This window comes from Methylobacterium oryzae (genome assembly GCF_036441375.1).
In the GTDB taxonomy this organism is placed as follows: Bacteria; Pseudomonadota; Alphaproteobacteria; order Rhizobiales; family Beijerinckiaceae; genus Methylobacterium; species Methylobacterium oryzae_A.
Window position 1 is genome coordinate 185,344 of the sequence record NZ_MLCA01000001.1, and the last position, 55,009, is coordinate 240,352.

A 55,009-nucleotide genomic window follows, 5' to 3' on the forward strand; every position below is an offset into this window, starting at 1 on the left:
TCAACAGCCACTTCTCGCTGCCGCCGTTCCAGCAGCGCGAGCTGCAGGACCCGGCGATCCACAAGGTGCTGAATTCCTACGAGCTGGTCGGCGAGCCGGTGAGCAACGCGATCTTCTACGCCCGCACGGCCTGGTTCAACCGCAACCCCAAGCTCGCCGCCGCCATCGTGGCCGCCATCGACGAGGCCAATGCCGAGATCGCCAAGGACCCGCTCCAGGCGGCCAGGGACTACGTGGCGGCCACCAACGAGAAGACGCCGCCCGAGACGCTGGTCGAGATCATGAAGGAGCCGGGGACGAACTTCTCCACCACCCCCTACGGCATCATGCTCCAGGCCCGGCACTTCTACGCGATGAAGACCATCAAGGCCGAGCCCAAGGACTGGAAGGACACGTTCTTCCCGATCGTCCACAACCTCCCGGGGAAGTAGGCCCCCGGCCGCTCAGTGCGCCTCCACGGGGCCGGCGGCGCGCTGCGGCTTCCTGAGGACCGCCACCACCGCGAGGCTCGCCACGAGGCTCACGCCCACCAGCCAGAACCCGTCCGCGTAGGCCATGACATAGGCCTCGCGGCGGACCTGGGCGGCGAGCTGGCCGAGCGCGACGCCCTTGGCGGCGAGCGGGTCGGCGATGCGGGCGTGCATCCCGGCGGCGAGCGCCGCGAGCCGGTCCTGGGTGCGGGTCGCGTTGACGGTGATCGCCTCGGCCAGCATCGAGAAGTGGAAGTGCTCCCGCCGGTCGATCATGGTCGACAGCAGGGCGATGCCGATCGAGCCGCCGAGGTTGCGCATCATGTTCGACAGCGCCGAGGCGTCGGCGGTGTCGCGGGGCGCGAGGCCGGCCGTGGAGAGCTGCGAGAGCGGGATCGTGAACAGCGGCTGGCCGATGGCCCGCATGACCTGCGGCAGGATCAGCTGGTCGGCGCCGACGTCGTGGGTCAGGCCGACATTGATCCAGCAGCTCGCGATGAAGAACAGCGTGCCGGTGACCACGAGGAGCCGCGCGTCCACGGCGCGCATGATCAGCGGCATCATCGGGAAGAGCAGCAGCTGCGGCAGGCCCGACCACATCACCACGTAGCCGATCTGCTGGGCGTTGTAGCCCTGGATCTGCGCGCAGTAGACCGGGATGATGTAGATCGACCCGTACGAGACCGCGCCCAGCACGGTCATCAGCACGCAGGCGCCGCCGACCGAGCGGTTGGCCAGCACCCGCAGGTTGATGAACGGCCGCGCCGCCGTCAGCTCGCGGACGATGAACCCGGCGATGCCGGCCGCCGCGAGCCAGCTCGCCTCGACGATCACGGGCGAGCCGAACCAGTCCTTGCGCTGGCCCTCCTCCAGCACGAAGGTCAGGGCCGGCAGGCCGGTCGCCATCAGGCCGATGCCGATCCAGTCGCCCTTGAGCAGCTCGCCCCAGCGGGCCGGCGCCGCCTCGAAGGCGCCGAGCTGGATCGCGGCCGCGATCGGACCGAAGATCAGGTTCAGGTAGAAGATGTAGTGCCAGGACAGGTTGTCGGTGAGCCAGCCGCCGACCGTCGGGCCGATCGCCGGCGCGAAGGTCGCGGTGAGCCCGAACATGGCGATGCCGACCGCCTGCTGGCTCTTCGGCAGCCGCGTGCGCACGATGACGATCGCGGTGGGGATCAGCACGCCGCCGGTGAAGCCCTGGCCGGCCCGGAACAGGATCATCTGGCTCAAGGTCGTGGACAGCGCGCAGGCCAGCGAGAAGGCGGTGAACAGAATGGTGTTCACCGCGAGGTAGCGGCGCAGGCCGATCACCGAGGACAGCCAGCCGGTGAGCGGGATCACGATGATCTCGGCCATCAGGTAGGCGGTGGAGATCCAGCTCCCCTCCTCGGTGGAGGCGCCGAGCGCCCCCTGGATGTCGGCGAGCGAGGCGTTGGTGATCTGGATGTCGAGGATCGCCGTGAAGGCGCCGAGGATCGCGCCGAACACGGCGAGCCAGTCCCGGGCGCTCGCCCTGGCCTCGGACACCGGCACGGCCGGAACCGAACTCATCGGGGCAGGGCCTCGCTGACGAGCGCCGGGGCGGTTCTCGGACGGCGCCGGGCCGGGTCGACCGGCTCCACCGGGTCGGCGGTGTGGACCGTGGCCTCCACCGACAGGCCGGGGCGCAGGCGGGCGACCAGCGGGTCGGCCGGGTCGAGGGCGACGCGCACCGGCACGCGCTGCACCACCTTGGTGAAGTTGCCGGTGGCGTTCTCCGGCGGCAGCAGGGCGAATTGCGAGCCGGTCCCCGGCGAGAAGCTCTCGATCCGGCCCTGGAATTCGTGGTCGCCGAAGGCGTCCACCGTGAAAGTGACGCGCTCGCCCTCGACCATGCGGCCGGTCTGGGTCTCCTTGAAGTTCGCCACGAGGTAGATGTCGCGACCCATCGGCACGAGGGTCAGGAGCCCGGTGCCGGGGGAGACGACCTGGCCGACCCGGAGCGCCCGGTCGCCGGCCGTCCCGTCGATCGGCGCCACGATGGTGGTGTAGCTGAGGTCGAGCTTCACGCCCTCGACCTTGGCCTCGGCGCCTTCGAGACTCGCCCGGGTGCTGGCCTCGAGCGCCTTCAGGCTGTCGATCTGCTTCTGCGCGGCGTCCAGAGAGGCGGCGGCCTTGTCGCGGGCGGCGTGGCGCTGGCGCAGGTCGGAATCCGCCTGCTGCTGGCGCTGCACCGTGCCGGAGCCGGTCTGCAGCAGGTTCTGGTAGCGGGTGTATTCCTGCTGGGAGAAGGTGAGCGCGGCCTCGGCGTTGGCGAGGTCGGCCCGCGACGAGGCGACCTGCGCCCGCTGCTGGACGATCGCCGCGGCGACGCCCAGCACCTGCGCCCGGTCCTTGTCGACCTCGGCCTCGGCCTGCTTGAGCTGGACCCGGTAGGACCGGTCGTCGAGGCGCGCGATCACGTCGCCGGCCTTCACCGGCTGGTTGTCGCCGACCATCACCGCCGCGACGATGCCGGCGATGCGGGGCGCCACCGTCACCTTGTCGGATTGCAGGTAGGCGTCGTCGGTGGTCTCGAGGAACCGCCCGACGCTCCACCAGTGCCAGCCGTAGGCCCCCGCCCCGCCGAGCGCGAGCAGGCCCACCAGGGGCAGGACGGCCCGCGCCCGGCCGCGGCGCGGCTTCGCCGCGGGGGCTNTGTCGCTGCGACGTGCGTCCATCAGGTCTGGCCAGAATCAAAACGGTACGGTATCGTTTTGATAATCCGAATGGCGGTTTCGGGCAAGGAGGATCGCGCGTGGCGGTCACGGAGATCGATCTGGCGGAGGCGGGACCGCGGCGCGGCGGCCGGCCGACCCGCGCCGAGGCGGCCCGGCGCGAGGCGCACCTGATCGCCGTCGCCACGACCCTGTTCCTGGAGCGCGGCTTCGACGCCACCTCGATCGACGCGGTGGCCGAGGCCGCCGGGATGAGCAAGCCGACGGTCTACGCGCGCTACCGCGACAAGCGGGCCCTGTTCGAGGCGGTCCTGCGCGAGCGGATCGCCGCGTGGCTGGCGCCGCTCTCCGCCGCGGCCGAGGCCCAGGCCGCGCAGGGCGGGAGCGACGACGTCGAGACCGCCCTGGAGGATCTCAGCCGCACCCTGCTGGCCCACGGGCAGTCGCCGGGCGCGGCCATGCTCAAGCGCAACCTCGTGGCCCAGGCGCTGCAGTTCCCCGAACTCGCCCGTCTCGCCCACGAGGAGGGCTGGCTGCGCGGCGTGCGCGCCGTGGCGCAGCTGCTGGCCGCCTTCGCGCGGCGCGGGCGGATCGCCGTCGCGGATCCCGAGATCGCGGCCGACCTGTTCCTCAGCCTCGTCCTCGGCCGCTCGTCCCAGGCGACCCTCTACGGCATCGCCACCGATCCGGAGGCGCAGGAGCGGCGGCGGCAGGCGGCGGTGCGGCTGTTCCTCGACGGGGTGCGCCCGCGCTGAGGGGCGTCCGGTTCCCGCGAGGGCCGGGCGCGGCGCCGGCGGCGGTGAATTGGCCGCCGAATCGGCACGCCGGGCTCCGAACGGGCCCAACCCGCGATTGCGCCCCTCCCCGCCCGAGCCTATAGTGCGTCATCCCCATTCGACAGCGTGAGACGGGACATCCGGATCGGTCATCCGGAGCCCGCGGCCCGATGCCCGGCCCCCGTCCCGCCAGGCCGGAGCACGAGAAGCATGTCCCAGGGTCCGCTGATGCCCAAGGCGACCGCCGTCTGGCTGGTCGAGAACACCTCGCTCGCCTTCGAGCAGATCGCCGATTTCTGCAAGCTCCACCCGCTGGAGGTGAAGGGCATCGCCGACGGCGAGGTCGCGGCCGGCATCAAGGGGCTCGATCCGGTCTCCACCGGCCAGCTCACCCGCGACGAGATCGAGAAGGCCCAGAAGGCGCCGCACTACAAGCTCAAGCCCGCCGTCTCGAAGGTGAAGCTGCCGGAGGTGAAGCGCACCACCAAGGGCCCGCGCTACACCCCGCTGTCGCGCCGCCAGGACCGGCCGAACGCCATCCTGTGGCTGCTGCGCAATCACCCCGAGCTGAAGGATTCGCAGATCATCCGGCTCGTGGGCACCACCAAGTCGACGATCCAGCAGATCCGCGAGCGCACCCACTGGAACTCGGGCTCGCTGCAGCCGATGGACCCGGTGACGCTGGGGCTCACCACCCAGATCAACCTCGACTTCGAGGTCCAGCGCGCCGCGGCCGACCGCCCGGCCGCGGTGGCGGCCGAAGCCGGCGCCTCGCTCCTGCCGACGGAAGTCTCCACGGCCCGCGACGCGGACGAGCGGGAGCACGAGGACGATCACGGCGGCCGCGAGGAGCGGCTCGACGCGGATTCGGTCTTCGCCAAGCTCAAGGGCCGGCACCACGACGAGGACGACGAGGAGTAGGACCGGTCTCCCGGGGTCCGGGGCCGATGCCGGGGGCCGGCCGAGCGCGTTCTCGACCCGCCCTCGGCGCGGCCCTCAGCGCGCCCCGGTCGCCGACATGTGCGTCTGCCGGTACGCGCCCGGCGATAGGCCGGAGCGCTCCTCGAAGCGCCGCGGGAAATGGGCCTTGGCGCGCTGGACCGTAACGTTGCCGTGGACCGCGCGGGGCACCTCCTGGGCCATCCGCTCGGCGAGGCTCGCGGCGATCAGGTCGACCCCGATGGTCGCCATCCGCTCGGCCGAAGCGGGTGAGAGCCGGCCGATCTGCCGGGCCAGATCCTGGAAGAAGGTCATCGTCAGGGCTGCCGGCGCGAGATCCGCGCCGACGGTCAGGGCGCTGTAGAGCCGCGCCGGGCCGGGGGCGCGCTCCGGGCGCTCCCGCGGCGGTTCCAGGGACAGAGCTTCGCCGGGTTGGGCCGAGGCCAGGACCCCGGGCGACGGGCGAGCACCAGGAGATCACCGGCGCCCTGCACCGCGCAGCGGCCGTCCTGGAGGCTCGACATCGTGCCGCCGAGCGTCAGGACGACGCTGAGATTGCCGTCATTGCCGAGCCGCCGCATGAGGCCGGCCATCGCCTCGCCCTGGATGGCGCCCTGGAAAATGCGCTTGAGCCGCGGATCAGGGCCGACGGGCGGGCCCTGATCCGCGCCTCGAAGGGCGCGTCGTCCAGGCGCTGCCACGCGATGGCGACGCCGTCAGCGAGGAGCGTGTCTCTCCAGAGCGGGAAACGGTTCCGGGGCTGGAGGCCCTCGGTCGAGAACAGTGTCCTCACCGCGTCCTCGGCCCTGAGATCGCGCTCGAGCTTCCGTGACGGGGAGTGCCGACGACCTTGAAACTTCCGGTGCCGCGCGGGCACGTCTCGTGGATTGCGGTTGCGCGGAGGTTCCCGGCGGGAGCGGGATTTGAAGGATGCGCACCCGGCGGCCCCGCCCGGCCGGAGCGGGCCGGCCGGGCGGGGGCCTTAGCTCACGTCGGCAGCGGCCGGCCCCGCGTCTCCGGCATGAACCACGGCACGACGAGGCCGATCACGTAGACGCTCGACAGGGTCAGCGCCGCCGCGGCGACGCCCCCGAACGCGGTTACGATCTGCCCGGCGAGGATCGGGAAGATCCAGGCGATCAGCCGCGCGCCGTTGAAGACCGCGCTCGCCGCCGTCGCCCGGACCGACGGCGTGAACAGCTCCGCGAGATAGATCGCCATCCACGAGAAGGCGAAGCCCAGGGTGAAGAACCCGTTCAGGAAGGCGAGCCCCATGAACGGCACCAGCCCGCCGGTCCAGAGGTAGCAGGCGAGCGACGTGGCGATGCAGCCGACATAGGTGACGAGCAGGAAGGCGCGGCGCCCGATCGCGTCGGCCACGAAGCCCGAGATCACGTAGGCGGTGATCGCCCCGATATTGTAGATGATGCCCATGCGCGGGCCCCAGAGATTGGCCGGCTCGCCCGCGGCCTTGGCGAGCCCCTCCGTGTAGGCCGGCAGCCAGGACGAGACCGCCCACCAGCCCACCGTGGTGGCGAAGGACAGGGCGGTGGCCAGTAGCACCCGCCGCCGGCTCTCCGGCTCCCGGAAGATCTCGGTGAGCGAGAACGGCCGGGCCCCGTTCTTCCGGGCGGCGCCGGCATGCTCGGCGCCGTCATCCTCGGTCGTGGCGGCCCAGCGCTGCGCCTTCACGGCCTGCATCCACTGCTCGGATTCCTCCAGCGCCCGCCGCAGGTACAGGCAGACGAAGGCCGGGAGCGCGCCCAGCGCGAACAGGATCCGCCAGGATTCCGCGCCCAGGGGCTCGGTGGCGGCGAGCACGGCCCAGACGATGGCGGCCAGAACCGCGCCGCCGCCGAAGCCCGATTGCAGGAAGCCGCAACCTTTCGGGCGCGCCCGGTTCGGCCAGGTCTCGGCCACCAGGGCGATGCCGGTCGACCATTCCGAGCCGATGGCGAGCCCGGTGATGAAGCGCAGCAGCGCGAGCTGCGTGAAGCTCTCCGCGAAGGCGGTGAGCCCGGTGAAGACGGCGTAGCCCAGGATCGACACCATCATCATGCGCTTGCGACCGATATAGTCGGCCGCGATCCCGCCCATCAGGCCGCCGATCCCCCAGCCGAGCAGCGTGATGCCGATGGCGAGACCCACGTAGAAGGCCGGCGCCTGGGCCTGCTCGGGAGTGAGGATCGAGGCCAGCGCCGGGCGCAGGGCGTAGACCAGGGCCACCGCCTCGTAGCCGTCGAAGATCCAGCCGAGATAGCTGCCCCACAGGATCCGCCAGTGGCGCCGGGTGAGACCCGCGTACCACGGAGCGCTGGCCGCCTCGCGCAGCCCGACATCGCCCGCGTCCATTCTCCGTTCCTCCCGCCCGGGGCGCGTCGCCGGCGCCCTCCCCCGCCCTGATAGGTCGGTTGTGGCATCGGGTCGACCACATCCGGGCGGCCGATCCGGCGCCCCGGCGATCGCGTCTCGCCTGCGCGTCGCGCTGCGCCGCGGGACAGGCGTGCGGCGGGTCTCAGCGCGCGGCGTCGAAGGCTGCGAGGAAGGCCGCGAGGTTGTCCGGCAGGGCGGCGCAGAGATAGCCGCCCTCCTGGACCAGGGCCGTGGGCAGCCCGGCCCGGGCGATCCGCTCCGCTGCCCCGGCGAAGCCGGCCCGGGTCACCGCGAGGGCGCCGATCGGATCGTCCGCGGCGGCGTCGAGGCCCAGCGCCACCACGAGCGCCCAGGGCCGGTGCGCGGCGATCGCCGCGAGGCCCGCCTCCACGGCCGCGAGCCAGGGCGCGTCCCCCGAGCCCGGCGGCAGCGGCAGGTTGCGGTTGAACCCCGCCCCCGCCCCGGTGCCGGTCTCGTCGGCGTAGCCGGCGAAGAACGGGAAGTAGTCGGCTGGGTCGGCGTGGACCGAGACCGTCAGCACGTCCGCGCGGGCGTAGAAGATCCCCTGCGTGCCGTTGCCGTGATGGACGTCGATGTCGAGGATCGCCACCGGGCCGCCGGTCGCGGCGCGCAGCCGCTCGGCCGCGATGGCGCTGTTGTTGAGGAAGCAGAAGCCGCCGGCGGAATCCGCGTAGGCGTGGTGGCCGGGCGGGCGGCACAGGGCGTAGGCGTGTCCCGCCGCCAGCGCCGCGTCGGCGGCCGCGACCGCGCACTGCGCCGACCCGTAGACCGCCGCCCAGGTGCCGGCGCGGATCGGCGTCGAGGTGTCGGCGGTGTAGAGGCCCAGGCGGCCGAGGAGGCCGGCGGGCTTCCGGTGCATCTGCGGCCGGGCGAAGGACCCGGTCAGGATCTCGTCGCCGATGTCGGGGATCTCGCCCCGGCGCGCCCAGGCCTCGGCCAGGAACGCCACGTAGTCCGGATCGTGCACCGCCCGGATCGGCTCGAGGCCGTGATCGGCCGGCTCGGCGAGGTCGTGGCCGCCCCGCAGCGCCGCGTCCCGCAGGATCGTGTAGCGGGCCGCCTGCTCGGGATGCGGGATCGGTGCCCCGCGCCGCATGTAGTGTTCGGGATCGTGCCGGCTCGAATCGGGCGTGTGGACGATGCGCATGCCGGCAGGTTAGGGCGCGCCGGGATGCGCGTCATCCGCCCGGGACGGATTCGGATGAGACGGGCTCAGATGAGGTAGACGGTGCCGTCCGCGCGGAACACCTTCGGGCAGTTCGCCCCGTCCACGAGGCGCTGGGCATCCTCCAGGGAGATCCCGTGCGCCAGGGCGATCTGCGGCAGCGTCTTCCAGGTCGGGGTCATGGTCCGGCTCCGTCCGCGATCCGTGCGGGTCGGGGATCAACGGCGCAGACGCGTCCGGGTTCGCCGACGGTGCCGGGGACGGTACCAGGAGCGTGTCGAGGGCGTCGGCGCACCACCCCGTCGGTACGGGCGCCGCGGGGGCGACCTCGCGGAGCAGGGTCGGGACCCGCGCCCAGGGTTCCGTGACCGGCCCGGCACTCGGCCGCACCGCCGACCGGTTCTGGCCGCCGGCCACGCGGATGTCCGCGAAGCGCGCGCAGAACGCCGCCACGCAGGCCGGGTCGAAATGGCGGCCGCTCTCGGCGCGGATGCAGTCCAGGGCGGCGTCGAAGGACATCGCGTCCTTGTAGGGCCGCGCCGTGGTCAGGGCGTCGAACACGTCCGCCACCGCGACGATCCGGGCCGACAGGGGAATGGCGGCGCCCGCGAGCCCGTGCGGGTAGCCGCCGCCGTCCCACTTCTCGTGATGATACTCCGCGATCTCCGCGGCCAGCCGGATCAGCTCGGAGGCGCTGCCGCCCAGGATGCGCCGTCCGATCGCCGGATGCGTCTTGACGAGGTCGAACTCGTCCCGGTCGAGCCGTCCGGGCTTCAGCAGGACGCCGTCCGGGATGCCGACCTTGCCGACGTCGTGCAGCGGCGCCGCGAGGTAGAGGTTGCGGCAGACCTCCGGCGCCAGCCCGAGCCCCTCGGCCACGATCTGGCTGTAGCGGGCCACCCGCCACGTGTGATCGCCGGTGTCGTTGTCGCGGTACTCGACCGCGAGCGCGAGGCGGAAGATGATCTCCTCCTCGCGCTCGCGCATGTGGCGCAGGGCGGCCTCGACCTCGCCGTCGAGCCAGGCCGCCTGCTCGGCCAGCCGCCGCACCGCCCGGGCGAGCCGGATCATGTTGCGCAGGCGGACGGTGAGCTCGACGCCCCGCATGGACTTGTCGAGGAAATCGGTCGCCCCCGCCTCCAGAGCGGCGAGCCGCACCGCGTCCGAGATGTCGCTGGTGACCATCACGATGGGCACCTGCGCGTAGTGCGGGATGGTCCGCATCTCCCGGATGAAGGCGATCCCGTCGATGTCGGGCATGTGGCAGTCGACCAGGACGAGGTCGAAGGCCCGCGTCCGCGCCTCGACCATCGCGGCGACCGGGTCGCCGTGATCGGTGACGGACACGTCCGGCTTGGCCTCCAGCAGGAGGCGCAGCCGCATCCGCATGGTGGCGCTGTCGTCGACGAGGAGCGCGTCCATCAGCGGCTCCCGGACCGGCGCACCCGGCCGCCCGGCCCGGAGCCGGAACGCCGCAGGCGATCCCGGTGCGGCCGTCGGACCGGGTATGTCGACACAGGAACCATCGCCGCGACGCCTCGCAAGACTGTCGATCAGCATTGAACGATGGCGCATTAACGGGCGGTAAATCGTCGTTCTCAGCTATATTGAGGAGTTTTATTTTACTCGGAGGCGTGGTGGGCGTGAATTCGCGTCCTCGTTTGCCGAAATCCGGTGAGGTCGCGGCGATCGACGGATGAAGAGCCGGATTCGTCAGGTCCGGGGCGCCTGAAGGATCGGCGCGTCCGTCATCGGGATCGTCGCCGCGACCGGTCCGCGGCCCCGGGATGCGGGGTGGCGCGGCTGCGCGGCCCCCGGCGGAGAAAAGGATTAAGACGGGGCCCGCGCGGCCGAGGCAACCTGCCCCGTGCGCGACCCGGGGCGGCTCGGAACGCGCCGGCCGGACGGCGTGGCGGGAGGCGCCTTGGCGATGATGCGGTTCGATCTCACCGATCTCGGCCTGTTCCGGCACGTGGTCGAGGCCGGCTCGATCACCCACGGGGCCGCGCGGGCGAACCTCGCCCTGGCGGCCGCCTCGACGCGGATCCGGCTGATGGAGGAGTCCCTCGGCGCCGCCCTGCTGACCCGGGGCCGGCAGGGCGTCAGCCCGACCCCGGCCGGGCGCGCGCTCCTCGTCCATGCCCGAGAGGTTCTGGCCGGGGTGGAGCGCCTGCGCGAGGAGATGGCGGCCTTCTCGGGGAGCGCCTTCGGCCAGATCCGGGTGCTGGCCAACACCAACGCCCTGACCGAGTTCCTGCCGGAGGCGCTCTCGGCCTTCCTGGCCGACCATCCCGGCATCGGCGTCGAGATCGACGAGCGCACCTCCGAGGAGATCGTCGGGCTGGTGGCCGAGGGGGCGGCCGATCTCGGCATCCTGTCCGGCACGGTCGATACCGGCTCGCTGCAGACCTACCCGTTCCGGGAGGATCGGTTCGTGCTGGTGGCGGCCCGGGACCATCCCCTGGCCACGCGCGGGACGATCCCGTTCGCCGAGGTGCTCGGCCACGACCTCGTCGGCCTCGACCGACGCAGCGCCATCAGCCGCTTCCTCGTCGCCCAGGCGGTGCGCGAGGGGCGGCCGATGCGCCTGCGGGTCCAGCTCCGGGGCTTCGACGCCGTCTGCCGGCTGGTCGAGGCGCGGGTCGGGCTGGCGGTCCTGCCCGAGAGCGCCGCCGCCCGCGCCGCGCAGGGCCTCGCCCTCGCGGTGGTGCCCCTCGCGGATGCCTGGGCGCGGCGCGACCTGACCCTGTGCCTGCGCGACCTCGACGGATTGCCGCCGTTCATCCGGGCCTTCGTGGCGCAGCTGCGCGCCTGAGCGGCGCCCGCGGAACGCGCCCCGGACCGGTTCGATGGTCGCCGACATCGACCGCGTCGTCCGCAATCCTGACCCGGGTGCGGGCCGCCGGGGACGCCCGCGGGCGGCGTCAGCGCCAGCGCTCGTCCGTGCAGGCCAGAAGGTAGACGACGTGCATGCAGCGTGCCTGGGCGGCCTGCGAGGGCGCGTCGCCCATGCAGGCGCGCATCCCGACGGAGAGCAGGTCGCGATCGACGTCCTGATCCCGCGCGCAGGTGAAGATCGGCTGGAAGCCCTCGAACCGGCTCACCTGCCAGAAGATGACCATGACCGCGAGCAGGCAGAACGTGCAGACCAGGACCCGGCTGTCGTAGAACCAGTGCCGCCGCCCGGCCTCCGCGGCGTCGCGCGCACTCATCCCGTCACCGGGCTCGTCACCGGGCTCGTCACCGGGCCTGTCGCCAGGCCCGGCACCGGGGGCGCCGGCAGGGTCGCGGTCCGGACCCGCCTTCGCTCTCCGCATCGGCTCGCCCTCTCCGTCGCGCCGGATCGCCGGCCGCGCCGCCCGCCCGGGCCGTCAGTCGATCACCTCCACGATCCGGCGCGACCGCGGCTCGACGAGAACCGGGTGGTCGTTGACGATCGTGTAGCTGTACTCCGGCAGGGCGAACTCGCGCGGGACATCGTAGTACACGATGCCGTCCTCCGGGAGCACCGTCCCGACCCGCACGGGCCCGGCGAGCGCGACGGAGGGGCGGCGCTCGCCGAGGGCGTAGATGCGGAACCGTTCCCGCCGGTCGACGCCGAGGATGCCGTTGGCCGTGCCCACGGCCGCGCCGATCGCGCCGCCGACGATCGCCCCGAGGGGCCCGGCCATCTCCTCGCCGCGCGCGGCGCCCTCCTGGGCCCCGCGCTCCAGCCCCTGCGCCCGCGCGCCCGCGGCGAGGCCCAGGGGGGCCACCAGCGTGGCCAGGAGCGCGAGGGGAGCCGCGAGCCGCATGATCTGTCGTCCTGGTCGGTGGCGTGGATCGTCAGGCCTGCGCCTGAGGGCGCGGGAGCGTCCCGGCCGGAGGATACGGCGAAAAGACTGCCGATGGGTTGCCGCGGGACGCGGGCGGCGCCCGGCATTGCCCCGGTCCGCCCATGGGGTAGCCTCCGGCTGATTCCGTCGGAGAGGACAGCCATGCCGATCGAGACCGTGGAGACCGCCGGCCGCCGCCGGGGCGCCGACCTCCTGGTGGAGGTGCTGCGCTCGGAGGGCGTGCGCTACATCTTCGGCAATCCCGGCACCACCGAGCTGCCGCTGATCGACGCGCTCACCGAGGCGCCGGATATCGGCTACATCCTCGCCCTGCAGGAGGCGACCGCGGTCGCCATGGCGGACGGCTACGCGCAGGGCGCCCGCCGGCCCGCCTTCCTCAACCTGCACACGGCGGGCGGCCTCGGCCACGCCATGGGCGGGCTGGTGAATTCCCAGGTCTCCGGCACGCCGCTGGTGGTCACCGCCGGGCAGCAGGATCTCCGCCACGCGCTGACCGACCCGCTGCTGATGGGCGACCTCGTCGCCATCGCCGACCCGGTGATGAAATGGGCCCGCGAGGTGACGAGCCCGGACCAGATCCCGATCCTGCTGCGCCGGGCCTTCCACGACGCGGGGGCCGCCCCCTCCGGCCCGGTCTTCCTGTCCCTGCCCATGGACGTGATGGAGGCGATGTCGGCGGTGCCGGCCGGCGAGACCTCGACCATCGACCAGCGGGCGGTGGCGGGCTCCCTCGATCGCTTGGCGGACAAGCTCGCCGCGATCGCGCCGGGCCGCCTCGCCCTGATCGCGGGCGACGAGATCGACGCCTCGGACGCCTCGGCGCAGATGGTGGCGCTCGCCGACCTCCTGGCGGCGCCGGTCTACGGCTCGTCCTGGCCGGCCCACATCCCCTTCCCCACCGCGCACCCGCTCTGGGCCGGGAACCTGCCGACCCGGGCCGACGCCATCGCCGACATCCTCGGGCGCTACGACGCGGTGTTCGCGCTCGGCGGCAAGTCGCTGATCACCGTGCTCTACTCGGAGGTCTCGGCGGTGCCGCCGGGGGTGCAGGTCTTCCAGCTCTCGGCCGACGTGCGCGACCTCGGGCGCACCTACGCCACCTGCCTGTCGACGGTGGGCGACATCCGCGCCTCGCTCGACGCCCTGCTGCCGCTGCTCGGCCCCCGCCTCGCCGACCGGGCCGACGCCTTCGAGCAGTTGCGCAGTCAGGCCGTGACCGCCCGGGCCGAGCGCCGGGCCAAGCTCGCCGCGGCCGCCGACGCGGCCTTCGAGGATCCGGTGATCGCGCCGCTGGTCGCCGCGCGCGAAGTCGCCCGCGCGGTCGGGGCCGAGACCACCATCGTGGACGAGGCGCCCGCGACGCTCACCCACCTGCGCACCTTCCTCGACAGCCCCTCGGCGCACCAGTACGCGGCGATGCGCGGCGGCGTGCTCGGCTGGGGCATGCCGGCGGCGGTGGGCTTCTCCCTGGGGCTCGACCGCGCGCCGGTGGTCTGCGTGGTCGGCGACGGGGCCGCGCTATACTCGCCCCAGGCCCTCTGGACGGCGGCGCACGAGAAGCTGCCGGTCACCTTCGTGGTGATCAACAACGCCGAGTACAACATCCTCAAGACCTTCATGAAGGGTCAGGCGCACTACGCCTCGGTGCGCGCCAACCGCTTCATCGCCATGGACCTCACCGACCCGCGGATCGACTTCCCGGCGCTGGCCGCCTCCATGGGCGTTCCCGCCCGGCGGGTGACCCGGGCCGCCGACATCGCCCCGGCGATCGAGGCCGGGATCCGGTCGGGGGCCGCCAACCTCGTGGAGGTGGTGGTGCGGGCGACCTGAGCGGGGCCGTCACTCGAGTCCCGGCACCGGCACCCCGAAGGCCGCCGCCAGCAGCACCATGTTGAGGACGAGCACCACCGCCGCCCCCGCCACGGCGGCGGCCTGGGTGAGCGGCCCGTTGGCGAAGGGCCCCATCACGCTGCGGCGGCGGGTGAACACCACCAGGGCCACCATCGGGACCGGCAGGGCGAGCGACAGCACCACCTGCGACAGGACCAGCGCCTGGGTCGGGTCGACCCCGATCGCCACCACCGCGAAGGCCGGCAGCATGGTCACGAGCCGGCGGGCGAGGAGCGGGATCCGCCAGCCGGTGAAGCCCTGCATCACCAATTGCCCGGCGAGCGTGCCCACCACCGAGGAGGAGATCCCGGATGCGAGGAGCGACACCAGGAAGGCCGCCCCCGCGGCGGGGCCCAGCAGCGGCGTCAGGGTGCGGTAGGCCTCGCCGATCTCCGCCACCTCGCTGTGGCCGACATGGAAGGCCGCCGCCGCCATGATCACCATCGCCATGTTGACGAGGCCCGCCAGCAGCAGGGCCACCACCACCTCGCGGTTCGAGTAGCGCACCAGCAGGCGCCGGTCGGCCTCGGTGCGGGGATTGCCCCGCCCCTGGGTCAGGCCCGAATGCAGGAACAGGGCGTGCGGCATCACGGTGGCGCCGATGATCCCGACCGCGATGGTGAGCGCCTGCGCGTCCGGGATCCGCGGGGTGACGAGGCCCCTGGCGGCCTCGCCCCAGGCCACGGGCGCGACCAGGAGCTCGACCGCGTAGCAGAGGCCTATCGTGCCGACCATCGCGCCGATGGCGATCTCCAGCGGCCGGAAGCCCTCGTGCTCCAGGAGCAGGATCGCGTAGGTGACCACCGCGGTGATCCCCATGCCGGCCATCAGCGGCATGCCGGTGAGCAGCGACAGCCCGATGGCGCCGCCGAGGAACTCCGCGAGGTCGGTCGCCATGGCGGCGACCTCGCTGATGCCCCACAGGGCGAGCCGGACCGGGCGCGTCGTCGCGTCCCGGCAATGCTCGGCGAGGTTCTTGCCCGTCACGATGCCGAGCTTGGCCGAGAGCGCCTGGAACAGCATCGCCGTCAGGTTGGCGAGCAGCACCACCCAGAGCAGGCCGTAGCCGTAGCGGGCGCCGGCCTGGATGTTGGTGGCGAAATTGCCGGGGTCCATGTAGGCGATCGACGCCGTCACGGCGGGGCCGGCGAACAGCAGGAACCGGGCCCGGCCGCCGGGACGGCCGTCGAGGACGTCCCGGATCGCGCCCTCGGTCCGCCGGCTCATCGCGCCGCGCGCGGTTCCTTCGGGCGCCGGGCCACCGGAGGCCGTCGCGGCGTTCGGCGCCACCATGCTCACCCTCTCCTCAAAAATATAGCGTGAGCTATACTCGGGGCTGTCGCCGCCGGATGCAAGGGGTCTCCGTGCGGGTCTGTTCGGCTCCGTGCGGGTCCGACGGGACTCCCCTGCCGGCACCGGTGTTTGCTAGACAGGGCCGGGGCGGCGCATGCGAGCCGAGAGGGGGGAAGCCGATGCAGGAACCGTCCGAGCCGGGCTTGCCCGAGACCGTGCTGGTCGATCCGGAGCGGCACGTGGAGAGTTTCCGCCAAGCCCGTGAGGCGCGGCGCTCGGAACTCGTGGAGGATTACGTCGAGCTGATCGACGACCTGATCGGCGACGGCGGCGAGGCGCGGCAGGTGGACATCGCGGCCCGGCTCGGCGTGGCCCAGCCGACCGTCGCCAAGATGCTGAAGCGCCTGTGCGAGGAGGGCTTCGTCCAGCAGCGGCCCTATCGCGGCGTGTTCCTGACCGAGGCCGGCCGCCGGCTGGCCGCCCAGGCGCGGGAGCGCCACCGCATCGTCGAGCGCTTCCTGTGTGCCCTGGGGGTGAGTCCCGAGACTGCCCGGCGGGACGCCGAGGGGATCGAGCACCACGTCAGCGCCGAGACGCTCGAGGCGTTCCGCGCCTTCGCGGAGCGGCGCGGGGGGGCGTGATGGGCCTCCCGACCTCCGGCCGTCAGCGCGAGCGGAGCGAAGCGACAAACGGCAGCGCGACGTCAGCGAGCGTGGCGCCGACCGGATTGCTTCGGTCCGCTCGCGAAGACGGCGTGTCCGCCACGGCCGCCCCACCCTCACCCCGTCGGCGCCGCCACCTTCTGGCGCAGGCCCATGATCACCGCGCGCAGCATCTCGGCGCCCGCCTCGCCGGCATCCGGTAAGGTGCCGGTGCGCGAGGCGTAGATCCGCTCGTGCACGAAGGCGAGCTTGGCGATCACCGTGGGCGTCAGCTTGAACGGGTAGAGCGCCGGCTGGCCCATGCTGTGGGACAGCGAGTTGATCGCGTAGGTCAGCGGCAGCCACGCGGCGATCAGCCGGTCGAGGTCCAGGGTGTTGTACGGGTCGAAATCGATCACGGTCGGCGCCGCGGGCCCGTGGCGCAGGCGCGGGCGCACGTGCAGCTCGAAGGTCGAGGCGGTCTCCACCGTGTCGACGATGTGCAGGTAATGCGCGAAGGTCTCGGCGAAGTCCTCCCACGGATGGGCGGTGGCGTAGGCCGAGACGTAGGCCTCGTCCCAGTCGGCCGGCGCGCCCCTCGCGTAGTGGTCCTGCAGGGCCTGGACGTAGTTGAGGCGCTCGTCGCCGAACAGCGCCCGGAAGGCGTCCAGGGTCGGGCTGTTCATCACCAGCAGGTACCAGAAGTAATGCCCGATCTCGTGCCGGAAATGGCCGAGCAGCGTGCGGTAATGCTCGCCGAACAGGATCCGCCGGCGCTCCCGCTCGACGTCGTCGGCCTCCGCGATGTTCATGGTGATCAGGCCGTTGATGTGGCCCGTCAGAACCGGCGTCCCGCCGGAGAAGCTCTCGGACGGGTCGACCAGGAAGTCGAAGGCCAGCCCGTCCGTGTACTGCGCGCGGGTGGCGAGCGGCAGTTCCAGGCGCAGCAGCGAGTAGAACAGCCGGTGCTTGGCCGCCTCGATCTGGCGCCAGCGGGTGAGGTTCCAGTTCTGCGACAGGTCCGGCACCACGCGGTTGTGGCGGCAGGCGGTGCAGTGGATGTCGGGGCTGTCCTCCGGGACCAGCCAGTTGCAGGCCGCCGAGACGGCGTTGTTGCACAGGCGGTAGCGCCGGCCGGGATCCGCGTAGGCGTGAAAGACCTGGGCGCCGCCCATCAGCGGGTGCGCCGAGAGACCCTGCGGCTCCAGGGCCGAGACCTCGTGGACCTTGCAGAGGTAGCCCAGCTGCCGCGCGCAGCTCTCGCAGCCGGTCGCCTCGAAGGTCACCGGCTGGTCGCAGGCCTGGCACTGGAAGATCTTCATCGTGCGGTCCCGGGCCGGCCTCCGGCCCATCTGCCGGTCAAGCAGGGCCGGGCGGCAAAGTTCCTGCCAGGGGCGCGGGCCGCCGGGCACCGCACGGAAATTGCTTGTCGCGCCGTCAGTAGCGCATAACCACGCGGTGGGCGCCGGAGCCAGGGACCGGCAGCGCGACCGCGTTCGATCCTTTCGACGGAGCCATCGTGTCGATCAAAGCCGCCCTGCACCACGTCACCCATTACCGCTACGACCGGCCGATCAGCCTCGGCCCCCAGGTGATCCGCCTGCGCCCGGCGCCGCACGCCCGCACCAAGGTCCCGGCCTACGCGCTGACGGTGACGCCGGCCAACCACTTCCTGAACTGGCAGCAGGATCCGAGCGGCAACTGGCTGGCCCGCCTCGTCTTCCCGGAGAAGACCGACGAATTGAAGATCGAGGTCGACCTCACCGCCGACATGGCGGTGATCAACCCGTTCGACTTCTTCGTGGAGGATTACGCGCAGGTCCGGCCGTTCGCGTACGATCCCACCCTCGCCGAGGAGCTCGCCCCCTACCTCGCCCCGGTCGACGCGGAGTGTCCGGAGATGGAGGCGCTGCTGGCCCGTCTCCCCGCGGAGACCAGCACCGTCCAGTTCCTGGTGGCGCTCAACGGCCTGATCGCCCGCGAGACCGCCTACGGCGTCCGGATGGAGCCGGGCGTCCAGACCCCCGCCGAGACCCTGCGGCTCAAGAGCGGCTCCTGCCGGGATTCGGCGTGGCTGCTCGTGCAGGTGCTGCGCCGGATCGGCCTCGCCGCCCGGTTCGTCTCCGGCTACCTGATCCAGCTCGTGCCCGACACGACCGCGGTCGACGGACCGACCGGCGCGGCGGCGGACTTCACCGACCTGCACGCCTGGGCCGAGGTCTACCTGCCGGGCGCCGGCTGGGTCGGCATGGACGCGACCTCGGGCCTGCTCACCGGCGAGGGCCACATCCCGCTGGCCGCGACGCCGCACTACCACTCGGCCGCGCCGATCTCGGGGGCGATGGAGCCGGCCCAGACCACCTTCGACTTCAAGATGACGATCACCCGCGTCGCCGAGACGCCGCGGATCACCAAGCCGTTCTCGGAGGACGTCTGGGCGTCCATGAACGCGCTGGGCGAGCGGGTCGACGCCGACCTCGCCGCGCAGGACGTGCGCCTGACCATGGGCGGCGAGCCGACCTTCGTGTCGGTGGACGATTTCGAAGCGCCCGAGTGGAACATCGCGGCCGTCGGCCCGACCAAGCGGGGCCTCGCCGACCAGCTGATCCGGCGCCTGCGCGACCGGTTCGGACCGGGCGGTCTGCTCCATTACGGCCAGGGCAAGTGGTATCCCGGCGAGAGCCTGCCGCGCTGGGCCTTCGCGCTCTACTGGCGCAAGGACGGCCAGCCGATCTGGCGGAACCCGGACCTGATCGCGCCGGAGGCCGCGCCCGGGGAGGCGGGGACGGCCACCATCGCGCAGGCCAGGGCGTTCGCCGAGACGCTGGCCCGCCGCCTCGGCCTCGCCGACTACGTCTTCCCGGCCTTCGAGGACGGCGAGCTCTGGGAGAGGAAGACCGCGGCGCTGCCGGTCAACGTCACGCCGGCCGACGCCAAGTCGGGCTCGGTGGAGTTCGATGCCCGGATCCGGCGGGTCTACGCGCGGGGCCTCGGGGAGGCGGCGGGCTACGTCCTGCCGCTGGCGAGTCTGCCCACCGGCCGGGACGGCGAGGCCGAAAGGGTCTGGATCTCGGAGAAGTGGGATTTCCGGCGCGGCGCCGCCTTCCTAGTGCCGGGCGACTCGCCGGTGGGCTTCCGCCTGCCGCTGTCGTCCCTGCCCTACGTGCCGCCGGAGCACTACCCCTACTACCAGCCGCAGGACCCGCTGGAGCCCCGCCCGCCCCTTCCCGACGGCCATCCCGGCGCGTCCGTGGTCAACGGTTCCGGCATCACCGGCGTGGCGGTGCGCACGGCCCTGTCGATCGAGCCCCGCGACGGGGTGGTGCGGGTGTTCATGCCGCCGGTGCAGCGCGCCGACGAGTATCTCGAACTCGCCGGCCACCTGGAGGCGGCCGCCGCCGCGCTGAACCTGCCGATCCACCTCGAGGGCTACGAGCCGCCCTACGACCCGCGGATCGGCGTCATCAAGGTCACTCCCGACCCGGGCGTGATCGAGGTGAACGTCCACCCGGCCGCCTCCTGGCGGGAGGCGGTCGCCATCACCACCGACCTCTACGCCGAGGCCCGCCAGACCCGGCTCGGCGCGGAAAAATTCATGACCGACGGGCGCCACACCGGCACCGGCGGCGGCAACCACGTGGTGATGGGCGGCGTCACGCCGGACGATTCCCCGTTCCTGCGCCGGCCCGACCTGCTCAAGAGCCTCGTGCTCTACTGGCAGCGCCACCCGGCGCTCTCGTACCTGTTCTCGGGCCTCTATATCGGCCCGACCAGCCAGGCGCCGCGCATGGACGAGGCCCGCCACGACGGGCTCTACGAGCTGGAGATCGCGCTGGCCCAGGTGCCGGCCCCGGACGCGCCCAACATCCCGCGCTGGCTCGTCGACCGGATCTTCCGCAACATCCTCGTCGACGTCACCGGCAACACCCACCGGTCCGAGATCTGCATCGACAAGCTGTACTCGCCGGACGGGCCGACCGGGCGCCTCGGCCTCCTGGAGTTCCGCGCCTTCGAGATGCCGCCGGACGCGCGGATGAGCCTCGCGCAGCAGCTCCTGCTCCGCGCCCTCGTGGCCTGGCTGTGGCGCGAGCCGCAGAGTGGCGGCTGTGTCCGCTGGGGCACGAACCTCCACGATCGGTTCATGCTGCCGCATTTCCTCTGGTCCGACTTCCTCTCGGTGCTGGAGGATCTGCGGGCGGCGGGGTACGATTTCGATCCGGTCGCCTTCGAGGCGCAGGCCCTGTTCCGGTTCCCGGTCTTCGGCACGGTCGAGCAGGGCGGGGTCCGGATGGAGCTGCGCCAGGCGCTGGAGCCCTGGCACGTGATGGGCGAGGAAGGGACCAGCGGGGGCACCGTGCGCTTCGTCGACAGCTCGGTCGAGCGGCTGCAGGTCAGGGTCGAGGGCTTCGTGCCCGAGCGGCACGTCATCGCCTGCAACGGCCGACGCCTGCCCATGACCTCCACCGGCCGCGGTGGCGAGGCGGTGGCGGGCCTGCGCTTCAAGGCGTGGCAGCCGGCCTCCTCGCTGCACCCGACCATTCCCGCCCACTCGCCGCTGACCTTCGACATCCTCGATGCCTGGAGCGGCCGGTCGCTGGGCGGGTGCCGCTACCACGTCGCCCATCCGGGCGGGCGCAACTACGAGACCCACCCGGTCAACGCCTACGAGGCGGAGGGGCGGCGCCTCGCCCGGTTCCAGCCGAACGGCCACACGCCGGGCCGGGTGGAGATGCCGCGGGCCGAGGCCAGCGCCGAGTTCCCGCTGACCCTCGACCTGCGGATGCCGGCCCCGCAATGACCGGGGGACCGTGATGGAGGCGGCGCTCGCGGGCAGCCGCGCCCGGGCCGAGGGGCCGGAGGGCCCGCGGGAGCGCGTCGCCCGCTGGAGCGCGGGCTATCGCCCCGCCCCCGGCCGGCCGGACGAGTTCCTGGGTCCCGACGGCCAGCCCCGCGGGGCGTGGCCGCGCCTGCTCGACCGTCTCGGCGGCCTGACCGAGCCGGAGATCATGGCCCGCTTCGTCGCGGCGGAGCGGCACATCCGGGACGCGGGCATCTCGTTCCGCATCGCCGGCGACCAGCGCGAGCATCCCTGGCCGCTCGGCTGCCTGCCCCTGGTGATCGAGGGGGCCGAGTGGGCGGCGCTCAGCGCCGGCATCGTCCAGCGCGCGGAGCTGATGGAGGCGATCCTCGCCGACGTCTACGGGGAGGGCCGCCTCGTCGCCGACGGGCTGCTTCCGGCCGCGATCGTGGCCGGCACACCGGAATTCCTGCACCCGCTCCAGGGCGTCGCGCCTCCCGGCGGCCACTACCTGAAGCTCTACGCCGCCGATCTCGGCCGGGGTCCGGACGGGCGCTGGCAGGTTCTGGCCGACCGGACGCAGGCGCCCTCGGGCCTCGGCTGGGCGCTGGAGAACCGGATGGTCCTGGCCCGGACCTTCCCGGACTTCTTCCAGGACCTCCACGTCGAGCGCCTGCCGGCCTTCTTCCAGGCGTTCCGCGACGGGCTGGCCCTGGGGGCGGAGCGCGCGGACCCGCGGATCTGCCTGCTGACCTCCGGCCCCTACAGCAGCACCTATGTCGAGCAGGCGGCGCTCGCCCGCTATCTCGGCCTGATGCTGGTGGAGGGCGACGACCTCGTCATGCGGGACGGGGGCCTGCACGTGCGCACCGTCTCGGGCCTGAAGCGGGCCGACGCCCTGTGGCGGCGGATCGACGCCGACTTCCTCGACCCCCTGGAGCTGAACCCGGCCTCGCGGCTCGGCGTGCCGGGCATCCTCGACGCCCTGCGCAACGGCTCCCTGGTGATGGCCAACATGCCGGGCGCGGGGCTCGTCGAGTCGGCCGCGCTCGCCCCCTATCTCGACGGCATCGCCCGGCGCGTCCTCGGCGAGCCCCTGCGGCTCGGCCACCCGCGCACGTGGTGGTGCGGCGACCTCGAGGGCCTCGCCCACGCGCGGGCCAACCTCGACAGCCTGACCCTGCGCCCGGCCGCCACGCCCCAGCGCGGGGCGGGGCGCGACGCGATCCTGGCGGGCCCGGTCCTGGCGGCCGAGCGGGAGCGGGTCGTGGCGGCCCTGCGCGACCGGCCCTTCGACTACGTCGCCCAGGAGGCGGCGCCGCTCTCGACCATGCCGGGCTGGGAGCGCGGCCCGGACGGCCTGTTCCTGAGGCCCCGCCCCTTCGTGGTCCGGGTCTTCGCCACGCGGACGCCGCTCGGCTGGCAGGTGATGCCGGGCGGCTTCTGCCGGGTCTCGGAGCGCGAGGACGTCGACCCGATCGAGCTGCGGCTCGGCATCCGCTCGGCCGATGTCTGGGTCCTGTCCGAGAAGCCGGTCGCCGCGCCCCTGATCGGCGCGCAGGCGGCCCCGCGGGTGCGGCGGGTCGGCGGCCACCTCCCCGCCCGGGCCGCCGACGGCCTGTTCTGGCTCGGCCGCTACCTGGAGCGCGGCGAGGCGGTGATCCGGCTGGTGCTCGCCCACCTGCGCAGCGTCGGCGACGCCGTCGGGGCCGACATCTCGGGCGCCCTCGACACGCCGGCGGCCCTGGCCTTGCGCGCCCTCCTCCACGACCTGCCCACCGCCCGCCTCGCCCAGGAGGCGCTCGCCGGGCGCGAGCGGCCGGGCTCGGCCCGGTCCCACATCCTCGCGGCCCGCCGCAACGCCGCCGCCCTCCGCGCCCGCCTGTCGGGCGAGGCGTGGCGGGTGCTCGCCGACCTGAACGAGTTCCTGTCCCTCGACCCCGAGCGGGCCTTCACCGAGTCGCAGCTCGCGGGCCGGGCCGAGCGGGCGCTCAGCCAGCTCGCGGCGCTCGCCGGTCTCACCCACGAGAACATGAGCCGGGCCGAGGGCTGGCACTTCATCGAGCTCGGCCGCCGGATCGAGCGGGCGATCAACACCGGCGCCTTCGCGCTGGCCTTCGCCAACGACGAGGCGACCCCCGGCTGCCTCGGGGTGATGCTGTCGCTGTGCGACTCGCAGATCAGCTACGGGCGGCGCTACCTGCAGGGGGCGGCCCTCGACCCGGTCCGCGACATGGTCCTGCTCGATCCCTACAACCCGCGCTCGATCGCCTTCCAGGCGGAGGCGATCACCCGGCACCTCGCCGACCTGCCGGCGCTGGCCGCCGACGGCATCCCCGAGCCCCAGTGCCGCCTCGCCACCCGGATCCTGTCGGAGCTGCGCAGCGGCGAGGCCGCGGATTTCGACGCCGTTCGCCTCACCGCCCTCGCGACCGACCTCGAGCGCCTCGCCGACGGGATCGCGGCCCGCTACTTCCCCGCCGGGCCGAACGCGCTGCGCCCCGAGAAGCTGACGGGGCTGGCGTGATCTACACGCTGCGCCACCGCACCACCTACCGCTACGGCCGGCCGGTGCACTTCGCCCGCTGCACCCTGCGGCTCAAGCCGCAGGACGGCGGGGGCCAGAGCGTGCTGGCGAGCGCCGTCACGATCGACCCGAGCCCCGCCCGCGCGGTGATGCGGCGCGACTATCTCGGGATCGACGCGGTGGCGGTCACCCTGGAGACGCCCCACACCACCTTCAGCGTCGAGGCGCTCTCCACCGTGCGGGTCGAGCGCCCGGCCCCGCCGCCGCCGGAATCCGGGATGCCGTGGGAGCGGGTCCGCGACGCCGTCCTGGCCGAGCGCGACCTCGGCGGCCGGGCGCCGGTGCACTTCCTGTTCCCGACCGGCCGGGTTCCGCTGCTGCCCGCGATCACCGACTACGCGCGGTCGAGCTTCGCCGCCGGCCGCAGCGCCTACGGGGCGGCCCACGACCTGATGCTGCGGATCGGCCGGGACTTCCGCTTCGATGCCAAGGCGACCACCGTCTCGACCCCGCTCGCCGAATCCTTCGCGCTCCGGGCCGGGGTCTGCCAGGATTTCGCCCACGTGATGATCGCCGCCCTGCGCGGGATGGGCCTGCCGGCGGCCTATGTCAGCGGCTACCTGCGCACCGTGCCGCCGCCCGGCCGCCCGCGCCTGCGCGGGGCGGATGCGAGCCACGCCTGGGTGGCGGTCTGGTGCGGCGAGGGCTGGCTCGGCCTCGACCCGACCAACGGCGTCGCGGTCCGGGACGACCACATCGTGGTCGCCCGCGGCCGCGACTACGGCGACGTGGCCCCGGTCGACGGCATCGTCAGCGGCTCGGGCAAGCAGCGCCTCAAGGTCGAGGTCGATGTCATCCCCGATACCGAGACGCAGGATCTCGCGCTGGTGGGGTGAGGTGGCGCTCCGTCCTCGCGCGCGCAGCGGAGCGACCCAGGGCGGCGCGACCCGGATCAGCGTGGCGCTGCTGGATCGCTTCGCTGCCCTCGCGAGGACGGGGGTGTCGTGGACGCCACCCTCACCACATCGTCTTGGCCGCCCGCCCCGGCCATTCCGCGTCGTAGCGCTCACCGCCGACCGCGCCCGCGGTGAGCGCCGCCAGGATCGCCCCCGGGCTCGGCAGGTTCGCCGGATCGACGCGGCTATCCGGGTCCCACAGCTTCGCCCGGATGATCGCCCTTGCGCACTGGAAGTAGATCTCCTCCACCGTGATCACGGTCGCTGTCCGCGGCGCGTGACCGTCGACGCGGAACGAGGCGAGCAGGTCCGGGTCGGCCGAGATCACCGCCCGGCCGTTCACCCGGAGCGTCGTGCCCGAGCCCGGGATCAGGAACAGCAGCGCGACCCGCGGGTCGCGCACGATGTTGCGCAGGGAATCGATCCGGTTGTTGCCCCGCCGGTCCGGCAGGATCAGCGTGCGCGGATCGGCGACCCGCACGAAGCCCGGCTGATCGCCGCGGGGGCTGCAATCGAGCCCCTCGGGGCCGGAGGTCGCCAGCACCGCGAAGGGCGAGGCCGCGATCAGCGCCGCGTAGTCCGGCGTGACCGAGGCCGCCACCTTCACGGTGGAGGCGGGTGCCAGGGGCGCGCTGTAGATCGCCTCCAGGGCGGCGAGGCTGTCGACGATCATCGCGGCCTCACGGCACACCGGCTCCCGCGGCCCCCGCTCACGCGACCCCCGCTCACGCGACCTGGGCCTTGCCGGCCGCGAAGGCCGCGTGCTCGGCCACCAGCGCCCCCGACAGGGCCGCCGCGATCAGGGCCCGCGTCTCGTCGACGCCGTAGAGGGCCACGAAGGAGCCGAACCGCGGGCCGCGCGCCTCGCCGAACAGCACGTTGTAGAGGCTCGTGAACCACGCCTGCGACACGCCGGGCCGCCCGTCCGGGCTCTTGGCCTTGCCGGACGTGTCGGGGAAGTGGCGCCGCCCGACCTCGTAGACCGCCGCCTGCAGGGCCTCCGGGTCGGTCGAGCCGGCATGCTCGGCCAGCGTCTCCGACAGGTCCTCCAGGGCGGCCCGCTCCTCGGGCGTCGGCGCCCGGTAGGTCTTGGCCGGCCGCACGAAGTCCGAGAAGAACTTCAGCGCGTGCCTGACCAGCCGGTCGAGGCCCGGATGGGTCTCCGGCCCGGTCTGCGGCGCGTAGCGGCGGATGAAGCCCCACAGCACCGCCGGGTCCTCGGTGTTGGCCACCGCGGCGAGGTTGAGCAGCATCGCGAGGGTCAGGCTCGCGCCCTCGACCTTCTCGGGCTCCGGCGGGTTGCCGGCGTGGAGGTGCCAGACCGGGTTGCCCAGCCGCAGCTTCGCGTCCTGGCCGGCGTAGCGGTCGAGGAAGCCGATATACTCGTCGACGTGCCGGGGGATCACGTCGAAGAACAGGCGCTTGGCCTCGCGCGGCTTGTTGTACATGAACAGGGCGAGCGATTCCGGCGTGCCGTAGGTGAGCCACGCGTCGATCGTCAGGCCGTTGCCCTTCGACTTCGAGATCTTCTGCCCCTTCTCGTCGAGGAACAGCTCGTAGTTAAAGCCCTCCGGCGGCTCGCCGCCGAGCGCCCGGGCGATCTTGGCCGAGAGCTTGACCGAGTCGATCAGGTCCTTGCCGGCCATCTCGTAATCGACGCCGAGCGCCACCCAGCGCATCGCCCAGTCGGGCTTCCACTGCAGCTTGGCGTGGCCGCCGGTCACCGGGGTCTCGTAGCGCTCGCCCGTGGCGGGATCGCGCCACACGATCGTGCCGCTCTCCGCCTTCACCTCGTCGATCGGCACCTGCATCACGTGGCCGGTGACCGGGTGGAGCGGCAGGAACGGCGAGTAGCTCGCCGAGCGCTCGGCGCGCAGCGACGGCAGCATGATCTCCATCACGGAATCGTAGCGCTCCAGCACGCGCAGCAGCGTCGCGTCGAACACGCCCGCGCGGTAGCACTCGGTCGCCGAGCGGAACTCGTAGCTGAACCCGAAGGCGTCGAGGAAGCGGCGCAATTCGGCGTTGTTGTGCGCCCCGAAGCTGTCATGGGTGCCGAACGGGTCCGGCACGCGGGTCAGCGGCTGGTTGAGATGGGCGGCCAGCATCTCGCGGTTCGGCACGTTGTCGGGAACCTTGCGCAGCCCGTCCATGTCGTCCGAGAAGGCGATCAGCCGGGTCGGCACCGCGTCGCGGGTGAGCACCCGGAAGGCGTGGCGCACCATGGAGGTGCGGGCGACCTCGCCGAACGTGCCGATATGCGGCAGGCCCGAGGGGCCGTAGCCGGTCTCGAACAGAACCTCGGTCTTGCCGGATTTCTCCAGCCGCGCCACGAGTTTGCGCGCCTCCTCGAAGGGCCAGGCGGCGGCGTTGGCGGCGGCCTCGATGATGTCGGCGTCGAGGGTCAGGGCTGGCGGAGCGGCGGGCATGTCGTCGGGGGTGATCTTCGGGGCTGAACGCGGATAGGGCGCGCGCACCCTAGAGCGGTTCGCACCGGAGCGGAACGCCCTCGGCCCGCATGGCGCGCATCTCCGCGTCGGTGGCGCGGCCACCGCGGGCCGCGGCATCGGCGGCGTCCCGCTCCGCCGCCGCCTCCTGGGGCGGCGGCAGACGGAAGCCCCGCGCCCGTCTCCTCAGAACGGGCTCACCGGGAAGAACCGCAGGTACAGCTCGGTGTACTTGCCGTCGTCCCAGACCCGCTGGAGCGCGTCGTCCAGCGCCCGGGAGAGGGCCGCGTCCTCCTGGCGGGTGATCAGGCCGATCCCCTCCCCGAAATAGCGGTTCTCCAGGTAGTCGCCGCCGGTCAGCGCGCAGCACGATTCCGCGTCCTGGCCGCCGACGAAGAGGGCGAGGTTCAGGCCGTCGGCGAACACGTAGTCGATCTCGCCGCGCTTGAGCGCGCTCTCGGCCGCCGTGAGGTCGGTGAAGTCCCTCAGGACGGCCTTCGGGAAGAAGGCCTTGAGGTAGGCCGCGTGGGCGCTGCCGCCGATGACACCCACGCTGCGGCCGGCGAGCGCCGCCGCCGAGGGGACCGGCAGGCCCTTGTCGGTCCGGGCCGCGAAGCGGGCCGGCCAGCGGAAATACGGCCGCGTCGCCAGGAATTTCTGCCGCAACGTCGCCGTCAGGGGGATCGCGGCCGCGACCACGTCGCCCTGCTTGCCGTCGAGGGCGTCGAGCAGGGTGTCGAAGCGGCGCGCCTGCACCGTGCAGGTGATCGTCAGCTTCTCGCAGACGGCCCGGGCGAGCTCGACCACGAAGCCCGTCGGGTTGCCGTCGGGGCCCGCGAAGTGCAGGGGCGGGAACTCGTCGTCCGTGAGGAAGCGGACCGCCCGGCCGGTCTGCGGCGCCTCGATCCGCTCGCCGCGGCTGCGCGGGTTCCAGAAATCCGGCACCGTGACGGCGGGGGGGGCGGTGCCGGCCGTGACCGCGGCGGCAGATGCGGCGGCAGGTGCGGCGGCGGGCNGGGCGGCGGCCCCCGAGCCGGCCCTCCGCTGGCTGCTGGTCCTCGCCCTCGCCGTCACCGCGGCGCTCTGCCTGTGCGCGGCGCTGCCGGCCCCGCTGGCGCGCGCGGCGATGACGGCCGGGCAGGTCCTGTTCCTGGCCATGGCGACCCTGCGGATCGCGGCCCTCGCCATCGCGGCCCCGGTGGCCGCCGAGGCGGTGGCGCCCCTCGCCGACGCCGACCTGCCGGTCTACACGGTCCTCGTCCCCCTCCACCGCGAGGCGGCGGTGGTGCCCGATCTGCTCAGGGCGCTCTCCGCCCTCGACTATCCGGCCGCGAAGCTCGACATCAAGCTGCTGCTCGAGGCGGACGACGCGGAGACCGCTTCGGCCCTCCCCCGCGACACCCTGCCGGCCCGGTTCGAGGTGATCACGGTGCCGCCGGGCGGCCCGCGCACCAAGCCCCGGGCGCTCAACGCCGCGCTGCCCCTCGCCCGCGGCGCCCTGCTCACGGTCTACGACGCCGAGGACGTGCCCGATCCCGGCCAATTGCGGCTGGCGGCCGCCCTGTTCGCGCGCCTGCCCGCGCGCACAGCCTGCCTCCAGGGACGGCTCGTGATCGACAATGCCGGCGATTCGCGCCTCGCCCGCGCCTTCGCCCTCGAATATGCCGGGCTGTTCGACGTGCTGAACCCGGCCTTCGCCCGCTGCGGCCTGCCGGTCCCGCTGGGCGGGACCTCGATGCACCTGCGCACCCGCGTGGTGCGGGCGCTGCACGGCTGGGACGCCCACAACGTCACCGAGGACGCGGATCTCGGCCTGCGCCTCGCGCTCGCGGGCTACACCGTCGGCGACCTGCCCAGCCCCACCTTCGAGGAGGCCCCGGCCCGCCTCGGCCCCTGGCTCGGCCAGCGCACCCGCTGGCTGAAGGGCCTGGTCCAGACGAGCCTCACCCACGGGCGGCGCCCCCTCGCCAACGCCCGCAGCCTCGGCGGCCTGGAGACGCTCTGCGCCGCCGCCTTGGTCCCCGGGACGGTGGCCTCGGCCCTCGCCTACCCGGTCTGCCCCGCCGGGGCGGCGTGGTCCTTCCTGGTCCTGGACATCCCGGCCGCCCCCGTCTTCCTCGACAACCTCTCCACGGGGCTCGCCATCACGCTGTTCGGGACGGGGCTCGCCGCCCTGGTCCTGCCGGCCCTGGTCGGCTGCGCCCGGCGCGGCTGGGGGGATCTCGCCCGGTCGGTGCCGTGGATGCCGGTCTACTTCCTGCTGGTCAGCCTCGCCGCGTGGCTGGCGCTGATCGAGCTGGTCCGCGCCCCGCTGCGCTGGAACAAGACCCGGCACGGCCTCGCGCGGACCTCCCGCAGCGGCCGGCGTCGCCGTCGCGCGGCCCCCGCGACAGCCTGCGACACCGGAAGGGATCCGGGCGGCGGCGAATGCGCGTCGGCTTAATCTGGATCAGCCGCGGCGCCGCGCGGCGCCGCTAGTTTCGCGCGCCGGCTCCCGCCCGCGCCGCGGGCGGCCGGTGATTCGCCTCGCGGTGGTCCAAGCGATGCCGGCCTATCACCTCCGACGCACCCTCGAGCACGCGGACGGCCGCTGCGGCCTCGCCTTCGCCAGCGACAGCCTGGAGGCGGACGACGTGGAGGCCGCGATCCGCGGCGCCCGCGACCTGTGCCGGACCGCCACCAACATGCTCCTGACCGGGGCGGTGCTGACGGATTCCTTCGGCCGGATCCTGTGGTCGTTCACCCTGGCGCTGGCCCGGGAGCCGCTCTGCGTCCGGCCGACGAGCTGAGGGCCGCGCCGGGAGCCGCGCGGATTGGCGCATCGAGCGCCGTGCAACGCCTGCGGCCCGCGCGCCGTTGTCCCGCGCGGGGAAGCCCGGAGGGGAAGGATGAGCACGATCGCGATCCTGATCGGCACGCAGGCGGGGGCGCGCCTGCTGGCCGCCGCCTCCGAGCGGGAGGCGGCGCTCTCGGCCGAGGCCTTCCTGCTGCGCCTGCCCGTCCGCGCCCTTCCGGCGCCCCTCTGGGTGCAGTGCGCCGATCCGGCGGTCAGCGGCCGCCTCACCGGCTATCTCAACGGCCTGCAGGCCGAGCAGGTGCGCGAGCGCGACCCCCGCCGGGTCTGAGGCCCGGCCGGTCTCCCGAGACGGATTTCCCTGCGCCGCGCCATGCTCTAACGCCATCCGCATGAGCGAGACACGCGACGCGGGCCGGTCGGGGCCGAACGGGGCGCGGGGCGGCGACCCCGCGGCGGACCCGGCGGCGGAGGCGCCCCTGGGCCGGCTCCTGCGCCTGATGGCGCGCCTGCGCGACCCCGTCGCCGGCTGCCCCTGGGACGTGGCGCAGAGCTTCGCCACCATCGTGCCCTACACGATCGAGGAGGCCTACGAGGTCGCCGACGCGGTGGCGCGGGGAGACCTCCTCGACCTGCGCGACGAGCTCGGCGACCTGCTGCTCCAGGTGGTGTTCCACGCCCGCATGGCCGAGGAGCAGGGCGCCTTCGCGTTCGACGACGTGGCGCGCGCCATCGGCGACAAGCTGGTCCGGCGCCACCCCCACGTCTTCACCCCGGACGGCGCGCCCCTGCCCGCCGGCTCGCCCCTGCGCGACCCCGCGGCGGTCGAGGCCCAGTGGGCGGCGATCAAGGCGCAGGAACGGGCGGCCCGGCAGGAGGAGCGGCGGGAGGAGCGGCGGGAGGCCGACATCCCGGGTCCGGTGCCGGACCCGCTCGGCGGCGTCGCGCGGGCGCTGCCGGCCCTCGCCCGGGCGGAGAAGATCTCCCGGCGCGCGGCCGCCTACGGCTTCGACTGGGACGACGCCGCCCAGGTCGTCGGCAAGGTCCGCGAGGAGACCGACGAGGTCGCCGAGGCCCTGGCGGCGGGCGATCCGGAGGCCCTGTCCGAGGAGATCGGCGACCTGCTGTTCTCGGTGGCGAACCTCGCGCGGCATGCCGGGATCGATCCGGAGACCGCCCTGCGCGACGGGACCGCCAAGTTCGAGCGCCGCTTCGCCGCCATGGCGCGGCATCTCGCGGCGTCCGGAGGGGCCCTCGGCCGCTCCGACCTCGCCGCCATGGAGGCGGCGTGGCAGGCGGCCAAGCGCGACGAGGCGGCCGGAGGGCCGTAGCGGATCGCGGCCCCGGCGGGCGTTGCCGGCCCATGTCTTCGAGGTCTTCGAGACGCGGTCTCGACGGGTCATCGACGATCCATCGAGGCTGCGCGCGGCGCCCCCGCAGGCCTGCGCGGGGCGGGATCGCGCGTCTCGGTGAGGATTCAGGGCCGGCCCCTCGCCGTCGACGCCCGGCCGCGCGTCGGAAAGAGCACACTTCGTCAAGGCGAAGGCGCTAAGACGGCGTGCCGACATCCGTCCAGACGACCGCCCAAGCTTCGCCGTTCCATGCCGCAGACCCCGGGACAGACCGAGATTCTTGAGGCGCAGCTGTTCGATCTCGCCCCCGTCTCGCTCTGGTTGCAGGACCTCGGCGGGCTGAAAGCCCGTCTCGACGCGTGGCGGGCGGCCGGCATGGTCGACCTCCGTGCCTGGCTGCGCGATCCCGAGCATCTGCGGACCTGCCAGAGCCTGATCCGGATCGTGCGGGTCAACCGCAACACGCTCGCGACCTACGACGCGCGCGACGAGGCCGAGCTGTTCGCCCACATCCCCGCGATCTTCAACGATCCGCGCGCGGACGCGCTGATCGAGGTGCTGTGCCAGCTCTGGGCCGGGGCGACCCGTGTCCGCCTCGTCACCCAGAACCGCACCGTCTCGGGGCGCGTCGTCGACGTCAGCTACGCGGGACAGATGCTGCCGGGGCACGAGGCCGGCTGGGATCGCTACCTGATCGCGATCGAGGACATCACGCAGCGCGAGGCGCTGCGGCGGCGGGAGAGCGCCGCGGACCGGCGCACCGGAACCCTGTTCCAGCACGCGCCCGTCCCGACCCTGATCCGCGACGAGACGGGGCTCGCCGCCCGGCTGGCGGGGCTGCGGTCCGACGGGATCGTGGACCTCGCCGGCTACCTCGCGGCCCATCCCGGCTGGCTGGCCGAGGCGGAGGCCTCCCGGCGGATCGTCGACGCGAACCGCCCCGCCCTGGCGCTCTTCGCCGTCGACACCTGCGACGCCCTCGCGCGCCATCTGAGCGGCGGCCTGGGACAGGCGCCGCTGCAGCTCTTCCGGGAGGAGCTGGCCGAACTCTGGGACGGCGCGGAGCCACGGAGCCGGGACATCGCGGCCCGCGGCCGCGACGGGCGGGACCTGCACCTCAAGATGCAGCGCTCCCCGGTCCCGGCGGCCGGCGACGGGCGGCGCCTCGTCCAGATCGCCCTCACGGATATCGGCGACAACAAGCGCTCCGAGGCGCGCCTCGCGGTCCTGAGCCTCACCGACCCGCTGACGGGCCTGCTCAACCGGCTGGGCTACGCGGCCGAGCTCGACCGGCTCGAAGCCGGCCGGACCGTGCCGACTTCCGTGATCGTCGCGGACCTGAACGACCTCAAGGCGATCAACGATGCCCTCGGCCACGATGCCGGCGACGACGTGATCGGCCGGTTCGCGGCCATCCTGGAGCGCCACAACCCCCTCGCGATCCGCCCGGCCCGGATCGGGGGCGACGAGTTCGTGATCCTGCTGCCGGGCCTCGATGCCGCGGCCGCCGCCGCGCTGGCCCGGCGGATCCTGGACGAGATCGACGTCGAGAACCGTCGCGGCGCGACCGCCCTCAGCGCCTCCCTCGGTTCGGCCACGTGGCACGGGGACGGGACCCTGAAGGCCGCCGTGTCCCGCGCGGATTCCCAGATGTACGAGGCGAAGCGGCGCTATCGCGACCGCGCGTGGGAGGGCCGCGCGCCCGTGCCGGGCCGGTCCGTCTTCAGCCAGGCGCCGCCGTGCTGACGGTGGTGGAGGCCTGTGCCGGCGATCCTTAACGGCGATCCTCAGCCTCTGCCCGCGCGCCGAGGGCTCGACACGTCGCGGTCCGCGGATATGTTCCGCGCATGCGCATCGCCCTGCCCGTCCTCGCCGCCCTCGCCGTCACAGCCGCCCTGTCCCGGCCCGCCGCGGCCGAGACGATCCTCCAGGAGCGGTTCGGCTGCCACAGCCAGGAGGTCACGGACCGCCTGTTCAAGCTGGTCATGGCGGGCGACGAATCCGGGTTCGGCCAGCTGCTGCAGGGCAGCCTCGCCAGCGGCGAGTGCCGGTCCTTCAAGACTGGCGAGGAGGTCCGGCTCGAGTCCCGGACGATGAGCTACGGCTGCCTCGCCCTCAAGGACACGCAGGATCGCTGCTACTGGACGCCGCTGAGCGCCGTCGAGAAGGCGAACTGACGCCGGCCAGGGCGGGGCGAACCGGCGCCCGGGGCGCCGGCCCGCCCGCGCGGCCGGTGCGGGATCAGGCGGCCCTCTTGCCCTTGCCCTTCGTCGGCCCCGCATCCGCCTCCGCCGCCTCGGGGGCGCCCGCCGCGTTGATCGACTCGGCGATCTTCGAGAGCAGCGCGTCGGTCTTCTTCTCCTCCTGCAGGGTCTCGTCCAGGAGCTTGGCGGCGTCCGAGTAGCCGAGCTGGGCCGCCCAGGTCTTCAGGGTGCCGTAGCGGGCGATCTCGTAATGCTCCACCGCCTGGGCGCAGGCGGCCAGCACCGCGTCCGCGGCCGGGCTGTCGGCGAAGTCGTCGAGGTCCTCCTCCATCTCGGAGACGATGCCCTGCATCGCCTCGCAGGTCTTGGCCCGGGCGGGCTTGCCGATGATCTCGAAGACCTGCGTCAGGCGCTCCACCTGCTGGGCGCTCTCCTCGGCATGGGTCTCGAAGGCCTGGCGCAGCTCCTCGTGCTCCGCCGCCTTGGCGGACTTCTTGAGCGCTTTCACCGACTGCTTCTCGGCATAGTAGACGTCCTTGAGGGTCTCGTAGAAGGCGTCCTGCAGCGTCTTCTGCTTGGCCATTCGGTCTGTCTCCGCTGGTGCCGCTCTCCGTGTCGGCGGCGTCCTCCGGGGAACGCCGGTCCGGCCGGCTGTATCCGGACGATATCTTCGCCCTGTGGAGGAACTTTTCGGGGTCTAGCGGCCCGCCCCGCCCGGGCGCGGCTTCCGGCCGGCCCGCGGGGCGCCGCCCGGCTTCGGGCGCAGGCGGTCGAGGACGGTCTCGAGGGCGCGCTCCACGGCGTCGCGATCCGGCACGGTCTCCGGCACCGCGCCCGGCGGAGGCGGGGGCGATCGGCCCGGGTCGCGGCGCTTCGGCATGTCGTCCGCCCCTGTCGGGGCCGGGCGCACCGGTCTTCCGGCCCGCGCGGCGGCTGCCGGCCGGTCGACCGGCCAGGATCCTGGGATCAAAGCCTGCCGTGATCCGGGGATCCCGGGATCCTGTGATCAAGGTTTCCGGACGGTTGCCGGCGCGTCCGGTCCCGGGGCCGCCGGCGGCGGTGCCGGATCGCGGGAGGTGTCGGGCGCGAGGTTTCCAGGTCTGCGCAGGCCGCCGAACGGCCAGTCGATCAGCCCGCCGGCCCAGAGCGCCGCCCAGACGAAGACCGGCTGAAAGGCGAGGCGCGGGCCGTGGTACCACCAGGAATCCGGGATGCCGTCGATGTGGACGTGGTCGAAGGCGTGCTTGAGGTTCGCCGGGTAGACGCAGACCGCGTAGAGGGCGAGGCCGATCGCGGCCGCCCGGCGGAACCGGCCGGTCAGCAGCCCGGCGGCACCGGCGATCTCGCACAGGCCGGTCGCCAGGATCACGAGCCGCGGCTGCGGCACCCAGCCGGGCATCAGCGGCAGCATCGCGTCGGTCGCCGCGAGGTGCACGATCCCGATGAAGCCGTAGAGCGCCGCGAGCCCGTAGCGCAGCCGGCGCCGCCCCGTCTCCGCGGCCCGGCCAATCACGCGACCACGTCCTCGGCCACGCCGCAGGACCGGGCCACGCGGGCCCGGAGCGCCGCCATGAGGCGCCCCACCGCCGGGTGCCCGGCCCCCGGGAAGGGGGTGTCGCCGATCGCCGTCACGGGGGCCAGGAGCCGCAGGGAGTTGGTCAGGAACACGGCCTCGGCGCCGAGGAACTCGGGCAGGCTGAGCGAGCGCTCCGCCGCCGCGAGGCCGCATCCGGCGGCGAGCGCCAGGATCTCCGCCCGCGCGATCCCGGCGAGCACGCCGTCCGCGAGCGGCGGCGTGACCAGGGTCGCGCCGATCACCGCGAACAGGTTGCCGGTGCCGCCGCAGGCGACCCGTCCCCGGGTGTTGCGGAACAGCGCCTCGTCGAACCCCGCCGCGGCGGCGTCGCGGGCGGCCAGCACCGCGTCGAGGTAGCCCAGCGTCTTCAGCCGGGCGGCCGGAGACGTGTCGTTGCGGGCGATCGGCGTCGGCCACAGGCGCAGGGGCGCGAAGGCGGCGGCCCTGGCGCTCGCGGCCGCGGTGGCGAACAGATTCGGGCTCGGGGCGTCCGGCGGCTTCAGGCCGCGCGGGCCGGAGCCGCGGGTGAGGGTCGTGCGGATCGCGNGTGCGGATCGCGAGCCGCTCCCCCTGCCCCGCGAGGCCCCGCATGGCCGCGCGGACCCGCTCGGCCTCGGCCGGCATCCCGAGACTCTCCGCGGAGGCCACGAGCCGGGCGACGTGGGCGTCCTCGAAGGCGACGCGGCCGCCCAGCGCCAGCGCCGTGTCGAACAGGCCGTCGCCGAGCGTCAGGCCGCGGTCGGTGTGGTCCAGCGGCGCGATCGTCCCGGGCGCGATCGCCCCGTCACGCCACAGCATCGCGGGGGCCCTCCGGCCGCTCGCGCCACGCGCGGGCCAGTCCCAGGAAATTGGCGAACAGGGCGTGGCCGCCCTCGGTCAGGACCGATTCCGGGTGGAACTGGATGCCGTAGGTCGGGTGGGTGCGGTGCGACAGCGCCATCACCTCCCCCTCCTGCGAGACCGCGTCGACCGAGAGGTGCCTGTCCATCGCGGGCCTGGGCGTCACCACCAGCGAGTGGTAGCGCCCCACCGGCATCGGCGCCGGCAGCCCGGAGAACAGCCGCGCGCCCGTATGGGCGATCGGCGTCATCTGCCCGTGCAGGGGCCGCTGCGCCCGCGCGACCGTGCCGCCGAAGGCCGCGCCGATCGCCTGGTGGCCGAGGCAGACGCCGAGGATCGGCACCTCCCCCGACAGGTCCCGGATCGCCGGCAGGGAGATCCCGGCCTCCGCGGGGGTGCAGGGCCCGGGCGAGACCACCAGCGCCTCGGGGGCGAGCGCCCGGATGCCGGCCACGTCCAGCGCGTCGTTGCGCACGACCCGGACCGTCTCGCCGAGCTCCTCCAGGTAGCGGACGACGTTGAAGACGAACGAGTCGTAATTGTCGAGGACGAGGATCATGCGAAGGCCTCGAACACGCGGGCGGCCTTGGCCAGGGTCTCGTCGTATTCCGGGCCCGGCTCCGACAGCAGGGTCACCCCGCCGCCCGCCTGCAGCACCGCCTGCCGGTCGTCCATGAACACGGTGCGGATCGCGATCGACGTGTCGAGCGCCCCGTCGAAGCCGATCCGGCCGATGGCGCCGCAGTAGAGTTCGCGGGCGTCGCCCTCGATCTCGGTGATGATGTCCATGGCGCGGATCTTCGGCGCGCCCGTGATCGAGCCGCCCGGGAAGGTCCCTTCCAGGAGGTCGAGGGCGTCGAGCCCGTCGCGGAGGTCTCCGGTCACCACCGACACCAGATGGTGGACGTTGGCGTAGGTCTCCAGGCCGCACAGGGTGGGCACGGCGACGCTGCCCGGCGCGCAGACCCGGGACAGGTCGTTGCGCAGCAGGTCGACGATCATGACGTTCTCGGCCCGCTCCTTGACGCTGGCCTGCAGCGCCTCGGCCGCCGCCCGGTCGGCCGCCGGGTCGTCGAGGCGGCGCGCGGTGCCCTTGATCGGGCGCGTCTCCACGTGCCGTCCGTCGAGGCGGACGAACCGCTCCGGCGAGGACGAGGCGACGGTCAGGCCCTCCAGCTCCAGATAGGCGCCGAAGGTCGCCGGGTTGGTCTCGCGCAGCCGCCGGTAGAGAGCGAACGGGTCGAAGCCGGCCGGGAGGTCGGCTACGAAGCGCTGGGCGATGTTGGCCTGGTAGATGTCGCCGGCGCGGATGTAGGCGCGAACTTTTTCGACAGCCTCTTCATAGCTTTGGCGGTCGAAGTTCGAGCGCCACACGAGCGGCTGGGCCGGCCCTGCGGGGGCCGGGACCGGCGGCTCCGCGCCGCCGAGCAGGTCGGCGAAGCGGGCGAGCCGCGCCTCCGCGCGGGCCCGGCGGTGGTGATCACCGGCCTGACGACCTCGACCGCGCTCGGCACGCCGGCCGGCGCGCTGATCGGCGGTCTCGGGGAAACCCGTGGCGACGAGCCGGCCCGTGCCGGCGGCGTGATCGACGACCAGCGCCGTGTCGTAGAGATTGAGCGCGATGTCGTCGGTGAGCCCCGCCCGCCGGGCCGGCGCCGCCACCCGCTCCAGCGCCGCGCCGAGATCGTAGGCCAGGTACCCGATCGCCCCGCCGGGGAACGGCTCCGACCCGGGCTCGAGCCGGTAGGGTTCGAGGCAGGCCCGGAGCGCCGCCATCGGGCCGCCCGCCACCGGATTTCCGTCGAGGGTCGCGCGCCCGTCGCGGTAGCGGAACCGCGCGAACGGATCGGCGGCCACGATCGAGTGCCGCCCCAGCGGGTCGTGCCGCATGGCGCTGTCGAGGAAGGCGAGCCCGGGCAGGGCGCGCAGCCGGGTCGCCGCCGCGACGGGATCGATGAAGGGGATTTCTCGGGTCCACATGACCGGGTTCGGGGCCGTTATCCTCGGGCGGTGCGTCGTCCGCTGCCGTCGCACAGGCGATGCCGCGGGGGAAGCGGCAGTTCCACGCAGGGCCCGCCGCTTCGCGCGGGCGGGCCGTGTCCGGGGCGCAGGGCGGCGCCGCCGACGCTTGATGTGGGGTCTGAGGAGCCCGCGGTAAAGCTCTGCCGTAACGACTGGATCGGCGGCCGGGGCCAGGCTCGCGCGCAGGGCCGGTCACCCCTGCGGCGGCTGGCCTCGCGCGGAGGCGCGGGAGCCTGTATAGGAGCCCGACCCCGAATTCCTGGTCCCACGCGCCGGGCGGCCGATCGCCGGCCGCCCGGCCGGACCGTCCGACCCGAATGCCATGACCGCCACGCCCGCCCCCCGCGGCCCCGCTCCCGGCGCCGCCCCCAAGATCACGGCTCCCAAGATCTCGTTCGTCTCGCTGGGCTGCCCCAAGGCGCTGGTCGATTCCGAGCGCATCCTCACGCACCTGCGCGCCGAGGGCTACGAGCTGGCCCGCCGGCACGACGGCGCCGACGTGGTGATCGTCAACACCTGCGGCTTCCTCGATTCGGCCAAGGCGGAGTCGCTCTCGGCCATCGGCGAGGCCATGGCGGAGAACGGACGTGTGATCGTCACCGGCTGCATGGGCGCGCAGCCGGAGGAGATCCGCGAGAAGTACCCCGACCTCCTGGCGGTGACCGGGCCCCAGGCCTACGAGTCGGTGGTGGCGGCCGTCCACGAGGCGGTGCCGCCGGCCCACGACCCGTTCCTCGACCTCGTGCCGCCGCAGGGGATCAAGCTCACCCCGCGCCACTACGCCTACCTGAAGATCTCGGAAGGGTGCAGCAACCGCTGCAGCTTCTGCATCATCCCGTCCTTGCGCGGGAACCTCGTCAGCCGCCCGGCGGCCGACGTGCTCCGCGAGGCCGAGAAGCTGGTCAAGGCCGGCGTGAAGGAGCTGCTGGTCGTCAGCCAGGACACCAGCGCGTACGGCGTCGATATCCGCTACAGCGAGAGCCCGTGGCAGGACCGGCAGGTGCGGGCGAAGTTCTACGACCTGACCCGGGAGCTCGGCGCGCTCGGGGCCTGGGTGCGGCTGCACTACGTCTACCCCTACCCGCACGTGGACGAGGTCATCCCGCTGATGGCCGAGGGCAAGGTGCTCCCCTACCTCGACATGCCGCTCCAGCACGCGAGCCCGTCGGTGCTCAGGCGCATGCGCCGCCCCGGCAACCAGGAGCGCCAGCTCGACCGGATCCGGAGCTGGCGGCAGACCTGCCCGGACCTCGCGATCCGCTCGACCTTCATCGTCGGCTTCCCCGGCGAGACCGAGGCCGAGTTCGAGGAGCTGCTGGCCTGGCTGCAGGAGGCCAAGCTCGATCGCGTCGGCTGCTTCGAGTACGAGCCGGTGGCGGGCGCCACCGCCAACGCGCTCGGCGACCTCGTGCCGCCGGCGGTCAAGGCCGAGCGCAAGCGCCGGTTCATGGAGACCCAGAACGGCATCGCGCTCCGGCTTCAGCGCGCCAAGGTCGGCAAGCGGCTGCCCGTGATCGTCGACGCCGTCGAGGGCGGGGTCGCGCGGGGCCGGTCCAAGGCCGACGCGCCGGAGATCGACGGCACCGTCCACGCCGCCTTCCGGCGCCCGGTGCGGGTCGGCGACATCGTCACCGTCAAGGTCGACCGGGCCGAGGCCTACGACCTCTACGGCAGCGTCGCCTAAAGGTAGGCTCCGTCTTTGCGAGCGGAGCGAAGCAATCCAGGGATGCGCTGCGCTGGGTCGCTGCGCTGGGTCGCTTCGCTGCGCTCGCGATGACGGGCGCGGTCCGGACTCCTGTTGACGCCGCGTCCGGCGCGGCTTGACCCCGCCGTCCCGCCGCGCTTTTTCGGAACAGAGCAGGAACCCACGGCGGACCTCCGAGGCGGCGATGGATCCGGAGGTCGCGCTCCGCAAGATCATCCACATCGACATGGACGCGTTCTACGCCTCCGTGGAGCAGCGCGACGACCCGTCCCTGCGCGGCCTGCCGCTGGCGGTGGGCGGCTCGCGGGAGCGGGGGGTCGTGGCGGCGGCGAGCTACGAGGCGCGGAAGTTCGGCGTCCGCTCGGCCATGCCGTCGGCCACCGCACGGCGGCTCTGCCCGGACCTGCTGTTCGTGAAGCCGCGCTTCGAGGTCTACCGGGCGGTCTCGGAGGAGATCCGGGCGGTCTTCGCCCGGCACACGGCCGTCATCGAGCCGGTGGCGCTCGACGAGGCCTATCTCGACGTCACCGAGAACCTCCTGGGGCTCCCGACCGCCACGGCCGTGGCGAAGGCGATCCGGGCCGAGATCCTGGAGCGCACCGGGCTCGTCGCCTCGGCGGGGGTCTCGTACAACAAGTTCCTCGCCAAGGTGGCGTCCGACCACCGGAAGCCCGACGCCCTGTTCGTCATCACCCCCGCCATGGGGCCGGACTTCGTGGCCGCGCTGCCGATCGGCCGGTTCCACGGGGTCGGCCCGGTCACCGAGGCGAAGATGAAGCGGCTCGGGATCGAGACCGGGGCGGATCTGCGCGCCTGGCCTCCGGAGCGCCTGCGCGAGACCTTCGGCTCCGCGGGCGCCTACTACCACGCGGTCGCCCGGGGCATCGACGCGCGGCCGGTGCGCGCCCACCGGGTGCGCAAGTCGATCGGCGCCGAGACCACCTTCTCGGACGACACGGCCGCCTTCGAGGTCCTGGCCGCCCGGCTGGCGCCGCTGTTCGACAAGGTCTGGGCCGGGGCCGACGCCAAGGGCATGCGCGCCCGGACCGTGACCCTGAAGCTGAAATTCTCGGACTTCGCTCAGGTCACCCGGGCGCGGTCGCTGCCCGTCCCCGTCGCCGACCGGGCCGGCCTGGAGCGGATCGGCCTCGACCTGCTCGCCGGCCTGTTTCCCCTGCGGCGCAGCGCGCGGCTGATCGGGGTGTCGCTGTCGGGTTTCGCGCAGGACGCGCCGGAGGCGCCGCTCCAGCTCGGGCTGGCGCTGTGAGGCCGCCTCGCCGCCGCCGCCGCGCGGGATGACGGAGCGGGTGAGCAGCCGAAGCGTTCAACCCAGGCCGAGAGACGCGCGCCTCTGCGCTGGTGCCGGCCATGCTGAGCGGTCCGCCGGTGCGGTCCCGCACGTCGAGCCGGCTCGACACATCCCGGATCGGAGCGATTCGGCGCGGATCGGGGTTGGCCGGATACGCGCACGCCGAAGGATCCCGCCCATGACGAAGCACGTCTCCCCGGCGCTGGCCGCCGCGCTCGCGCTGACGGCCCAGATCGATGTCGCCCGCGCGGACGGCACATCCGCCTTCGGCACCGCCAACGCCGCGCAGCTGCGGGGTTACAGCGCGAGTCCGGCGCAGATCTCCGTCCCGGCGGGCGGCCCGGGCGCCCGGCCTGCCGCTGCCGTAACCGCGCCGCAGCGGCCGAAGGCACCGGCCCGCGGCCGCTGAGAAATCGGCCCGGGCCGCCCCGGCCCGAGCATCCGGTCACGCGTTCTTGCGCGGCCGGTGGTCGGGGTCGATGCCGCCGTCGAGCTTCGTCTCGTTGTCGACGTCGCCCTCGAAGGTCGAATCCGCCTGCAGATCCGCCGGGTCGGCGCCGCTCATGCCCTTCGAGGTGCCGATCCCGGGATTGCCCTTGAGGTCGGCGTCGGTCGGGGTGTCGGTCTTCAGATGCTTGGACGACATGCAGGCTCCTGTCGGGTGCTGATGTCGGGCCAACGCGCCGGGGCGGAGACGGTCTCCCGCGCCCCGTGCGGCGGTTCGCCTCCCGGCCCCCGCGCGCCCTCAGCCGATCGCGGCCGCCCCGATCCGGCGGATGCCCGCCGCCTCCATCTCCGCCCAGGCCCGCGCGAGCGACCCGTCCACGTCGATCCCGCGCACCGCATCCGCCACCACGAGGACGTCGAAACCCGCGTCGCGCGCGTCGAGCGCGCTCCACGCGACGCAGAAATCGGTGGCGAGGCCGCACACGGCGACGCGGGCGATGCCGCGCTCCCGGAGCGCCCCCGCGAGGCCGGTGCGCGTGGCCCGGTCGGCCTCCAGGAAGGCCGAGTAGCTGTCGACCCGCGGATCGAGCCCCTTGCGCACCACCAGGCTCGCCCGGTCGGTGGCGAGGCCCGGCGCGAAGGCGGCGCCCGGGCTGCCCTGGACGCAGTGGCGCGGCCACAGCACCTGCGGCCCGTAGGGCAGCGCCACGGTCTCGAACGGGGCCCGCCCCGGATGGGTCTCGGCGAAGGAGACGTGATCCGCCGGATGCCAGTCCTGCATCAGCACCACGTGCCGGAAGCGGTGCTGGAGGTCGTTGATCGGCGCGACCACCGCGTCGCCCCCCGGGACGGGGAGCGCCCCGCCCGGCAGGAAATCGACCTGCACGTCGACGACGAGGAGCAGGTCGGCGTTGCCGGGCGTCACGGCCGCTCCCTACGGCAGCATCACGATCGAGCCGGTGGTCTCCCGGCCCGCGAGGTCGCGGTGGACCTGCTGCGCCTCGGCCAGCGGGTAGGTGGCGTTGACGGCGATCTTCACCGCGCCGTCGCGGACCACCTTGAACAGGCGGGCGGCCGCCTCCTCCAGGGTGGCGCGGTTCGACGAGAAGGTCGCGAGCGTCGGGCGGGTCACGTAGAGCGAGCCGCGCGGGGCCAGCAGGCCGAGGTCGAGCCCGGTGATCGCCCCGGAGGCCGAGCCGAAGCTCGCCAGGAGACCCAGCGGCGCGAGGCTGTCCAGCGAGCCCATCAGGGTCGCCTGCCCGACGCCGTCGTAGACCACCGGCACGCCCTTCCCGCCGGTGATCTCGCGCACGCGCTTGGCCACGTCCTCCTCGCGGTAGAGGATGACGTGGTCGCAGCCGTTCCGCTTGGCGAGCTCCGCCTTCTCGGGGCTGCCGGCGGTGCCGATCACGGTGGCGCCGAGGTGCTTGGCCCACTGGCAGGCGATCAGGCCGACGCCGCCGGCGGCGGCCTGCCACAGGATCGTGTCGCCGGGCTTCACCGCGTAGGTCCGGTGCAGCAGGTACTCGACGGTCAGGCCCTTGAGCATCATGGCGGCGGCGGTCGTCTCGTCGACGCCGTCGGGGATCGGCACGGCCGCGGAGGCCGGGATCACCGGCTCCTCGGCGTAGCAGCCGTCCGCCACCGAGCCGTAGGCGACCCGGTCGCCGGGCTTGAACTGAGTGACGCCCTCGCCCACCGCCGTGACGGTGCCGGCGCCCTCCTTGCCGGGGGTGTAGGGCATGTGCGGCGACTTGTAGGCGCCGGTGCGGAAGTAGATGTCGATGAAGTTGACGCCGATGGCGGCCTGCTTGACCCGGATCTGGCCGGGGCCGGGCTCGGCCAGGGGCACGTCCTCGAAGCGCATCACCTCGGGGCCGCCGTACTCGTAGACCCGGACCGCCTTCGGCATCGTCGTACTCCCGCTCGCCGCCCCACCCGGGGGCGTTGGCCCTCGAGATAACGGACCGCCCGCGGGAGGCAATTTCTTTTTGCCCTCTCGCGCTCCAGTTGTAACTCGCCCGGCGGCAGCCCCGTTCTGGATCCGCCGGCGCCGCGCGCCTATCTAGGCCCTGCCCCTGTTCGAGCCGAGGTCCGACCGCCATGTCCGGCACCACCCGCACGAGCGCCGACCTCGATCCGCGCCGTCGCCGCCTCCTCTACCGCGCCTGGCACCGGGGCATCCGCGAGATGGACCTGATCATGGGCCGCTTCGCCGATGCCGCGATCGGCGAGCTGTCGGAGGCGGAGCTCGACCAGTTCGAGGCGCTGATCGAGGTGCCGGACCGCGACCTGTTCAAGTGGCTCACCGGCGAGGTCGAGACGCCGTCGAACTACGACACGTCGGTCTGGCGGCGGGTGCGGGCGTTCCACCGGCACGACGCGCCGATCCATTCCTGAGAGCGACCGGTCGAGAGAGCCCGCGATGGACGAGCCCAAGCCCAACTACGATCACCCGGCCCGGTCGATCGCCACCGAGCTGGTGGTTCGGATCATGCTGGAGATGATGGAGCGCTCCGACCCGGCGCTGCGCGGAGAGATCCTGCGGCAGGCGACGGCGCGCGCCGCCGCGATGACCGAGAACATGCCCAACGCGGATTTCTTCCGCGGCCGGGTCGAGGCGGCGCTGGCGGAGATCGTCGGGCCGGACGCGTGAGGGGCGCGGGCCCGGGGCTTCAACCGCATCCCATCGCAGCTTTCGGCCGATGCAGCGCGCTCCGTCATCACGAGCGGAGCGGAGTGACCCAGGGCAGCGCGACGCCCGGAGACGGGGCGCCCCCGACGTGGCGCCCCGCTGGATTGCTTCGCCGCGCTCGCAGGGACGACAACCGTTCCCTGCTGCGGCAGAACCGCCATATAGGGTGCGTTCAGCCGTGACCGCGGGATCGCTTTATCGCGCTGGCCCGATGGGCTAACGCCACCTGATCACCACCCCTGACGCGCCCGGCGGGCCTCCCCGCGAAAGACCCGATGGCCAAGCCTCAGCCGAAGCCCCCCGCCCCCGTCGCCAAGCCGCAGGTCGCGCGCTTCGCGCTGCCGAAATCCTCCGCGCTCGCCCGGGCGATCGACGCGCTGAAGCGCGGCGACAGCCCGGTCCTGGCGAACGCCCCGGAGGGTTTCGACGCGCTGGCGCTCGCCGACCTCGCCCGCGCCCTGGCGCCCACCGTCGACGCGCCGGCCGTGCTGGTCCACGTGGCGCGCGATTCCGGGCGCTCGGCCTCGTTCCAGGCGGCTCTGGGCTTCGTCGCGCCCGAGATGGACGTGATGAGCCTGCCGGCCTGGGACTGCCAGCCCTACGACCGGGTCTCGCCCACCACGGCGGTCGCCGCCGCCCGGATGACCGCGCTCGCCCGCCTCGCCCGCACCCGCTCGGCCGAGGACCGGCCGCGCATCCTCTGCACCACCGTCAACGCCCTGGTGCAGCGGGTCCCGCCCCGCGCCCACATCGCCCGGGAGGCTTTCTCGGCGGCGATCGGCAACGTCGTGGCGATGGACGACGTGGTGGCCTGGGTCGAGGCCAACGGCTTCCTGCGCACCGGGACGGTGCGCGACACCGGCGAGTACGCGGTCCGCGGCGGCATCCTCGACCTGTCGCCACCGGGCCTGCCGGCGCCGATCCGCCTCGACTTCTTCGGCGACACGCTCGAATCGATCCGCGCCTTCGACCCGGAGACCCAGCGCACCACCGGGCAGCTCCGCTCCCTCGACCTGATGCCGATGAGCGAGGTCCAGCTCACCACCGAGACGATCCGGCGCTTCCGCCAGAACTACATCCAGAGCTTCGGCGCGGCGACCCGCGACGACCGGCTCTACGAGACGGTCAGCGAGGGGCGGCGCTACGCCGGGCTCGAGCACTGGATGCCGCTGTTCTACGACCACCTCGACACGCTGTTCGACTATCTCGGCGGCGTGCCGCTGGTCTTCGACCCGCAGGTGGAGGACGCCGCCGCCGAGCGGATCGCCCTGGTCCAGGACTATTACCAGGCCCGCGAGGGCGCGATGAAGACGCCGCAGCCCGGCGTCGCCCCCTACAAGCCGCTGCCGCCCCGCGCCCTCTACCTGACGCCGAACGAGCTCAAGGAGCGGATCGGCACCGCCACCGTGGCGCGGCTGACGCCCTTCGCGCAGCCCGAGTCTCCCGAGCGCGCGGTGATCGACTGCGGCGCCAAGGCGGGCCGTAGCTTCGCGCCGGAGCGGGCCGACGAGAATACCAGCGTGTTCGACGCCGCGGTGGCGCATATCCGCGACCTCCAGGGATCCGGTCATCACGTGATCCTGGGCGCGTGGTCCGACGGCTCCCGCGACCGGCTCTGCGGCGTGCTCACCGACCACGGCCTGAAGAAGCCCGTGGCGATCACGCGGCTCACCGACGTCTACGCGCTCAAGCGCGGCACCGACGCGGCGGTGGCGGTCTGGGGCCTGGAGGCGGGCTTCACCGCGGGCGAGCTCGCCGTCGTCTCCGAGGGCGACATCCTGGGCGACCGGCTGGTGCGCCAGAAGCGCAAGGCCAAGCGGCCCCAGGACGTGATCCTGGAGGTGCAGGCGCTCCAGCCCGGCGACCTCGTGGTCCACGCCGACCACGGGATCGGCCGGTTCGTCGGCCTCAAGACGATCCACGCCGCGGGCGCCCCGCACGATTGCCTGGAGCTGCAATATACCGGCGGCCTGCTGCTCCTGCCGGTGGAGAATATCGAGCTCCTGACCCGCTACGGCTCGGAGGATTCCGAGGTCGCCCTCGACCGGCTCGGCGGCGGCGCGTGGCAGGCCCGCAAGGCCAAGATGAAGCGCCGCATCCTCGAGATGGCGGGCGAGCTGATCAAGGTCGCGGCCCAGCGCTTCGTCCGGAAGGCCCCTTCCCTGCAGGCGCCCGAGGGCCTCTACGGGGAATTCGCCGCCCGCTTCCCGTTCGAGGAGACCGAGGATCAGGCCAACGCCATCGACGCGGTGCTGGACGACCTCAATGCCGGCCGCCCGATGGACCGGCTGGTCTGCGGCGATGTCGGCTTCGGCAAGACCGAGGTGGCTCTGCGCGCCGCCTTCGCGGCGGCGATCTCCGGCAAGCAGGTGGCGGTGATCGTCCCCACGACGCTGCTCGCCCGCCAGCACTTCCGGACCTTCGCGGAGCGGTTCAAGGGCCTGCCGGTCCAGGTGGCGCAGCTCTCCCGCTTCGCCTCCGCGGCGGAGATGAAGCAGACCCGGGCGGGGCTCGTCGCCGGCACGGTCGACATCGTGGTCGGCACCCACGCCCTCTTGGCGAAGAACATCGCCTTCAAGGATCTCGGCCTGATCATCGTGGACGAGGAGCAGCATTTCGGCGTCGCCCACAAGGAGCGGCTGAAGGCGCTCCAGGCCGACGTCCACGTGCTGACGCTGTCGGCGACCCCGATCCCGCGCACGCTCCAGCTCGCCATGACGGGGGTGCGCGAGCTCTCGATCATCGCGACGCCGCCGGTGGACCGGCTGGTGGTGCGCACCTTCGTGACGCCGTTCGACCCGCTGACCATCCGCGAGGCGCTGCTGCGCGAGCGCTACCGCGGCGGCCAGTCCTTCTACGTCGTGCCGCGGATCGAGGATCTGGCCGAGGTCAAGAAATTCCTCGACGCCGAGATGCCCGAGATCAAGGTCGCGGTGGCCCACGGCCAGATGGCGGCGGGCCAGCTCGAGGACGTGATGACGGCCTTCTACGAGGGCAAGTTCGACGTCCTGCTCTCGACCACGATCGTGGAATCGGGCCTCGACATTCCCACCGCCAACACGCTGATCGTGCACCGGGCCGACATGTTCGGGCTGGCCCAGCTCTACCAGCTGCGCGGCCGCGTCGGGCGCTCGAAGGCCCGGGCCTACGCGCTGTTCACGACGCCGGCCAACCGCCAGCTCACCGCCCAGGCCGAGCAGCGCCTCAAGGTGCTCCAGAGCCTCGACACGTTGGGCGCGGGCTTCCAGCTCGCCTCCCACGACCTCGACATCCGCGGCGCCGGCAACCTCCTGGGCGACGCCCAGTCGGGCCACATCAAGGAGGTCGGCTACGAGCTCTACCAGCAGATGCTGGAGGACGCGGTCACGGCGCTGAAGGCCGGCATCGAGGACGTGCCCGAGGAGGCGTGGTCGCCGACCATCGCGCTGGGCGCGCCCGTGACGATCCCGGAGGATTACGTCGAGGATCTCGGGGTGCGGCTCGCGCTCTACCGGCGGCTCGCCACCATCCAGGACGATGCCGAGATGGAGAGTTTCGGCGCCGAGCTGATCGACCGGTTCGGGCCGCTGCCGCCGGAGGTGGAGCAGCTCCTCAAGATCGGCACGATCAAGATCCTCTGCCTCAAGGCGAACGTCGAGAAGGTCGAGGCCGGGCCGAAGGGCGTGGTGGTCCATTTCCGCGACCGGTCCTACGCCAACCCGCAGGGGCTCGTGGCCTACGTCGCCGAGCAGGCCTCGTTCGCGAAGGTGCGGCCCGACATGAGCGTGGTGTTCGTGCGCGAGCTGAATACCGTCCCGGCCCGGCTCAAGACCGCCACCGAGGTGCTGCGCAGCCTCGTGAAGATCGCCGAGCGGGGCAAGAAGGCGGCGTGAGGGGCGTCGCGCTCATCCAAACAAGCCCCCTCATCCTGAGGTGCCCGCGTCAGCGGGCCTCGAAGGAGGGCTCCAGGGATCGCGACGCTGACTGGAGGGCTCCTTCGAGGCCTCCGCTGCGCTCCGGCACCTCAGGATGAGGGAGGGGGTTGGAGTGAGCGAGGCGACCGGATCTGATAAGCTTTTCATCCTGTGATGGGACGAATCGGATCGTGGGCGCCTTCGTGTACATGCTGCGCTGTGCCGATGGCAGCTACTACGTCGGCTCCGCCCGCGGGGAGAGCCTCGACCGGCGCCTCAGCGAGCATCACGCCGGCACCTACGGCGGCTATACGAGCCGCCGCCGCCCCGTCACGCTGGTCCATGCCGAGCACTTCGATCACGTCACCGACGCCATCGCGGCCGAGCGGCGCATCAAGGGCTAGAGCCGGGCCAAGAAGGAGGCGCTGATCCGGGCGGATTGGGACGCCTTGCAGTGGCTCGCCAAGCGCCCGGCGGCGCAGCAACATCCCTCCCGAAAAACCCCCTCATCCTGAGGTGCGGCGAAGCCGCCTCGAAGGAGCCTTCCAGAAACCATCGCGATCCCTGGAGCCCTCCTTCGAGGCCCGCTTCGCGGTCACCTCAGGATGAGGTTCTAGGTGAGACAGTCGCGCGATCGTTGCACGCTCGCCGCATCTCTGCTCTCTCCTCCCCGAGACCCAGGAGACGCGTGGATGGCAAACCCGGCGCAGGTCACCGGCGCGCCCGAGCCGGTGCGGGCGGCGCCGGGCGCCGTCCTCACGCCCCTGTTCACCGACCGGCGCATCGCCGCGGTGCTCGGGCTCGGCTTCGCGCAGGGCATCCCGTTCCTGCTCGTCTACGCGACCCAGTCGGCGTGGCTCGTCCAAGCGAAGGTGCCGCTCGCCACGATCGGGCTGATGAGCGAGCTCACCATCGCCTACAAGCTCAAGTTCCTCTGGGCCCCGTTCCTCGACCGCCACGACGCGCCGCTCATCGGCCGCTGGCTCGGCCGCCGCCGGGGCTGGATCGTCGCCACGCAGATCCTCGTCGCCCTGGCGCTCGCGGGCGTCGCCTTCGGCGACCCGGCCCACTGGCTCGCCTGGACGGTGGCGTTCTCCCTGGCGCTCGGCGTCGCGGGCGCCACCCAGGACGTGGTCATCGACGGCTGGCGCATCACCGCCGCGCCGCCCGAGCAGCAGGCGCTGATGTCGTCCTGGTCGGAGATCGGCTACCGGGTCGGCAACCTCGCGGCGGGGGCCGGCGCCCTCTACCTCTCCGACGCGTACGGCTGGCGCGCCGCCTACCTGTGCATGGCCGCGCTGATGGCCCCCGGCACGGTCGCGGCGCTGCTGGCCCCCGAACCCCCCGCCCCCGAGACGCCCGCCAGCGGCGGCTTCGTCGAGACCGTCTGGGCGCCGATCCGCGACCTCCTCGCCCGGCTCGGGCCGCTGGCCGTGCCGGTGCTCGCCCTCGTCGCGGGCTTCCGGATGCCCGGCTACGTCTCGAACGCCATGGCGATCCCGCTGTTCAAGACGCTCGGCTACTCCAACACCGACATCGCCACGGTGACCAAGCTGTTCGGCTTCTGGATCGCGCTGGGCGGCACCTTCCTGGCCAGCGCCATCATCCCGCGGATCGGCATGATGGCGAGCCTGCTGATCGGCACCGTGACGGCCTCGGCCTCGCACCTCGCGCTGGCCTACCTCGCCTGGCACGGCGGCCACGGCGGCGCGGCGTTCTGGACCTTCGCGCTGACGGTCGGGATCGACGGCTTCGCCTACGCCTTCGCGTCGATCGTGCTGATCACCTACATGTCGCGGCTCTCGGCCACCGCCCACGCGGCGAGCCAGTACGCCCTGCTGACCTCGCTCTGCGCCCTGCCCGGCAGCCTGCTCGCCGGCTTCTCGGGCTTCGTGATCGAGTGGACCGGCTTCGCGTGGTTCTTCGTCGGCACGTCGCTCATCGGCGTGCCGGTGGCCCTGCTCTGCCTGCTGGTCGCGCGCCGGCACGGGCCGATGGAGGTCCCGTCGGAGGCCCCCGGTCAGGCCACCTGAGGCTGTGTCCCAACACGGGAACGCGCGCGGAAACTGTCCCTTTAGCGGGGATTAACCACACCGCGGCTTAATGGCGGGACGGTTGATGTCCTCCCCAGACGGGCGACCCGGGCCACGTGCGCGAGAACGGCTCTCGCGGGCGAACGGCGACGGCTGCCCGGGGGAAGCGCGTACGCGAGTTCCCGAATGGCCCAGGCTGCGTTGTCCCTCGCCGCGTTCCAGACCGCGTATCCGAGCGCGGAACCGGTGCGACCGGCGCCGCCGCGCGTCACCTACGTCGAGACCGCCTACGACCCGGTCGTCCGCACCCGGGCGCCCTACCCGAGTGAGCCATCCGGTCACCACAAGCAGCACCAGGATCAGCCCCGGGCCCGGCGGCAGGAGCGCGATCGCGAGCGCCGCTCCGACGGACAGGACCAGGGCTGCCGCCGCGTCGCGCCGCCGCACGCCGGCGTCCCGGACGAGGCCGTCGCCGGTGGTCAAGTGGGCGATGCCCGTCNGCCGGCGGCGGCGCCCGCGCGGGTGGCGAGCCGCGCCCTGCCCCGGACCCGCGACGTGTTCCGCGCCGCGATGGCCGAGGAGCCGTCCTTCTTCGAGAAGCTGTTCGGGGTCGGCGCCGCCGCGCCGTCTCAGGAGAATCGTCAGGAGCCCCGTCAGGCGCTGGCCTATGCCAGCCCGGACGCCCTGCCGCAGGAGGCGCCGCGCACCCGGATCAGCCCGGAGCCCGATTCGGTGGCCGGCACGGCCGTCTACGACATCACCGCCCGCACGGTGACGCTGCCCTCCGGCGAGGTGCTGGAGGCCCATTCCGGCCTCGGCGAGGCCATGGACAACCCGCGCTACGTCCACCTGCGCATGCGCGGCTCGACCCCGCCCGGCACCTACACGCTGACCGAGCGCGAGCGCCTGTTCCACGGGGTCCGGGCGATCCGCCTCAACCCGGTGGGCGGCAGCGCCGCGATCCACGGCCGCGACGGTCTGCTGGCCCACACCTACATGCTGCGGCAGCCCGGCGCCTCGAACGGCTGCGTCTCGTTCCGCGACTACAACCGCTTCCTGCAGGCCTTCCTGCGCGGCGAGGTCCGGCGCCTCGTGGTGGTGGCCGGCAGCGAGGCCGGCGGCATCCTCAACCGGATCGGCATGATCGGCCGCCGGGGCGGCCGGGGCTGAGGATCGACGGCCTCGGGCGGCGCGCCGGGCCGGAAGTCCGAAATCGCGAACGTCCGGGATCACTTCGGCGCGGCGCGGCTTTACGCGCCGGCCCATGCTGCCTTAACGGGGCTCGGACGCCAGCCCTGACAAGAGGCACCCGATGAAACTGCCCCGCCGCTTCTTCCAGCCCCTCGCCACCGGCGCGCCGGCCCCGTTCCGCGAGCTGCCGGTGCGGCTGGAGCGGATGATCCACTTCGTGCCGCCCCACAACGACAAGGTCCGCGCCCGCGTGCCGGAGCTCGCCGGGACCGTCGACGTGGTGCTGGGCAACCTGGAGGACGCGGTCCCCGCCGACCAGAAGGAGGCGGCCCGCAAGGGCTTCGTCGCCATGGCCCAGGCCACCGACTTCGCCGCCACCGGCACCGGCCTCTGGACCCGGATCAACGCCCTCAACTCGCCCTGGATCTTGGACGACCTGTTCACGATCGTGGCCGAGGTCGGCAGCAAGCTCGACGTCGTGATGGTGCCCAAGGTCGAGGGGCCGTGGGACATCCACTACATCGACCAGCTGCTCGCCCAGCTCGAGGCGCGCCACGGCGTCACGAAGCCGATCCTGGTCCACGCGATCCTGGAGACCGCCGAGGGCGTCGCCAACGTCGACGCGATCGCGTCGGCCTCGCCGCGGATGCACGGCATGAGCCTGGGACCCGCGGATCTCGCGGCGTCCCGCGGCATGAAGACCACCCGGGTCGGCGGCGGCCACCCGGATTACCGGGTGATCGCCGACCCGGCGGGCGACGCACCCCGGGCGAGCGCCCAGCAGGACCTCTGGCACTACACCATCGCCCGGATGGTCGACGCCTGCATGGCCAACGGCATCAAGGCCTTCTACGGCCCGTTCGGCGACTTCTCCGACGGCGATGCCTGCGAGGCGCAGTTCCGCAACGCCTTCCTGATGGGCTGCGCCGGCGCCTGGACGCTGCATCCGAGCCAGGTGGCGATCGCCAAGCGGGTCTTCGCGCCGGACCCGGCCGAGGTGGCCTTCGCGGCCCGGATCGTCGAGGCCATGCCGGACGGCACCGGCGCCGTGATGCTCGACGGCAAGATGCAGGACGACGCCACCTGGAAGCAGGCCAAGGTCATCGTGGACCTCGCCAAGCTGGTGGCCGCCAAGGACCCGGAGCTGGCGGCGGTGTACAAGCTGGGGTGAGCGGCCGCCGGACGCGGGCGTGGTGTGCGGCGCCGCGGTGACGGGAGAGGGGGCGCGTCGCGTCGGTCTGCACCGGCGTCGTCGCGGACCCGGGCGCGTCGTCGGGGCAGGCCCGCGCAAGCCGCAGCACCGTATCATCCACCGGGTCCGCAACTGCGTTGCCGGAACCGCGCGGTGAGCAGATCGATCCCGCGCGCCCGCAGCCTGCGGCGCGCGCAAGCAAGCGCCGAGGCCGAGCTCTGGCGCGTGTTGCGCAATCGCGCGCTCAACGGCTGGAAATTCCGCCGCCAGCACCCGATCGACCGGTTCGTCGTCGACTTCGCCTGCGTAGAGGCCAGACTCATCGTCGAGGTCGACGGGGCAACGCGCTCGACCGCCGTCGAGATCGCCCGGGATGCCGCGCGGACCGAGATTCTCGGATCGCTCGGCTTCGCCCTGCCCCGCTCCCGAACGGGGACATCCACGACCATCGCGACGGCGTGCGCGAGACGATCCTGGCGGCCCTCGAACGCCGCGACAGGTCTGACCCCTCACCCGCCGAACCGCGCCCGGTACTCCTGCGGCGTCGCCGCGACGTGCCGCAGGAAGCTGCGCCGCATCGTCTCCTCGGAGCCGAAGCCGCAGGTCCGGGCGACGCGCTTGACCGGCTGCGCCGTCTCGGCGAGCGCCCGCCGGGCCGCCTCGACCCGCAGGCGCTCCACGGCCCTGGCCGGGGTGAGGCCGGTCGCCTCCAGGTAGTGCCGGCTCAGGCTGCGCGCGCTCATCCCGGCTGCCGCGGCGAGCGCCGACAGCGACAGGTCGCCGGACAGGTTCTCGGCGATGTGGGCGTGGAGCCGCCCGAACCGCTCCTCGCCCGCCTGCAGGGCCAGCGCCGCGCTGAACTGCGCCTGCCCGCCGGGGCGCTTGAGGAACATCACGAGGTGGCGCGCCACCGCCAGGGCGGTCGCGCGGCCGAGATCCTCCTCGACCAGCGCCAGGGTCAGGTCGATGCCCGCCGTGACCCCCGCCGAGAACCAGACCGGGCCGTCGCGCACGAAGATCGGGTCGGGCTCGATCCGGGCGCGCCGGTAGCGCGCGGCGAGCGCCCCGCAATGCTTCCAGTGGGTCACGGCCCGGCGCCCGTCGAGGAGCCCCGCCGCCCCGAGCAGGAACGCCCCGGTGCAGACCGACGCGACCCGGCGGGCCCGGCCCGCCCGGGCCCGCACCCAGGCCACCAGGGCGGCGTCGTCGCAGGCCGCGACGACGCCGGGACCTCCCGCGATCACCAGCGTGTCCACCGGCGCGTTGGGATCCGGCAGCGGCTCGGCCACCAGCCGCAGGCCGGCCGAGGCGGTGAGCCCCGGGTCGCCGGCCGCGATCACCCGCGGCGCGTAGGGCATCCCGGCGCCGCCGTGCTCGTTGGCGGTGGCGAAGACCTGGAGCGGCCCGGCCACGTCGAGGAGCTGCACCGCCGGGAAGGCCAGCACCTCGACCGGGCGCGGGAGATCTGGCGAGAAACGAGGGCTCTTTGGCATTTCGGCCAGATCCTGACGCGCTAGGGTCTGCCTGTCCACCACGGAGGCCCGGCATGATCCCGCCCGACACCCACCTGCAGATCGGCTCGCTCCTGTTCGAGGGGCTGGACCAGATCGACCTCACCGGCCCGTTCGAGGTCCTGTCCCGGGTGCCCAACAGCACCTACCGGGTCTACGCGCCCGGCCCGGACCCCGTCCGCGACGTCCGCGGCCTCCGGATGCTGCCGGACGCCACGCTCGCGGAGGCCCCGCGGCTCGACGTGCTGCACGTCCCGGGCGGCACGGGCCAGGAGGCCCTGATGCGGGACGCGGCCGTGCTCGGCTGGATCCGCGACCAGGTGGCCGGGGCCGGCCACGTCCTCTCGGTCTGCACCGGCGCCCTCGTCCTCGGCGCGGCCGGCCTGCTGGTCGGGCGGCGGGCCACGACCTACTGGAACGCCGTGCACCTGCTCCCGTTCTTCGGCGCCGAGCCGGTCGACGCGCGCGTGGTGATCGACCGCGACGCGGACGACCGCACCTGGGTGTTCGCGGCCGGCGTCACCGCGGGCATCGACGGCGCGCTGCAACTCGCCGCCGCGCTGCGCGGCGAGGAGGTCGCCCGGACCATCCAGCTCGGCATGCAGTACGCCCCCGAGCCCCCCTTCGACAGCGGCACGCCGCGCACGGCCGCCCCGGCCATCGTGGCGCGGGCGCGGGCGGCGGCGGCCGACATCACGGCCCGGCGCGAGGCCACCGCCCGGGCGATCGCGGCCGAGCTCGGCATCCGGATCCCGTAGGAGACCCGCTATGGACCTCACCCACGTTCGCGCCTTCGCGGCCGCCCTGGCGGCGAAGGACCGGGACGCCATGCTGGCGCAGATGGCCGAGGCGGCGGTGCTCAACACGCCGCTCGCCGCCGAGCCCGTGCGCGGGAAGGCGGCGATCCGGCCGGTGGTCGACGCCCTGCTGGCGGCGGTCGACGCCTTCGAGATCCGCGAGATCCTGGAGGGCCCGACGCACGCCGCCGCCTTCTTCGGCGCGACGGCCGGCCCGCACCGGCTCGACGGGATGGATTACTGGCGCCTCGACGCGGCCGGGCGCATCGCCGAGATGACCGTCCTGTGGCGGCCGCTGCCGGAGGCGATCGCCGTCCGGGACCGCCTCGTCAGCGCCGCGGAAGCGCGGACATCCGCCGCGGCCGGGTGACACGATCCGTCATCGGACCTATCTGTCCGATCTGGACGGGTTGAACCATGACGGACGTAACACTGAGAACCGCGAAATTCGCGATCGGCGCCGTGGTGCGCCACCGGATCTACCCGTTCCGGGGCGTCGTGTTCGACGTCGACCCGGTGTTCGACAACACCGAGGAATGGTGGCTGTCGATCCCCGAGGAGGTCCGGCCGCGCAAGGACCAGCCCTTCTACCACCTCCTCGCCGAGAACGCCGAGACCGA

The 55,009-nt window shown here is 73.3% G+C and carries 50 protein-coding genes and 3 pseudogenes (2 of these 53 running past the window's edge); 29 read left to right on the plus strand and 24 right to left on the minus strand.

All coding sequences use genetic code 11. The features are described 5' to 3' along the window. Positions 1-431, plus strand: partial view of an ABC transporter substrate-binding protein gene (locus tag MOTC310_RS00785; RefSeq protein WP_331300470.1) — the end only. 610 nt of this gene lie to the left of the window's left edge; 431 of the gene's 1,041 nt are visible here — the last part of the coding sequence; the start codon falls outside the window, past its left edge; it ends in the stop codon at positions 429-431. A gap of 12 nt (positions 432-443) precedes the next feature. Here the strand turns inward: MOTC310_RS00785 and MOTC310_RS00790 are convergent, their stop codons facing one another. Together MOTC310_RS00790 and MOTC310_RS00795 are read right to left on the minus strand one after the other, a co-directional pair. Beyond that, positions 444-2,021 carry a DHA2 family efflux MFS transporter permease subunit gene (locus tag MOTC310_RS00790; protein ID WP_331300471.1) on the minus strand — a complete coding sequence of 526 codons (1,578 nt, stop codon included), beginning with the start codon at positions 2,019-2,021 and terminating at the stop codon, positions 444-446. Then, complete coding sequence (locus MOTC310_RS00795) at positions 2,018-3,169, minus strand: HlyD family secretion protein (RefSeq protein WP_331300472.1); 1,152 nt, start codon at positions 3,167-3,169, stop codon at positions 2,018-2,020. The genes MOTC310_RS00790 and MOTC310_RS00795 overlap by 4 nt, the downstream gene beginning before the upstream one ends. 77 nt (positions 3,170-3,246) lie before the next feature. On the opposite strand from MOTC310_RS00795, the gene MOTC310_RS00800 reads away from it, so the two are divergent. Further along, positions 3,247-3,921, plus strand: a complete 675-nt coding sequence (locus tag MOTC310_RS00800) for a TetR/AcrR family transcriptional regulator (protein ID WP_331300473.1) — start codon at positions 3,247-3,249, stop codon at positions 3,919-3,921. A gap of 231 nt (positions 3,922-4,152) precedes the next feature. Continuing rightward, positions 4,153-4,863: a DUF1013 domain-containing protein gene (locus tag MOTC310_RS00805; protein WP_331294362.1), complete on the plus strand. Its 711-nt coding sequence runs from the start codon at positions 4,153-4,155 to the stop codon at positions 4,861-4,863. 75 nt (positions 4,864-4,938) lie between these two features. Here MOTC310_RS00805 and MOTC310_RS00810 read toward each other — a convergent pair whose 3' ends face one another. The 5 genes and pseudogenes from MOTC310_RS00810 to MOTC310_RS00830 form a co-directional block, all read right to left on the minus strand. Further along, positions 4,939-5,196: a hypothetical protein gene (locus tag MOTC310_RS00810; RefSeq protein WP_331300474.1), complete on the minus strand. Its 258-nt coding sequence runs from the start codon at positions 5,194-5,196 to the stop codon at positions 4,939-4,941. A 35-nt stretch (positions 5,197-5,231) separates the two neighbouring features. Further along, positions 5,232-5,474 carry a hypothetical protein gene (locus MOTC310_RS00815; RefSeq protein WP_331300475.1) on the minus strand — a complete coding sequence of 81 codons (243 nt, stop codon included), beginning with the start codon at positions 5,472-5,474 and terminating at the stop codon, positions 5,232-5,234. Between the two features lie 394 nt (positions 5,475-5,868). After that, positions 5,869-7,233: an MFS transporter gene (locus tag MOTC310_RS00820; protein ID WP_331300476.1), complete on the minus strand. Its 1,365-nt coding sequence runs from the start codon at positions 7,231-7,233 to the stop codon at positions 5,869-5,871. 163 nt (positions 7,234-7,396) lie between these two features. Further along, the gene (locus MOTC310_RS00825; RefSeq protein WP_331300477.1) at positions 7,397-8,422 is read right to left on the minus strand and encodes a histone deacetylase family protein; all 1,026 of its coding nucleotides are present in this window, start codon (positions 8,420-8,422) and stop codon (positions 7,397-7,399) included. Between the two features lie 339 nt (positions 8,423-8,761). After that, a pseudogene (locus MOTC310_RS00830) lies at positions 8,762-9,862 on the minus strand (HD domain-containing phosphohydrolase); the annotation flags it as partial. A gap of 508 nt (positions 9,863-10,370) precedes the next feature. On the opposite strand from MOTC310_RS00830, the gene MOTC310_RS00835 reads away from it, so the two are divergent. Then, a complete protein-coding gene (locus tag MOTC310_RS00835; RefSeq protein WP_331300479.1) occupies positions 10,371-11,255 on the plus strand; it encodes a LysR family transcriptional regulator in 885 nt (294 codons plus the stop codon). Between the two features lie 109 nt (positions 11,256-11,364). Here MOTC310_RS00835 and MOTC310_RS00840 read toward each other — a convergent pair whose 3' ends face one another. Both MOTC310_RS00840 and MOTC310_RS00845 read right to left on the minus strand, forming a co-directional pair. After that, complete coding sequence (locus MOTC310_RS00840) at positions 11,365-11,652, minus strand: hypothetical protein (RefSeq protein WP_331294358.1); 288 nt, start codon at positions 11,650-11,652, stop codon at positions 11,365-11,367. Positions 11,653-11,811: 159 nt separating this feature from the next. After that, complete coding sequence (locus MOTC310_RS00845; RefSeq protein WP_331294357.1) at positions 11,812-12,234, minus strand: DUF1236 domain-containing protein; 423 nt, start codon at positions 12,232-12,234, stop codon at positions 11,812-11,814. A 183-nt stretch (positions 12,235-12,417) separates the two neighbouring features. On the opposite strand from MOTC310_RS00845, the gene MOTC310_RS00850 reads away from it, so the two are divergent. Further along, positions 12,418-14,106, plus strand: a complete 1,689-nt coding sequence (locus MOTC310_RS00850) for a thiamine pyrophosphate-binding protein (RefSeq protein WP_331300480.1) — start codon at positions 12,418-12,420, stop codon at positions 14,104-14,106. A gap of 9 nt (positions 14,107-14,115) precedes the next feature. Here MOTC310_RS00850 and MOTC310_RS00855 read toward each other — a convergent pair whose 3' ends face one another. After that, entirely contained in the window at positions 14,116-15,459 is a 1,344-nt protein-coding gene (locus tag MOTC310_RS00855; protein WP_331300481.1) for an Nramp family divalent metal transporter, read from the minus strand. A gap of 179 nt (positions 15,460-15,638) precedes the next feature. Between MOTC310_RS00855 and mntR the strand changes: the two genes are divergently transcribed. Beyond that, positions 15,639-16,100 carry a manganese-binding transcriptional regulator MntR gene (mntR, locus tag MOTC310_RS00860; protein ID WP_331294354.1) on the plus strand — a complete coding sequence of 154 codons (462 nt, stop codon included), beginning with the start codon at positions 15,639-15,641 and terminating at the stop codon, positions 16,098-16,100. Between the two features lie 137 nt (positions 16,101-16,237). Here the strand turns inward: mntR and MOTC310_RS00865 are convergent, their stop codons facing one another. Then, the gene (locus MOTC310_RS00865) at positions 16,238-17,422 is read right to left on the minus strand and encodes a zinc-binding metallopeptidase family protein (protein WP_331294353.1); all 1,185 of its coding nucleotides are present in this window, start codon (positions 17,420-17,422) and stop codon (positions 16,238-16,240) included. A 197-nt stretch (positions 17,423-17,619) separates the two neighbouring features. Here MOTC310_RS00865 and MOTC310_RS00870 point away from each other — a divergent pair, with 197 nt between their 5' ends. From MOTC310_RS00870 to MOTC310_RS00880, 3 genes are read left to right on the plus strand one after another with little or no spacing between them, the layout of a single operon-like run. After that, positions 17,620-20,898: a transglutaminase family protein gene (locus MOTC310_RS00870; RefSeq protein WP_331300482.1), complete on the plus strand. Its 3,279-nt coding sequence runs from the start codon at positions 17,620-17,622 to the stop codon at positions 20,896-20,898. A gap of 13 nt (positions 20,899-20,911) precedes the next feature. Next, positions 20,912-23,425 carry a circularly permuted type 2 ATP-grasp protein gene (locus MOTC310_RS00875; RefSeq protein WP_331300483.1) on the plus strand — a complete coding sequence of 838 codons (2,514 nt, stop codon included), beginning with the start codon at positions 20,912-20,914 and terminating at the stop codon, positions 23,423-23,425. Then, entirely contained in the window at positions 23,422-24,321 is a 900-nt protein-coding gene (locus MOTC310_RS00880) for a transglutaminase family protein (RefSeq protein WP_331300484.1), read from the plus strand. Before MOTC310_RS00875 ends, MOTC310_RS00880 begins: the two co-directional genes overlap by 4 nt. A 121-nt stretch (positions 24,322-24,442) precedes the next feature. Here MOTC310_RS00880 and MOTC310_RS00885 read toward each other — a convergent pair whose 3' ends face one another. The 3 genes from MOTC310_RS00885 to MOTC310_RS00895 all read right to left on the minus strand — a co-directional run bounded on the left by MOTC310_RS00885 (position 24,443) and on the right by MOTC310_RS00895 (position 27,902). After that, entirely contained in the window at positions 24,443-25,054 is a 612-nt protein-coding gene (locus tag MOTC310_RS00885) for a pyridoxamine 5'-phosphate oxidase family protein (RefSeq protein WP_331300485.1), read from the minus strand. A 52-nt stretch (positions 25,055-25,106) separates the two neighbouring features. After that, a complete protein-coding gene (locus MOTC310_RS00890; RefSeq protein ID WP_331300486.1) occupies positions 25,107-26,810 on the minus strand; it encodes a lysine--tRNA ligase in 1,704 nt (567 codons plus the stop codon). Between the two features lie 204 nt (positions 26,811-27,014). Beyond that, positions 27,015-27,902, minus strand: coding sequence for a transporter substrate-binding domain-containing protein (locus tag MOTC310_RS00895; protein WP_331300487.1), 888 nt, complete (start codon positions 27,900-27,902; stop codon positions 27,015-27,017). Between the two features lie 82 nt (positions 27,903-27,984). Here MOTC310_RS00895 and MOTC310_RS00900 point away from each other — a divergent pair, with 82 nt between their 5' ends. The 6 genes from MOTC310_RS00900 to MOTC310_RS00925 all read left to right on the plus strand — a co-directional run bounded on the left by MOTC310_RS00900 (position 27,985) and on the right by MOTC310_RS00925 (position 33,151). Next, the gene (locus MOTC310_RS00900) at positions 27,985-29,271 is read left to right on the plus strand and encodes a glycosyltransferase family 2 protein (RefSeq protein ID WP_473753791.1); all 1,287 of its coding nucleotides are present in this window, start codon (positions 27,985-27,987) and stop codon (positions 29,269-29,271) included. Positions 29,272-29,371: 100 nt separating this feature from the next. Then, positions 29,372-29,617, plus strand: coding sequence for a hypothetical protein (locus tag MOTC310_RS00905; RefSeq protein ID WP_331300489.1), 246 nt, complete (start codon positions 29,372-29,374; stop codon positions 29,615-29,617). A 99-nt stretch (positions 29,618-29,716) separates the two neighbouring features. Then, on the plus strand, positions 29,717-29,953 hold the full coding sequence (locus MOTC310_RS00910; protein ID WP_273563410.1) for a hypothetical protein: 237 nt from the start codon (positions 29,717-29,719) through the stop codon (positions 29,951-29,953). 61 nt (positions 29,954-30,014) lie between these two features. Continuing rightward, the gene (gene mazG, locus MOTC310_RS00915; protein ID WP_331300490.1) at positions 30,015-30,953 is read left to right on the plus strand and encodes a nucleoside triphosphate pyrophosphohydrolase; all 939 of its coding nucleotides are present in this window, start codon (positions 30,015-30,017) and stop codon (positions 30,951-30,953) included. Positions 30,954-31,223: 270 nt separating this feature from the next. Then, a complete protein-coding gene (locus tag MOTC310_RS00920) occupies positions 31,224-32,720 on the plus strand; it encodes a sensor domain-containing diguanylate cyclase (RefSeq protein ID WP_331300491.1) in 1,497 nt (498 codons plus the stop codon). 101 nt (positions 32,721-32,821) lie between these two features. After that, complete coding sequence (locus MOTC310_RS00925) at positions 32,822-33,151, plus strand: hypothetical protein (RefSeq protein ID WP_331289954.1); 330 nt, start codon at positions 32,822-32,824, stop codon at positions 33,149-33,151. Between the two features lie 64 nt (positions 33,152-33,215). Here the strand turns inward: MOTC310_RS00925 and MOTC310_RS00930 are convergent, their stop codons facing one another. From MOTC310_RS00930 to pabB, 6 genes are all read right to left on the minus strand, one after another. Further along, positions 33,216-33,761 (minus strand): YciE/YciF ferroxidase family protein, encoded by a 546-nt coding sequence (locus MOTC310_RS00930; protein WP_331300492.1) that lies wholly within the window; start codon positions 33,759-33,761, stop codon positions 33,216-33,218. 114 nt (positions 33,762-33,875) lie between these two features. Next, on the minus strand, positions 33,876-34,058 hold the full coding sequence (locus MOTC310_RS00935; RefSeq protein WP_331300493.1) for a hypothetical protein: 183 nt from the start codon (positions 34,056-34,058) through the stop codon (positions 33,876-33,878). A 126-nt stretch (positions 34,059-34,184) separates the two neighbouring features. Next, complete coding sequence (locus MOTC310_RS00940; RefSeq protein WP_331300494.1) at positions 34,185-34,691, minus strand: DoxX family protein; 507 nt, start codon at positions 34,689-34,691, stop codon at positions 34,185-34,187. Beyond that, the gene (locus tag MOTC310_RS00945; RefSeq protein ID WP_331301442.1) at positions 34,688-35,296 is read right to left on the minus strand and encodes an aminotransferase class IV; all 609 of its coding nucleotides are present in this window, start codon (positions 35,294-35,296) and stop codon (positions 34,688-34,690) included. Before MOTC310_RS00945 ends, MOTC310_RS00940 begins: the two co-directional genes overlap by 4 nt. 242 nt (positions 35,297-35,538) lie before the next feature. Then, the gene (locus MOTC310_RS00950; RefSeq protein WP_331300495.1) at positions 35,539-36,153 is read right to left on the minus strand and encodes an anthranilate synthase component II; all 615 of its coding nucleotides are present in this window, start codon (positions 36,151-36,153) and stop codon (positions 35,539-35,541) included. After that, a complete protein-coding gene (gene pabB, locus MOTC310_RS00955; protein ID WP_331300496.1) occupies positions 36,150-37,574 on the minus strand; it encodes an aminodeoxychorismate synthase component I in 1,425 nt (474 codons plus the stop codon). Before pabB ends, MOTC310_RS00950 begins: the two co-directional genes overlap by 4 nt. Positions 37,575-37,938: 364 nt before the next feature. Between pabB and rimO the strand changes: the two genes are divergently transcribed. The 3 genes from rimO (at position 37,939) to MOTC310_RS00970 (ending at position 41,039) form a co-directional block, all read left to right on the plus strand. Continuing rightward, the gene (gene rimO / locus MOTC310_RS00960) at positions 37,939-39,300 is read left to right on the plus strand and encodes a 30S ribosomal protein S12 methylthiotransferase RimO (protein ID WP_331300497.1); all 1,362 of its coding nucleotides are present in this window, start codon (positions 37,939-37,941) and stop codon (positions 39,298-39,300) included. A 205-nt stretch (positions 39,301-39,505) separates the two neighbouring features. Continuing rightward, the gene (gene dinB / locus MOTC310_RS00965; RefSeq protein WP_331300498.1) at positions 39,506-40,588 is read left to right on the plus strand and encodes a DNA polymerase IV; all 1,083 of its coding nucleotides are present in this window, start codon (positions 39,506-39,508) and stop codon (positions 40,586-40,588) included. A gap of 220 nt (positions 40,589-40,808) precedes the next feature. After that, positions 40,809-41,039 (plus strand): hypothetical protein, encoded by a 231-nt coding sequence (locus MOTC310_RS00970; protein ID WP_331300499.1) that lies wholly within the window; start codon positions 40,809-40,811, stop codon positions 41,037-41,039. A 36-nt stretch (positions 41,040-41,075) separates the two neighbouring features. Here the strand turns inward: MOTC310_RS00970 and MOTC310_RS00975 are convergent, their stop codons facing one another. The 3 genes from MOTC310_RS00975 to MOTC310_RS00985 form a co-directional block, all read right to left on the minus strand. After that, complete coding sequence (locus MOTC310_RS00975; protein WP_091776472.1) at positions 41,076-41,276, minus strand: hypothetical protein; 201 nt, start codon at positions 41,274-41,276, stop codon at positions 41,076-41,078. Between the two features lie 99 nt (positions 41,277-41,375). Continuing rightward, positions 41,376-42,002 carry a bifunctional nicotinamidase/pyrazinamidase gene (pncA, locus tag MOTC310_RS00980; protein ID WP_331300500.1) on the minus strand — a complete coding sequence of 209 codons (627 nt, stop codon included), beginning with the start codon at positions 42,000-42,002 and terminating at the stop codon, positions 41,376-41,378. A gap of 9 nt (positions 42,003-42,011) precedes the next feature. Continuing rightward, positions 42,012-42,989 carry a quinone oxidoreductase family protein gene (locus MOTC310_RS00985; protein ID WP_331300501.1) on the minus strand — a complete coding sequence of 326 codons (978 nt, stop codon included), beginning with the start codon at positions 42,987-42,989 and terminating at the stop codon, positions 42,012-42,014. A 191-nt stretch (positions 42,990-43,180) separates the two neighbouring features. On the opposite strand from MOTC310_RS00985, the gene MOTC310_RS00990 reads away from it, so the two are divergent. The 8 genes and pseudogenes from MOTC310_RS00990 to MOTC310_RS01025 all read left to right on the plus strand — a co-directional run. Then, the gene (locus MOTC310_RS00990; protein WP_273563426.1) at positions 43,181-43,477 is read left to right on the plus strand and encodes an FAD assembly factor SdhE; all 297 of its coding nucleotides are present in this window, start codon (positions 43,181-43,183) and stop codon (positions 43,475-43,477) included. Between the two features lie 25 nt (positions 43,478-43,502). Beyond that, positions 43,503-43,733 (plus strand): hypothetical protein, encoded by a 231-nt coding sequence (locus MOTC310_RS00995; protein ID WP_331294340.1) that lies wholly within the window; start codon positions 43,503-43,505, stop codon positions 43,731-43,733. Positions 43,734-44,047: 314 nt separating this feature from the next. Continuing rightward, a complete protein-coding gene (gene mfd, locus MOTC310_RS01000; RefSeq protein WP_331300502.1) occupies positions 44,048-47,644 on the plus strand; it encodes a transcription-repair coupling factor in 3,597 nt (1,198 codons plus the stop codon). A gap of 212 nt (positions 47,645-47,856) precedes the next feature. Continuing rightward, a pseudogene (locus MOTC310_RS01005) lies at positions 47,857-48,180 on the plus strand (GIY-YIG nuclease family protein). Positions 48,181-48,357: 177 nt separating this feature from the next. Then, on the plus strand, positions 48,358-49,698 hold the full coding sequence (locus MOTC310_RS01010) for an AmpG family muropeptide MFS transporter (RefSeq protein WP_331300503.1): 1,341 nt from the start codon (positions 48,358-48,360) through the stop codon (positions 49,696-49,698). Between the two features lie 825 nt (positions 49,699-50,523). Next, on the plus strand, positions 50,524-50,868 hold the full coding sequence (locus MOTC310_RS32965; RefSeq protein ID WP_473753792.1) for a DUF2778 domain-containing protein: 345 nt from the start codon (positions 50,524-50,526) through the stop codon (positions 50,866-50,868). 142 nt (positions 50,869-51,010) lie between these two features. Beyond that, entirely contained in the window at positions 51,011-52,060 is a 1,050-nt protein-coding gene (locus tag MOTC310_RS01020) for an HpcH/HpaI aldolase/citrate lyase family protein (RefSeq protein WP_331294335.1), read from the plus strand. 246 nt (positions 52,061-52,306) lie between these two features. After that, positions 52,307-52,444: pseudogene (locus MOTC310_RS01025) on the plus strand (endonuclease domain-containing protein); the annotation flags it as partial. A gap of 146 nt (positions 52,445-52,590) precedes the next feature. On the opposite strand, the gene MOTC310_RS01030 reads toward MOTC310_RS01025, so the two are convergent. Beyond that, complete coding sequence (locus tag MOTC310_RS01030) at positions 52,591-53,574, minus strand: GlxA family transcriptional regulator (protein WP_331300505.1); 984 nt, start codon at positions 53,572-53,574, stop codon at positions 52,591-52,593. A gap of 53 nt (positions 53,575-53,627) precedes the next feature. On the opposite strand from MOTC310_RS01030, the gene MOTC310_RS01035 reads away from it, so the two are divergent. The 3 genes in view from MOTC310_RS01035 to hspQ are tightly spaced (at most 47 nt apart) and all read left to right on the plus strand, a layout consistent with a single transcriptional unit that may run on beyond the window. Further along, on the plus strand, positions 53,628-54,350 hold the full coding sequence (locus tag MOTC310_RS01035) for a DJ-1/PfpI family protein (protein ID WP_331300506.1): 723 nt from the start codon (positions 53,628-53,630) through the stop codon (positions 54,348-54,350). 10 nt (positions 54,351-54,360) lie between these two features. Then, positions 54,361-54,759, plus strand: a complete 399-nt coding sequence (locus MOTC310_RS01040; RefSeq protein ID WP_331294332.1) for a nuclear transport factor 2 family protein — start codon at positions 54,361-54,363, stop codon at positions 54,757-54,759. Positions 54,760-54,806: 47 nt separating this feature from the next. Further along, on the plus strand, positions 54,807-55,009 hold the 5' portion of the coding sequence (hspQ, locus tag MOTC310_RS01045) for a heat shock protein HspQ (RefSeq protein WP_331300507.1). It continues 136 nt past the right edge of the window; only the first 203 of its 339 coding nucleotides appear in the window; it begins with the start codon at positions 54,807-54,809; its stop codon lies beyond the right edge, outside the window.

Excerpts from the sequence above, each read along its gene's own strand:
- MOTC310_RS00790 (WP_331300471.1), bottom strand. The coding sequence starts at position 2,021 with ATGAGTTCGGTTCCGGCCGTGCCGGTGTCCGAGGCCAGGGCGAGCGCC.
- MOTC310_RS00805 (WP_331294362.1), top strand. The coding sequence starts at position 4,153 with ATGTCCCAGGGTCCGCTGATGCCCAAGGCGACCGCCGTCTGGCTGGTC.
- MOTC310_RS00810 (WP_331300474.1), bottom strand. The coding sequence starts at position 5,196 with ATGACCTTCTTCCAGGATCTGGCCCGGCAGATCGGCCGGCTCTCACCC.
- MOTC310_RS00815 (WP_331300475.1), bottom strand. The coding sequence starts at position 5,474 with ATGGCCGGCCTCATGCGGCGGCTCGGCAATGACGGCAATCTCAGCGTC.
- MOTC310_RS00820 (WP_331300476.1), bottom strand. The coding sequence starts at position 7,233 with ATGGACGCGGGCGATGTCGGGCTGCGCGAGGCGGCCAGCGCTCCGTGG.
- MOTC310_RS00825 (WP_331300477.1), bottom strand. The coding sequence starts at position 8,422 with ATGCGCATCGTCCACACGCCCGATTCGAGCCGGCACGATCCCGAACAC.
- MOTC310_RS00835 (WP_331300479.1), top strand. The coding sequence starts at position 10,371 with ATGATGCGGTTCGATCTCACCGATCTCGGCCTGTTCCGGCACGTGGTC.
- MOTC310_RS00840 (WP_331294358.1), bottom strand. The coding sequence starts at position 11,652 with ATGAGTGCGCGCGACGCCGCGGAGGCCGGGCGGCGGCACTGGTTCTAC.
- MOTC310_RS00845 (WP_331294357.1), bottom strand. The coding sequence starts at position 12,234 with ATGCGGCTCGCGGCTCCCCTCGCGCTCCTGGCCACGCTGGTGGCCCCC.
- MOTC310_RS00850 (WP_331300480.1), top strand. The coding sequence starts at position 12,418 with ATGCCGATCGAGACCGTGGAGACCGCCGGCCGCCGCCGGGGCGCCGAC.
- MOTC310_RS00855 (WP_331300481.1), bottom strand. The coding sequence starts at position 15,459 with ATGGTGGCGCCGAACGCCGCGACGGCCTCCGGTGGCCCGGCGCCCGAA.
- mntR (WP_331294354.1), top strand. The coding sequence starts at position 15,639 with ATGCAGGAACCGTCCGAGCCGGGCTTGCCCGAGACCGTGCTGGTCGAT.
- MOTC310_RS00865 (WP_331294353.1), bottom strand. The coding sequence starts at position 17,422 with ATGAAGATCTTCCAGTGCCAGGCCTGCGACCAGCCGGTGACCTTCGAG.
- MOTC310_RS00875 (WP_331300483.1), top strand. The coding sequence starts at position 20,912 with ATGGAGGCGGCGCTCGCGGGCAGCCGCGCCCGGGCCGAGGGGCCGGAG.
- MOTC310_RS00885 (WP_331300485.1), bottom strand. The coding sequence starts at position 25,054 with ATGATCGTCGACAGCCTCGCCGCCCTGGAGGCGATCTACAGCGCGCCC.
- MOTC310_RS00890 (WP_331300486.1), bottom strand. The coding sequence starts at position 26,810 with ATGCCCGCCGCTCCGCCAGCCCTGACCCTCGACGCCGACATCATCGAG.
- MOTC310_RS00900 (WP_473753791.1), top strand. The coding sequence starts at position 27,985 with ATGGCGACCCTGCGGATCGCGGCCCTCGCCATCGCGGCCCCGGTGGCC.
- MOTC310_RS00905 (WP_331300489.1), top strand. The coding sequence starts at position 29,372 with ATGCCGGCCTATCACCTCCGACGCACCCTCGAGCACGCGGACGGCCGC.
- MOTC310_RS00910 (WP_273563410.1), top strand. The coding sequence starts at position 29,717 with ATGAGCACGATCGCGATCCTGATCGGCACGCAGGCGGGGGCGCGCCTG.
- mazG (WP_331300490.1), top strand. The coding sequence starts at position 30,015 with ATGAGCGAGACACGCGACGCGGGCCGGTCGGGGCCGAACGGGGCGCGG.
- MOTC310_RS00920 (WP_331300491.1), top strand. The coding sequence starts at position 31,224 with ATGCCGCAGACCCCGGGACAGACCGAGATTCTTGAGGCGCAGCTGTTC.
- MOTC310_RS00925 (WP_331289954.1), top strand. The coding sequence starts at position 32,822 with ATGCGCATCGCCCTGCCCGTCCTCGCCGCCCTCGCCGTCACAGCCGCC.
- MOTC310_RS00930 (WP_331300492.1), bottom strand. The coding sequence starts at position 33,761 with ATGGCCAAGCAGAAGACGCTGCAGGACGCCTTCTACGAGACCCTCAAG.
- MOTC310_RS00935 (WP_331300493.1), bottom strand. The coding sequence starts at position 34,058 with ATGCCGAAGCGCCGCGACCCGGGCCGATCGCCCCCGCCTCCGCCGGGC.
- MOTC310_RS00950 (WP_331300495.1), bottom strand. The coding sequence starts at position 36,153 with ATGATCCTCGTCCTCGACAATTACGACTCGTTCGTCTTCAACGTCGTC.
- pabB (WP_331300496.1), bottom strand. The coding sequence starts at position 37,574 with ATGTGGACCCGAGAAATCCCCTTCATCGATCCCGTCGCGGCGGCGACC.
- rimO (WP_331300497.1), top strand. The coding sequence starts at position 37,939 with ATGACCGCCACGCCCGCCCCCCGCGGCCCCGCTCCCGGCGCCGCCCCC.
- dinB (WP_331300498.1), top strand. The coding sequence starts at position 39,506 with ATGGATCCGGAGGTCGCGCTCCGCAAGATCATCCACATCGACATGGAC.
- MOTC310_RS00970 (WP_331300499.1), top strand. The coding sequence starts at position 40,809 with ATGACGAAGCACGTCTCCCCGGCGCTGGCCGCCGCGCTCGCGCTGACG.
- MOTC310_RS00975 (WP_091776472.1), bottom strand. The coding sequence starts at position 41,276 with ATGTCGTCCAAGCATCTGAAGACCGACACCCCGACCGACGCCGACCTC.
- MOTC310_RS00985 (WP_331300501.1), bottom strand. The coding sequence starts at position 42,989 with ATGCCGAAGGCGGTCCGGGTCTACGAGTACGGCGGCCCCGAGGTGATG.
- MOTC310_RS00990 (WP_273563426.1), top strand. The coding sequence starts at position 43,181 with ATGTCCGGCACCACCCGCACGAGCGCCGACCTCGATCCGCGCCGTCGC.
- MOTC310_RS00995 (WP_331294340.1), top strand. The coding sequence starts at position 43,503 with ATGGACGAGCCCAAGCCCAACTACGATCACCCGGCCCGGTCGATCGCC.
- mfd (WP_331300502.1), top strand. The coding sequence starts at position 44,048 with ATGGCCAAGCCTCAGCCGAAGCCCCCCGCCCCCGTCGCCAAGCCGCAG.
- MOTC310_RS01010 (WP_331300503.1), top strand. The coding sequence starts at position 48,358 with ATGGCAAACCCGGCGCAGGTCACCGGCGCGCCCGAGCCGGTGCGGGCG.
- MOTC310_RS32965 (WP_473753792.1), top strand. The coding sequence starts at position 50,524 with ATGGACAACCCGCGCTACGTCCACCTGCGCATGCGCGGCTCGACCCCG.
- MOTC310_RS01020 (WP_331294335.1), top strand. The coding sequence starts at position 51,011 with ATGAAACTGCCCCGCCGCTTCTTCCAGCCCCTCGCCACCGGCGCGCCG.
- MOTC310_RS01030 (WP_331300505.1), bottom strand. The coding sequence starts at position 53,574 with ATGCCAAAGAGCCCTCGTTTCTCGCCAGATCTCCCGCGCCCGGTCGAG.
- MOTC310_RS01035 (WP_331300506.1), top strand. The coding sequence starts at position 53,628 with ATGATCCCGCCCGACACCCACCTGCAGATCGGCTCGCTCCTGTTCGAG.
- MOTC310_RS01040 (WP_331294332.1), top strand. The coding sequence starts at position 54,361 with ATGGACCTCACCCACGTTCGCGCCTTCGCGGCCGCCCTGGCGGCGAAG.